Annotated in this window: 50 protein-coding genes and 6 pseudogenes (2 of these 56 only partly in view); 15 read left to right on the plus strand and 41 right to left on the minus strand. The window is 70.8% G+C overall.

What is annotated here, in order from left to right; translation table 11 throughout:
• The 11 genes and pseudogenes from AB0F77_RS20310 to AB0F77_RS20360 form a co-directional block, all read right to left on the minus strand.
• Nucleotides 1–515, minus strand: the 5' portion of a protein-coding gene (locus AB0F77_RS20310; RefSeq protein WP_361950136.1) for a PepSY domain-containing protein. 187 nt of this gene lie to the left of the window's left edge; the window shows 515 of its 702 coding nt (coding positions 1–515); it begins with the start codon at nt 513–515; its stop codon lies beyond the left edge, outside the window.
• A complete protein-coding gene (locus AB0F77_RS20315; RefSeq protein WP_361950139.1) occupies nt 512–1,189 on the minus strand; it encodes a hypothetical protein in 678 nt (225 codons plus the stop codon). The genes AB0F77_RS20310 and AB0F77_RS20315 overlap by 4 nt, the downstream gene beginning before the upstream one ends.
• Nucleotides 1,190–1,323: 134 nt before the next feature.
• Nucleotides 1,324–1,683 carry a copper chaperone PCu(A)C gene (locus AB0F77_RS20320; RefSeq protein WP_361950142.1) on the minus strand — a complete coding sequence of 120 codons (360 nt, stop codon included), beginning with the start codon at nt 1,681–1,683 and terminating at the stop codon, nt 1,324–1,326.
• 95 nt (nt 1,684–1,778) lie between these two features.
• A pseudogene (locus AB0F77_RS20325) lies at nt 1,779–1,871 on the minus strand (heavy metal-associated domain-containing protein); the annotation flags it as partial.
• A 225-nt stretch (nt 1,872–2,096) separates the two neighbouring features.
• Nucleotides 2,097–2,840, minus strand: coding sequence for a YcnI family protein (locus AB0F77_RS20330; protein WP_361950145.1), 744 nt, complete (start codon nt 2,838–2,840; stop codon nt 2,097–2,099).
• A gap of 38 nt (nt 2,841–2,878) precedes the next feature.
• Nucleotides 2,879–3,457 (minus strand): hypothetical protein, encoded by a 579-nt coding sequence (locus tag AB0F77_RS20335; RefSeq protein ID WP_361950148.1) that lies wholly within the window; start codon nt 3,455–3,457, stop codon nt 2,879–2,881.
• A gap of 166 nt (nt 3,458–3,623) precedes the next feature.
• Nucleotides 3,624–3,992 carry a hypothetical protein gene (locus AB0F77_RS20340; protein WP_361950151.1) on the minus strand — a complete coding sequence of 123 codons (369 nt, stop codon included), beginning with the start codon at nt 3,990–3,992 and terminating at the stop codon, nt 3,624–3,626.
• Entirely contained in the window at nt 3,989–4,600 is a 612-nt protein-coding gene (locus AB0F77_RS20345) for a TetR/AcrR family transcriptional regulator (protein WP_361950154.1), read from the minus strand. Before AB0F77_RS20345 ends, AB0F77_RS20340 begins: the two co-directional genes overlap by 4 nt.
• On the minus strand, nt 4,593–5,420 hold the full coding sequence (locus AB0F77_RS20350; protein ID WP_361950157.1) for an alpha/beta hydrolase: 828 nt from the start codon (nt 5,418–5,420) through the stop codon (nt 4,593–4,595). The genes AB0F77_RS20345 and AB0F77_RS20350 overlap by 8 nt, the downstream gene beginning before the upstream one ends.
• Before the next feature lie 433 nt (nt 5,421–5,853).
• Nucleotides 5,854–6,798: an alpha/beta hydrolase gene (locus AB0F77_RS20355; protein ID WP_361950160.1), complete on the minus strand. Its 945-nt coding sequence runs from the start codon at nt 6,796–6,798 to the stop codon at nt 5,854–5,856.
• On the minus strand, nt 6,795–7,178 hold the full coding sequence (locus AB0F77_RS20360; protein WP_361950163.1) for a nuclear transport factor 2 family protein: 384 nt from the start codon (nt 7,176–7,178) through the stop codon (nt 6,795–6,797). The genes AB0F77_RS20355 and AB0F77_RS20360 overlap by 4 nt, the downstream gene beginning before the upstream one ends.
• Nucleotides 7,179–7,310: 132 nt before the next feature.
• Between AB0F77_RS20360 and AB0F77_RS20365 the strand changes: the two genes are divergently transcribed.
• Nucleotides 7,311–8,135, plus strand: coding sequence for a MerR family transcriptional regulator (locus AB0F77_RS20365; protein ID WP_361950166.1), 825 nt, complete (start codon nt 7,311–7,313; stop codon nt 8,133–8,135).
• A 202-nt stretch (nt 8,136–8,337) separates the two neighbouring features.
• Here the strand turns inward: AB0F77_RS20365 and AB0F77_RS20370 are convergent, their stop codons facing one another.
• From AB0F77_RS20370 to AB0F77_RS20395, 6 genes are all read right to left on the minus strand, one after another.
• On the minus strand, nt 8,338–9,072 hold the full coding sequence (locus tag AB0F77_RS20370) for an alpha/beta hydrolase (RefSeq protein ID WP_361950169.1): 735 nt from the start codon (nt 9,070–9,072) through the stop codon (nt 8,338–8,340).
• A 267-nt stretch (nt 9,073–9,339) separates the two neighbouring features.
• A complete protein-coding gene (locus AB0F77_RS20375) occupies nt 9,340–10,692 on the minus strand; it encodes an MFS transporter (RefSeq protein WP_361950172.1) in 1,353 nt (450 codons plus the stop codon).
• Between the two features lie 37 nt (nt 10,693–10,729).
• Nucleotides 10,730–11,650 (minus strand): amidohydrolase family protein, encoded by a 921-nt coding sequence (locus AB0F77_RS20380; RefSeq protein ID WP_361950175.1) that lies wholly within the window; start codon nt 11,648–11,650, stop codon nt 10,730–10,732.
• On the minus strand, nt 11,647–12,351 hold the full coding sequence (gene ligK, locus AB0F77_RS20385) for a 4-carboxy-4-hydroxy-2-oxoadipate aldolase/oxaloacetate decarboxylase (protein WP_361950178.1): 705 nt from the start codon (nt 12,349–12,351) through the stop codon (nt 11,647–11,649). Before ligK ends, AB0F77_RS20380 begins: the two co-directional genes overlap by 4 nt.
• A 20-nt stretch (nt 12,352–12,371) precedes the next feature.
• Nucleotides 12,372–13,397, minus strand: a complete 1,026-nt coding sequence (locus AB0F77_RS20390) for an amidohydrolase family protein (RefSeq protein WP_361950180.1) — start codon at nt 13,395–13,397, stop codon at nt 12,372–12,374.
• Complete coding sequence (locus AB0F77_RS20395; RefSeq protein ID WP_361950183.1) at nt 13,394–14,566, minus strand: 4-oxalomesaconate tautomerase; 1,173 nt, start codon at nt 14,564–14,566, stop codon at nt 13,394–13,396. The genes AB0F77_RS20390 and AB0F77_RS20395 overlap by 4 nt, the downstream gene beginning before the upstream one ends.
• Nucleotides 14,567–14,718: 152 nt before the next feature.
• Between AB0F77_RS20395 and AB0F77_RS20400 the strand changes: the two genes are divergently transcribed.
• Complete coding sequence (locus tag AB0F77_RS20400; protein ID WP_361950186.1) at nt 14,719–15,411, plus strand: GntR family transcriptional regulator; 693 nt, start codon at nt 14,719–14,721, stop codon at nt 15,409–15,411.
• Nucleotides 15,412–15,625: 214 nt separating this feature from the next.
• Here the strand turns inward: AB0F77_RS20400 and AB0F77_RS20405 are convergent, their stop codons facing one another.
• Nucleotides 15,626–17,206, minus strand: a complete 1,581-nt coding sequence (locus AB0F77_RS20405; protein WP_361950189.1) for an SDR family oxidoreductase — start codon at nt 17,204–17,206, stop codon at nt 15,626–15,628.
• 587 nt (nt 17,207–17,793) lie between these two features.
• Here AB0F77_RS20405 and lanKC point away from each other — a divergent pair.
• The 4 genes from lanKC to AB0F77_RS20425 all read left to right on the plus strand — a co-directional run bounded on the left by lanKC (nt 17,794) and on the right by AB0F77_RS20425 (nt 24,376).
• Nucleotides 17,794–20,439, plus strand: coding sequence for a class III lanthionine synthetase LanKC (gene lanKC / locus AB0F77_RS20410; RefSeq protein ID WP_361950192.1), 2,646 nt, complete (start codon nt 17,794–17,796; stop codon nt 20,437–20,439).
• On the plus strand, nt 20,436–20,564 hold the full coding sequence (locus tag AB0F77_RS20415; protein WP_361950195.1) for a SapB/AmfS family lanthipeptide: 129 nt from the start codon (nt 20,436–20,438) through the stop codon (nt 20,562–20,564). The genes lanKC and AB0F77_RS20415 overlap by 4 nt, the downstream gene beginning before the upstream one ends.
• 270 nt (nt 20,565–20,834) lie before the next feature.
• Nucleotides 20,835–22,520 carry an ABC transporter ATP-binding protein gene (locus AB0F77_RS20420; protein WP_361950198.1) on the plus strand — a complete coding sequence of 562 codons (1,686 nt, stop codon included), beginning with the start codon at nt 20,835–20,837 and terminating at the stop codon, nt 22,518–22,520.
• Nucleotides 22,517–24,376, plus strand: a complete 1,860-nt coding sequence (locus AB0F77_RS20425) for an ABC transporter ATP-binding protein (protein ID WP_361950201.1) — start codon at nt 22,517–22,519, stop codon at nt 24,374–24,376. The genes AB0F77_RS20420 and AB0F77_RS20425 overlap by 4 nt, the downstream gene beginning before the upstream one ends.
• 45 nt (nt 24,377–24,421) lie before the next feature.
• Here the strand turns inward: AB0F77_RS20425 and AB0F77_RS20430 are convergent, their stop codons facing one another.
• The 4 genes from AB0F77_RS20430 to AB0F77_RS20445 all read right to left on the minus strand — a co-directional run bounded on the left by AB0F77_RS20430 (nt 24,422) and on the right by AB0F77_RS20445 (nt 32,545).
• Nucleotides 24,422–25,018 carry a response regulator transcription factor gene (locus tag AB0F77_RS20430; protein WP_361950204.1) on the minus strand — a complete coding sequence of 199 codons (597 nt, stop codon included), beginning with the start codon at nt 25,016–25,018 and terminating at the stop codon, nt 24,422–24,424.
• Nucleotides 25,019–25,462: 444 nt separating this feature from the next.
• Nucleotides 25,463–26,431, minus strand: a complete 969-nt coding sequence (locus AB0F77_RS20435) for an ATP-binding cassette domain-containing protein (protein WP_361950207.1) — start codon at nt 26,429–26,431, stop codon at nt 25,463–25,465.
• Nucleotides 26,428–29,232 carry an ABC transporter permease gene (locus AB0F77_RS20440; RefSeq protein WP_361950210.1) on the minus strand — a complete coding sequence of 935 codons (2,805 nt, stop codon included), beginning with the start codon at nt 29,230–29,232 and terminating at the stop codon, nt 26,428–26,430. Before AB0F77_RS20440 ends, AB0F77_RS20435 begins: the two co-directional genes overlap by 4 nt.
• Before the next feature lies 1 nt (nt 29,233).
• The gene (locus AB0F77_RS20445) at nt 29,234–32,545 is read right to left on the minus strand and encodes an ABC transporter permease (protein WP_361950213.1); all 3,312 of its coding nucleotides are present in this window, start codon (nt 32,543–32,545) and stop codon (nt 29,234–29,236) included.
• 243 nt (nt 32,546–32,788) lie between these two features.
• Here AB0F77_RS20445 and AB0F77_RS20450 point away from each other — a divergent pair, with 243 nt between their 5' ends.
• Nucleotides 32,789–33,460 (plus strand): ABC transporter ATP-binding protein, encoded by a 672-nt coding sequence (locus tag AB0F77_RS20450; protein WP_361950314.1) that lies wholly within the window; start codon nt 32,789–32,791, stop codon nt 33,458–33,460.
• A 171-nt stretch (nt 33,461–33,631) separates the two neighbouring features.
• Here AB0F77_RS20450 and AB0F77_RS20455 read toward each other — a convergent pair whose 3' ends face one another.
• Nucleotides 33,632–34,819 carry an MFS transporter gene (locus AB0F77_RS20455; RefSeq protein WP_361950215.1) on the minus strand — a complete coding sequence of 396 codons (1,188 nt, stop codon included), beginning with the start codon at nt 34,817–34,819 and terminating at the stop codon, nt 33,632–33,634.
• A gap of 54 nt (nt 34,820–34,873) precedes the next feature.
• Here AB0F77_RS20455 and AB0F77_RS20460 point away from each other — a divergent pair, with 54 nt between their 5' ends.
• Complete coding sequence (locus AB0F77_RS20460; protein ID WP_361950317.1) at nt 34,874–35,617, plus strand: helix-turn-helix transcriptional regulator; 744 nt, start codon at nt 34,874–34,876, stop codon at nt 35,615–35,617.
• A gap of 284 nt (nt 35,618–35,901) precedes the next feature.
• Here AB0F77_RS20460 and AB0F77_RS20465 read toward each other — a convergent pair whose 3' ends face one another.
• The 15 genes and pseudogenes from AB0F77_RS20465 to AB0F77_RS20535 form a co-directional block, all read right to left on the minus strand.
• Complete coding sequence (locus AB0F77_RS20465; RefSeq protein ID WP_361950218.1) at nt 35,902–36,426, minus strand: nuclear transport factor 2 family protein; 525 nt, start codon at nt 36,424–36,426, stop codon at nt 35,902–35,904.
• Between the two features lie 223 nt (nt 36,427–36,649).
• Nucleotides 36,650–37,039, minus strand: a complete 390-nt coding sequence (locus tag AB0F77_RS20470) for an SgcJ/EcaC family oxidoreductase (protein ID WP_361950221.1) — start codon at nt 37,037–37,039, stop codon at nt 36,650–36,652.
• A 211-nt stretch (nt 37,040–37,250) separates the two neighbouring features.
• A pseudogene (locus tag AB0F77_RS20475) lies at nt 37,251–37,554 on the minus strand (transposase); the annotation flags it as partial.
• Between the two features lie 284 nt (nt 37,555–37,838).
• A complete protein-coding gene (locus tag AB0F77_RS20480) occupies nt 37,839–38,624 on the minus strand; it encodes an ABC-2 family transporter protein (RefSeq protein WP_361950224.1) in 786 nt (261 codons plus the stop codon).
• Nucleotides 38,625–38,627: 3 nt separating this feature from the next.
• Nucleotides 38,628–39,389, minus strand: a complete 762-nt coding sequence (locus AB0F77_RS20485) for an ABC-2 family transporter protein (RefSeq protein ID WP_361950227.1) — start codon at nt 39,387–39,389, stop codon at nt 38,628–38,630.
• Complete coding sequence (locus tag AB0F77_RS20490) at nt 39,386–40,363, minus strand: ATP-binding cassette domain-containing protein (RefSeq protein ID WP_361950230.1); 978 nt, start codon at nt 40,361–40,363, stop codon at nt 39,386–39,388. Before AB0F77_RS20490 ends, AB0F77_RS20485 begins: the two co-directional genes overlap by 4 nt.
• The gene (locus tag AB0F77_RS20495) at nt 40,360–40,986 is read right to left on the minus strand and encodes a DUF1796 family putative cysteine peptidase (RefSeq protein WP_361950233.1); all 627 of its coding nucleotides are present in this window, start codon (nt 40,984–40,986) and stop codon (nt 40,360–40,362) included. Before AB0F77_RS20495 ends, AB0F77_RS20490 begins: the two co-directional genes overlap by 4 nt.
• A gap of 17 nt (nt 40,987–41,003) precedes the next feature.
• Entirely contained in the window at nt 41,004–41,879 is an 876-nt protein-coding gene (locus tag AB0F77_RS20500; protein WP_361950236.1) for a polysaccharide deacetylase family protein, read from the minus strand.
• Entirely contained in the window at nt 41,869–43,143 is a 1,275-nt protein-coding gene (locus AB0F77_RS20505; protein ID WP_361950239.1) for a glycosyltransferase family 2 protein, read from the minus strand. Before AB0F77_RS20505 ends, AB0F77_RS20500 begins: the two co-directional genes overlap by 11 nt.
• 5 nt (nt 43,144–43,148) lie before the next feature.
• Nucleotides 43,149–43,970, minus strand: a complete 822-nt coding sequence (locus tag AB0F77_RS20510) for a hypothetical protein (protein ID WP_361950242.1) — start codon at nt 43,968–43,970, stop codon at nt 43,149–43,151.
• A complete protein-coding gene (locus AB0F77_RS20515) occupies nt 43,970–44,608 on the minus strand; it encodes an FkbM family methyltransferase (RefSeq protein WP_361950245.1) in 639 nt (212 codons plus the stop codon). The genes AB0F77_RS20510 and AB0F77_RS20515 overlap by 1 nt, the downstream gene beginning before the upstream one ends.
• A gap of 346 nt (nt 44,609–44,954) precedes the next feature.
• Nucleotides 44,955–45,077 (minus strand): annotated as a pseudogene (locus tag AB0F77_RS20520) (IS5/IS1182 family transposase); the annotation flags it as partial.
• Nucleotides 45,078–45,246: 169 nt separating this feature from the next.
• Entirely contained in the window at nt 45,247–46,074 is an 828-nt protein-coding gene (locus AB0F77_RS20525) for an NAD(P)H-binding protein (protein WP_361950248.1), read from the minus strand.
• Between the two features lie 413 nt (nt 46,075–46,487).
• The gene (locus tag AB0F77_RS20530) at nt 46,488–47,411 is read right to left on the minus strand and encodes an endo-beta-N-acetylglucosaminidase H (RefSeq protein ID WP_361950251.1); all 924 of its coding nucleotides are present in this window, start codon (nt 47,409–47,411) and stop codon (nt 46,488–46,490) included.
• A 647-nt stretch (nt 47,412–48,058) separates the two neighbouring features.
• Complete coding sequence (locus AB0F77_RS20535; RefSeq protein WP_361950254.1) at nt 48,059–48,283, minus strand: hypothetical protein; 225 nt, start codon at nt 48,281–48,283, stop codon at nt 48,059–48,061.
• On the opposite strand from AB0F77_RS20535, the gene AB0F77_RS20540 reads away from it, so the two are divergent.
• Nucleotides 48,282–48,485: a hypothetical protein gene (locus AB0F77_RS20540; RefSeq protein ID WP_361950257.1), complete on the plus strand. Its 204-nt coding sequence runs from the start codon at nt 48,282–48,284 to the stop codon at nt 48,483–48,485. The genes AB0F77_RS20535 and AB0F77_RS20540 overlap by 2 nt on opposite strands.
• A gap of 104 nt (nt 48,486–48,589) precedes the next feature.
• On the opposite strand, the gene AB0F77_RS20545 is transcribed toward AB0F77_RS20540, so the two are convergent.
• Complete coding sequence (locus AB0F77_RS20545; protein ID WP_361950260.1) at nt 48,590–49,336, minus strand: NIPSNAP family protein; 747 nt, start codon at nt 49,334–49,336, stop codon at nt 48,590–48,592.
• A gap of 129 nt (nt 49,337–49,465) precedes the next feature.
• Here AB0F77_RS20545 and AB0F77_RS20550 point away from each other — a divergent pair.
• Nucleotides 49,466–50,487, plus strand: a pseudogene (locus tag AB0F77_RS20550) (WYL domain-containing protein).
• A gap of 629 nt (nt 50,488–51,116) precedes the next feature.
• Nucleotides 51,117–52,562 carry a NucA/NucB deoxyribonuclease domain-containing protein gene (locus AB0F77_RS20555; RefSeq protein WP_361950263.1) on the plus strand — a complete coding sequence of 482 codons (1,446 nt, stop codon included), beginning with the start codon at nt 51,117–51,119 and terminating at the stop codon, nt 52,560–52,562.
• A gap of 72 nt (nt 52,563–52,634) precedes the next feature.
• Here the strand turns inward: AB0F77_RS20555 and AB0F77_RS20560 are convergent, their stop codons facing one another.
• Entirely contained in the window at nt 52,635–53,150 is a 516-nt protein-coding gene (locus AB0F77_RS20560) for a hypothetical protein (protein WP_361950266.1), read from the minus strand.
• 128 nt (nt 53,151–53,278) lie between these two features.
• Between AB0F77_RS20560 and AB0F77_RS20565 the strand changes: the two are divergent.
• Nucleotides 53,279–53,530, plus strand: a pseudogene (locus tag AB0F77_RS20565) (transposase); the annotation flags it as partial.
• A 16-nt stretch (nt 53,531–53,546) separates the two neighbouring features.
• Here the strand turns inward: AB0F77_RS20565 and AB0F77_RS20570 are convergent.
• Nucleotides 53,547–54,052 (minus strand): annotated as a pseudogene (locus AB0F77_RS20570) (ATP-binding protein); the annotation flags it as partial.
• Nucleotides 54,053–54,616: 564 nt separating this feature from the next.
• On the opposite strand from AB0F77_RS20570, the gene AB0F77_RS20575 reads away from it, so the two are divergent.
• The 3 genes from AB0F77_RS20575 to AB0F77_RS20585 form a co-directional block, all read left to right on the plus strand.
• Entirely contained in the window at nt 54,617–55,078 is a 462-nt protein-coding gene (locus AB0F77_RS20575) for a helix-turn-helix transcriptional regulator (RefSeq protein WP_361950269.1), read from the plus strand.
• Nucleotides 55,053–56,018, plus strand: a complete 966-nt coding sequence (locus AB0F77_RS20580) for an SDR family NAD(P)-dependent oxidoreductase (RefSeq protein ID WP_361950272.1) — start codon at nt 55,053–55,055, stop codon at nt 56,016–56,018. Before AB0F77_RS20575 ends, AB0F77_RS20580 begins: the two co-directional genes overlap by 26 nt.
• A gap of 189 nt (nt 56,019–56,207) precedes the next feature.
• Nucleotides 56,208–56,571 carry the 5' portion of a DUF302 domain-containing protein gene (locus AB0F77_RS20585; RefSeq protein WP_361950275.1) on the plus strand. 119 nt of this gene lie beyond the right edge of the window, so the window shows 364 of its 483 coding nt (coding positions 1–364); the start codon lies at nt 56,208–56,210; the stop codon falls past the right edge of the window.

Consider the following 56,571-nt stretch of genomic DNA (forward strand, 5'->3'; position numbering starts at 1 on the left):
CGCCCGACCGCGAACCCTTCTCCGCGAGTGGGCCTGCGCAGCCACCACATGCGGTAGCCCCACAGGAGCATGCCGATGAGGGCGACGGCGAGCAGCGCCAGGACGATCTGGTTGGCCAGGCCGAAGAGGATGCCCATGTGGGCGTCGATGCCCCAGCTGGTCATCTTGGCCAGGAGGGGGTAGTCGGCCCAGTTCGCCCGGTCCGTGATCCTGCCGGTGGCGGGGTCGACGGCCACGGCGTCATGGCGCTCGGGCCAGCTGCGCGTGTTCTCCTTGACCACGTACGTGGCCTGGTCTTCGGTCGGCGGCGACACGTTCAGCACGCCGCGCAGTCCGGCCGCGTGCGCGGAGGCCACGACCTCGTCGACGCCCACGTCGTTCGCCGGTCCCGACCCGGCACCGGGCTTCTTCTCTGCGGTGGGACCGGGCAGGCTGGTGGAGATGGCCGGGCTGGGACCGGCCAGCGCCGACTGGATCTCCCCGATACTCGCTCCGGCATGCACGGACCAGGTCATGCCGGTGCCGGAGCCGGGCAGAGGGCGTCACGGCGCCTGTGCACGGACGGGCGGTTGATCGGTGCGGGCAGGGCCGACAGCAGCCGCAGCGGGGCCGCCAGCCAGGCCGCCGCGGCTCTGAGGACGCGGAACACGGCCCGCTCGCCATGGGCCAGCCACAGCCCGCACAGCACCGCGGCCAGCAGGTGGGCGGCGAACATGCCGACCGAGGTCGTACCGCTCATGCCGGCCATGTCGTGCATGTGCCCGACACCGGCCATGCCGTGCACCGCGTGCGCGGTCGACCCCATGTCCATGGCGCCCATGGAGCCCGTGTCCATCAACCCCATGTCCATCGACCCCGTCGAGCCCATGCCCACGGTGCTCGTGCCCGTCGAGCCATCGGCGCCGGGCACGACGGCCAGGTCGGGCGCGGACGCGAGGTTCTGCGCCTGGGTGAACGTCTCGTGGAGCACCGCCTGCGCGGCGGTCACGACCACGACGATCGACCTGCGGCCACGTTCCCGGCCCGCCAGCAGCCATCCGGCCGCGCCGGTCCCGGCCGCACCGGCGCTCACGGCCCACCAGGGCACGGCAGTTCCCGACATGGTCGCGTGCCCGAGGGCGGCAAGCAGCACGCAGACGGCGGCGAACACACCGGCCCGCACCGCTCGGCACCACCCTCGGACAGTCATAGCCCGCTCATCCTCGCACCCGGAGCCCGATCGTCGTCAGAGAGTACGTACGAACTCCCGCCCCTCGACTCATCGCCTGCGCGATGACACAGTTCACACGAGTCACGCGGGAACTCCGGGATCGAGGCGAGCGACTACGTGAACAACGTCGAGCTGGGTCGCACGACAACAGCCAGGACGTTCACCCGCCCGCCGCGCCTGAACTCCAGGGTGAACGGAACGAGATCACCCGAACTCCATTCCTCCGAGGGCACGGGCACCGTCAGGCCCATCGCGTTCGGCAGCATGACAAGGGTGTCACCCGCCGCGACGGAGACGGAATCGATCGCGGACCGATAGGCCACGTTCCCCGACCGCATGCGGTGCCGGGAGAGCGTCACGTCACCCCGGACACCACGGGCCGTGACCCGGACCAGAGCGTCGGCCGAGCCGCCCTCGTTGGCGATGTGGAAGAAAGCCACGGTCTCCGGCACTTCGGCGGCGGGCAGCAGCACCTGTCCCTCCGTGATCCGAAAACGCGCCGGACTTCCGGCCCGGCCTGCGCCGACCCAGGTGGTCAGACCCGCCAGTGTCACGCTGCACGCGGCGACGCGAGCCCCGTGGCCAGGTTGACCGCGGCCGTGACGCCCTCCAGCGTCGAGAGCTTCTTCTCCACCCGCCTGACGCAGGCCGCGCAGGTCATCCCGCCAACGGTGATGTCCGTGACCACGAGGCTCGTCGTCGATTCCGTCACCGCCACTCACCACCCCCGTGCCCCATCCCCGCCATGCCCGGCCTTCATGAACACACTGGACGTACGGACGGTCGTACCGCCACCGGACACGGTCAGTACCCCGCGGCAATGAAGGACGGCCGCTCGACGGACAGGTGCCCTGCCGACGACGCACCGTCGGCAGGGCACACCGGCTCACTCGGTCCGGGAACCGCCGGAGCGGCTGCGCACGATGGCGAAAGCCGCCGCGGCCAGACCCAGCACACCCACGATCAAGCCGGCGACACCGAGCCCACGGGCCGTCGAGTCGTCGGCGGACACGGCCGAGCCGGAGGTCTCGGAGCTCTTCCCGGGCGCCGACGATGCGGCCGAAGCACCGCCACCCTGCTCCTGCGCGTCCTGGGCCGTGAGTTTGAGGACCGGTGCCGGGTTCTCCGGCTCCTCCTCACCCTGTGCCTCCTCGATCCAGCGGACGGTCTTGCCGTCGGAGTACGTCTGCAGGGTCTTGAAGGTGAGCTGGTCCGTGTTCTCGGGCAGTTGCCCGAAGGCCACGTCGAAGTCCTCGTAGTGCCCGGGGTCGATCCTGCCGCCGGTCCAGGTGATCTCGGACACCGCGTCGGTGATGGTGCCGTCGTCCGTCTTGACCGGTGTCTTCAGCTTCGTGTCCGTGACCTTGGCGGTCCAGCCGTCGCGCGGGGAGACGAGCACACCGAGGACGGGGTGGTCGGTGGGCAGGAAGACCTGCACCTTGGTCGTGGACGCGCTGTCCTCCTCGTTGGGGACCCGGAAGGTCACCACGCCGTCCGTGGCACCCTTGGCGTAGCTGTCCGGATGGACCGTGACGTGCGCGGAGGCGATGCCCGCGGCGGCGAGGGTTCCGGCCGCGGCCAGAGCGGTGACGGCGCCGGCGCGGCGCAGTGTGGTGCGTACTCGGGACATGGTGGGTCGATCTCCGTAAGGGAAAAGGTGTGCGGGGGTCAGATCGGGTACCGAGTCCCAGGAGGCCCGCGCCGCTGCACCATGTACCGCAGGAGAACGCGCCGCACCGGCCACGGTTCCGCACCACGAGGTCGTACGGCCGTCCCGTCGTCCGGCACGAGTGGGCGCCCACCGCTCACCAGCCACCAGGCCAACAGACCCGGCACCAGTGCGGCGACCCGGCGCAGCAACAACCACAGCGCCGCCTCCCCTCGCCGCAACCACCAGGTCAGCACGAGTGCCGCACCGACATGAGCGGCGGTGGCGTGCGGAATCAGGGCATGGGTCGAGGACATACGCATGCCGTGCATGACCATCCTGGCGTGCGGCCGGACGGCATCGAACACGAGGTGCAGTCCGCCCTGCGCGGTGAGCGTCCCGCCACCGATGGCCGCGAGCGACCGCTCCCGGCCCGCCAGCAGATACCCGGCCCCGCAGATCGGCACGAACGCCATGACCTGAGTCCACACCGGCGGTGCCATACCGGTCGCCAGCGTGTGGCCCCCGGCACCCAACAGGACGCACAGCGCGGCGAACACCGCCGCGCGCAGGCTCCGTACCGCCGGGGACGCGCTCACGCCCCCGATGCTGCCACGCGGCCGACGGATCGCCGCCCCCGCCCGGGTAAGAGAACCACCAACTCGTCCCGCCCCAACCCCTCTTCGTGACCGTGGACAGTCGTCGAAGGAGCCCTCTCGCCATGCCCCGTCGCCGTCTGGTGGGGGAGGCCCTCCGGGCAGTGATCTAGTGGCGCAACAGCCAGCGCCAGCGGGGCTGTTCGAGCACGACCGACGTCGCGGCCAGCGCGGTTGCGAGCACCGCCGCCCACGTGGGCCACGCGAACCACGGCGCCACCGCCGCGGCGGCCGCTTCGAGCAGCACGAGCAGGAGCATCACCGTGCCGGGGATCGCCACCGGCGGGTCGAAGGGGCGGTCTCCGGGGGTCCCGACGACGGCCGGCAGTCCGATCAGCAGGACCAGCGCGGCGATCGCGACCGCCCAGCCGACCCGGTGCAGCGCCCATGGGGTGGCCGTCCAGCCGATCAGTTCGGTCAGGAACCGCAGCCCGGAAGCGGCGTTGACGCGGTTCGGGGAGTCGGCGGCCTGGCTCATGATCCCTCCCCGGCAGGGAGCGGCGCGGTGCCGGGCCCACCGGTGGCGGCCTCGGCCCGCATGCCGTTGATGAGCGTGTCGACGACGAACCGGTAGCTGTCGGCCCGGTCGCGCTCCATCTGGAAGGCATCGTCGCTTTCGAGGCCGACGAAGCCGTGGACGACGGTGCGCAGGGCCCGGACCGCGTCGATGGCGCGCACGTCGGTCAGCCCGAAGCCGGCGACCGCGTCGAACAGGATCCGCACCGCTTCGTGGGCCGCGGCCTGGTACTCCTGGTCTTCGGGGTGCGGGGCGCGGATGCTGGCGGCGTATCTGCCGGGGTGGTCGAGGGCCCACTTCCGGTACGTCTCGGCGATCGCGCGGACCGCGTCCGGACCGGACCGGCCGACGGCGGCCCGGGTCAGGACGGCACTGATGTCGCGGACGGCCTGGAGGCCGATGCCCCGCTGGAGGGCGTCCAGCGAATCGACGTGCTTGTACAGCGACGGTGTCCGCACGCCGACCCGCTCGGCCAGCAGGCCCATGGTCAGGCCGGCGAAGCCGACCTCGTCGGCGAGTTCCGACGCGGCCGCGATGACCGTGGCCCGGTCGAGTCCGGCCCTAGGCACGGGCCGTCTCCAGGAACGAGCGCACCAGGCCGACCACTGCGGAGGGGAACTGGACCTGCGGGTAGTGGCCCGCCCCCGGGAGCATCTCGAGCCGGCCGACGCCCTTGGGCAGCGCGGCCACGATGGCCTCGCCCTCGGCCTTCGGGTCACCCCAGTCGGGATCGAGGGTGCCCATGACGACCAGGACCGGGCAGTGCACGTTGCCGAGTTGGGCACCGGCGTCGGCGGCGCTGTTCATCTGCTTCTGCAGGGCCTTCATCCGGCCCGGCTCGTGCAGCATAGCGTCGGTGCGTTCGAGGCTCGCGGTCCAGTCCGCCGGGCGCGGCTCCGGGGTCGCGATCTCCAGGTATTTCCGCCACTGCTTGTGGCTGCCGAGCATCGCGACGGCCGAGATCGCCGTCGCGCCCTTGCGGTAGCGGGACACGCCCAGGGCGCTCAGCGAGTACTCCACCTTGCGGGTGAACGGCGCCAGTTCGACGACGGCGCTCACGAGTGTCGGCGCCTTGGCAGCGGCGATCGTCGCGGCACCGCCGGAGATCGAGTGGCCGACCAGCACCGCGGGACCGCCGAGGTGCTCGATCAGTGCGATGAGGTCGCCGGCGATGTCGGTGCGGGTGTACGACGGCCATGTCGCGGTCGACTCGCCGCTGCCTCGCAGGTCCACGGCCGCGACGCGGTAACCGGCGGCCACCAGCTCCGGGACCATGAACCGGTAGGCGTCGCGGCTCTGGCCGATCCCGTGCGCGAGCACCATCAGCGGCCCGGAGCCGGTCACCTCGTAGGCGAGGGTGCCGCCTTCCACGTTCAGGAACTCAGTCATGTCGACCTCCGCAGCCGTAGCTAATCTGGATAGCTAAAAAGCTACTTGCATTAGCCGAAGCGCGTCAAGGCCGGTGTGCGAGGATCCATGGCGGGGCCCGTGGGACGGGAGCCGTACGGCGCCGAGGGCGGGAGACAGCGGGCTACTTACGCCCAGCGCCACGACACGCCCTGGACCGCACTGGACGCGCGGCGACCACCACCTGCCCGTGTACGTCATCGCCCGGACTGCTCAGGGGCCCCGCTGTGCGATCCGCGTCAGCCCGGGGGCGCCGCGGCCCGCCGAGCCGTGCTCGCCCGCCGGACCTCGCGCGCCCGCCGTCCGCGCCGCCCCCTCGGCCCCGCGCCCGCCCGGCCGTCCCGCCGTCGTGGTCCGGGCCCGCGCCCGCCCGGGTCCGGAGTCGCACTCCGGGCCCGGTTGGGCGGGAGTCCGGTCACAGGCTGCTGAGCACGCGAACGCGATCGGCGAGTGCTCTTCGGGTCACGTCGGCGTCCGGGGCGAAGCGCTCGAATCCGTGTGGGCAGCCCGGGTGCACGTGCAGTTCGACGGGGACGCCGGCGCGGGCAAGTGTGGCGGCATAGGCGATGTCCTCGTCTCGGAAGATGTCGAGATCGCCGACCTCGATGTAGGCCGGAGCGAGGCCGCTCGCGTCGTGCAGCCGCGCCGGCGCGGCGATCGCCGGCACCTCGTCGCTGCCGCGCCCCTCACCCAGCACGGCGGTCCATCCGGTCCAGTTCGCGTCGTAGTCCCACGTCGCGTACGGGACCAGTTGCGGGTCCGGCTCGACATTGCGGTCATCGAGCATCGGGTAGATGAGGATCTGTCGCGCGATCTTCAGCCCGCGGTCGCGGGCGAGGATCGCCGCGCCGGCAGTCGGCGCGCCACCGCCGCTGTCGCCCATGACGGCGATGCGTTCCGGGTCGACACCGAGTTCCTCGGCGTGTTCGTGGAGCCAGGACAGGGCCGCGAAGACGTCCTCGGACAGGGTGGTCCCGTTCGATTCCGGGGCGAGGCGGTAAGCGACCGACAGCATGGGGACGCCGCTGTGGCAGGTATACCAGTCCAGCAGGCCGTCGTAGGCGTCGAGCGTGCCGAGCACCTGACCACCGCCGTGCGCGTAGACGGCCGCGGAGCCCGGCTGTTCCCCTTCGCGCTGATACCAGCGCAACTCGAGAGCTGCCCCATCGGCGGTCCGTACCTCGTAGAAGGTGTGGCCGACGCCCGCTACGGCCGGAGTCAGCGCGGCCATGCCGCGCTGAGCCTGGTTGCCGTTGGTGCGCAGGGTTCGCCAGTCGCCGCGCGCCACCACCGGCGCGGGACCTGTGGCCGCCAGGCGCTGCAGGGCGGCTGCGACCTCCGGGTCCAGGCGAGTGCTCACGCGGCGGCCTCGTCGTATTCGGACGGCTGGTTGAAGATCACGGTCAGTGAGACGATCTTGCCGTCGCGGATCGAGAGGTAGGTGCTCATGATGAGCTCGTCCGGCAGGTTCGTCTTGTCGTAGTCGCCGTCGTATCGGCCGCGCACGATCACGTCGCCGTAGTGGTCGAGCACCTCGACCGGATCGATGGTCACGTGGTCGCCGACCATCTCCTTCTCCACCCAGCGGCGCACGGCCTCGGCGCCGCGGATCTCGCGCCGGTTGTCGTTCACGTAGGCGTCCTCGGCGAAGGTGGCCATCACCGCGTCGGTGTCGAACGAATTGATGGCGCGCACGTGCTCCGCGACGACGCCGTCCAGGGGAATCTCCGTAGTGGCCATTCCGGCTCTCCTCTCGTCTCGCCCTCCGGTTCTTCCGGGAGCGATGTCGACGTTCGTTGATGCCGCGAAGGGAGGGTCAAGCCGCAATCGACGCTGGACTCTCCCCTTACCGGAGGGTCCACACTGAGGAACATGTCCGAGCTCCTGTCGATCGGGGACTTCGCCCGTGCCACCCACCTGAGCGTCAAGGCGCTTCGCCACTATCACGACCAAGGGCTGCTCAAGCCGGTCCAGATCGATGCGGCGTCGGGCTACCGACGCTATGGGCTGGAGCAGATTCCCACCGCGCAGATCATCCACCGCTTCCGCGACCTCGGCATGCCACTGGGTGACATCCGGGATGTGCTGCACACCGACGACCTCATCGCGCGCAATGAACTGATCGCCCGTCACCTACGCCGCCTTGAACGCGAACTCGCGCACACCCAGAGCGCGGTGGCCTCGCTCCGCGATCTGCTCGAGCGCCCCCAGGTCAGCACCTCGATCGAGCACCGGCGCATACCCGCCCGCCACGCTGCCGCAGTCGGCGGAGACGTCACGACTGCCGACGTCAGCGCCTGGTACCACGGCGCGCTCGGTGAGCTCTACGCCGTACTCGACAGTCAGCACATCGACCCCGTCGATGCCGCGGGCGCCATCTATACGGATGGGCTGTTCACGGTGGAACACGGCCAGGCCACCGTCTACATCCCGATCAAGGCGCCCCTGCGTCCCGCAGGTCGCGTTCAGCTCGTCGAACTGCCGTCGGTCGAACTGGCCGTGATCGCCCACGAAGGCCCCGAGAGCGGCATCGACCGCGCATACGGAGCCCTCGCGGACTACGTGAGCAGGCACGCCCTGGCTGTGGAGGGGCCCATCCACGAGTTCTACCCGATCAACCGGCACCACACCGCTGATCGGTCGCGCTGGCGCACCGAGATCGGCTGGCCCGTCTTCGCCACCGGCGCCACCCCCTAGCACTCCGTGATCGCAGAAACGGCCGTCACCGCGGCGGCAGCACGATCAGAAGGATCACTCGCGCCCCAGACCTCGATCTCTCAGCACCCGGGTGCGAGCGTGTCCGCCGTACGAGGAGGTGCTGCCCACCGCGCGGGAGAGCAAGGCGCACACCCCCGCACGGCCGGCTTCTACCGCCTGCTGGTGGCCTGATGGCCCGGTGTCACTTCAGGTGTCGGGTGAAGAACTGGGCCGCGGCGTCCCCCGCGAACTGCGGGACGCCGGTGTGCCCGCCCATATTGGCGTGCAGTGTCTTCTCCTTGGAGCCGAAGGCGTCGAACAGATCCAGGGCCGCTTGCCGGTCGTTCCCTTCGTCGTCCCACTGCAGCAGGACGTGCAGAGGAATGGTGACCTGGCGGGCCTCCTCGAACATGGCGCGGGGGACGAGACTCCCGGCGAACAGCACGGCGGCCGAGATGCGCGGCTCGACCACCGCCAACCGGATGCCGATGGAGATCACTCCCCCCGAGTATCCGACCGGTCCGCCGATCTCGGGCAGCAAGAGAAGGGCGTCCAGGGCGGCCTGCCATTCCGGGACCGCCCTTTCGACGAGCGGGAGGACGAGGGCGTCGATGATCTCGTCGCTGACCGGCTCGCCGGCCTCCATCGCCCGGCGCAGGTCGGCGCGGGCCTGCTCGGCGGCGGGCCAACGGGGCCGGTCGCCGCTGCCGGGGAGCTCGATGGCGGCCGTGGCGAAGCCCTCCGCCGCGGAGTGCCGGGCCCGGCCCACCAGCCGGGGATAGGTCTTGCGCAGCCCGAGAGGCGGGGGGCTGAGCAGGATCAGCGGCACCGGTGCGGACGCGGATGCGGGTGTCCACAGGATGCCGGGGATCTCACCGAGGGTGAATTCGCGCTCGAGGACAGCGTCGTCGAGGCGCTGTTCGGAAGTGAATCGCATGGTCGTGCCTTTCGGGAGTGCCATTGAACGGCGCTCCCGGACGACCTAGCGTCCGACCGTGACCCCTGAGGGGAGCACCCATGTCGATAGTGCGTTCACGGGTACCACCTCCTCACTCTCCTGCACGGTCTCCGGGAACCTAGCAGCGGCTGCCGTGGTTCCGCCAACGGGTTTTCGCGGAGGCTCCGTGTCCGGACACCACGGCGTCCGGACACCACGGCGTCGGAGCAGATGCGTGTCGCCTGCCCGGGCGGCCGTGCCTCGTACTCAGGCGCTGACCGCGTCCTTCTGCCGGGTGGGCGTGAATCCGGTCTGTTTTGTTCTGGGGCCGAAGACGGCGAGGACGATGGCGCCCAGCAGCCAGGTGCCCGCGATGAAGAAGAAGACGCTCTTGTAGCCCGTACCGTTGTACAGGCCCGCGATGATCAATGGCCCCGCGGCGTTGGAGAGTCGGCCGAGGCCGTACGAGATGCCGGTGCCGAGCGATCGGCCGTGGGTGTCGAACAGTTCGGGCGAGTATGCGTACCCGAGTGCGGTGTAGCCGCGCTCGAACAGGTTCACGAGGAAGCCGAAGACGATGATCAGGGCCGGGTTGAACGTCAGCCCGTACAGCAGGCCGCACACGGCGATGATCGTGCCGAAGGCCACCAGGCACCACTTGCGCTCGAACCGGTCGGTGACGAGGGCGGCGATGTACGAGCCGAGTGGTGCGCCGACGGTGCTGAGCGCCACGTAGAAGACGGACTTCTCGACGCTGAAGCCCTCTTTCGCCAGGAGTGTCGGGGCCCAGCTGGAATAGCCGAAGAATCCGATGGTCTGAGTGACCCAGAGCACGGTCAGCAGCAGGGTCGGCAGGAGGTACTTCTTCTGGAGCAGGATGCGCAGCGGCGCCTTCTTCAGGACCGGCGGTTCCGTGGGCGGCGCGGGCAGCGGCAGCGGGCCCTTCTCCGCGGTGATCCGTGTTTCGAGTTCCGTCAGGATCGCGTCGGCCTTGGCGTGCTCGCCCCTGCTCTCGTACCAGCGGGGGGATTCCTTGAGGTGCCGTGCGAAGAAGAGGTAGACGATGCCGAGCGCGCCCCACAGGTACACGAGCCGCCATGACCAGTCGTTGATCGGGACGACGGCGCTCGCGACGAAGTTGGTGACGGGTGTGCCGCAGATGCCGATGACGATCGCGTACGCCTGGAACTTTCCGCGCAGTGCGGAGGGGAAGAGTTCGCTGACGTAGATCACGGCGACCACGGTCATCGCGGACAGGCCCGTCGAGGTCAGTGCCCGGAAGACGCCGAGGGAGACGATGTCCCAGGAGAACGCCGAGGCCAGCGAGAAGACGCTGAAGAAGCCGGTGGTGATGTTGAGGGCCGTCCTGCGGCCCCACCTGTCGGCCATCCAGCTCGCGACGATGGACCCGAGGAACATGCCGACGAACGACAGTGAGGTGACGTACGCCACCTGGCTCACGGTGATACCCCAGAGCTTGATCAGCCGGGGTGCCGTCACCGCGAAACTGTTGATGTCCGCGAACTCGAAGAAGTAGGCGAAGGACACCGCTATCAGGGTTGTCTTGTGGAATCTGGAGATCGGCAGCCGGTCGAGCCGGTTCTTCGCGTTGGAGTGCATGGGGAGCCCCTTTTTTCGGTGTGGGCGTGGAAGGGGCTCAGGCGTTTTCGCCCGGCCAGTAGAGCCGCATCGGATTGTTCACGAGCAGCTTCTGCCGCAGCGTGGAGGTTACGGCCACCCGGGGCACGTAGTCGACCAGCAGTCCGTCGTCCGGCATGTGGTCCGTGAGGTTCGGGTGTGGCCAGTCGGTGCCCCACAGGACGGAGTCCGGGAATTCCTCGACGACCTTTCGGCCGAAGGGCACCACGTCGGAATAGGGCTCGCGCTCCCCGTCGAGGGCGGGGCGGCCGGTGACGGTGAGCCGTTCGGGGCAGGTCACCTTGACCCACACGTCGCCGCGCTCCACGAACCGCAGGAACCGCGTGAAGTCGGGCCCGTCCACGGACTTGGTCACGTCGGGGCGGCCCATGTGGTCCACGACGAGCGGGGTGGGCAGAGCGGTGAAGAAGCTTTCGAGGTCGGTGAGGTCCTCGCTCTCGAAGTAGATGACCACATGCCAGCCGAGCGGCGCGATGCGCTCGGCGATCGCCTTGAGGTCGTCCTTGGGTGCGGCGTTGACCAGGCGTTTCAGGAAGTTGAACCGCACCCCGCGCACGCCTGCCGCGTCCAGCTCCGCCAGCTCGGCGTCGGTGATGTCGGGCCGTACGGTCGCGATGCCGCGCGCCCGGCCGCCGGACGCCCGCACGGCGTCGACCATGGCGCTGTTGTCGGTGCCGTGACAGGTGGCCTGCACGATGACGTTGCGGCTGACGCCGAGGTGGTCGCGGAGCGCGAACAGATCGTCCTTGCCGGCGTCGCACGGCGTGTACTTGCGCTCGGGCGCGTACGGGAACCGGGCGCCCGGCCCGAAGATGTGGCAGTGCGCGTCGACGGTGCCCTCGGGCAGGGCGAAGGCGGGGGTGGACGGGTTCCGGTACCAGTCGAGCCAGCCGGGTGTCTTGGTGAACGAGTCGCTCATGCCTGTTCTCCCTGCTCGCCGCCGACGTAGCGCAGTCCCGCGGCCCGCAGGGGCTCGCGCATGCCGTACATGTCGAGTCCGAGTTCGCCCGCGGCGAACCGCTGCCGCTTGCCCTCCTCGTTCTCCTCCCGCTTGCGTCCGGCGGCCGCGACCTCGGCGGCCCGTTCGGCCGGCACCACGACGACGCCGTCCGCGTCGGCGGCGACGACGTCCCCGGGGCGCACCAGGGCGCCCGCGCAGACGACGGGGATGTTGACGGAGCCGAGGGTGGCCTTGACGGTGCCCTTCGCGTTGACGGCGCGGCTGAAGACGGGGAAGTCCATCTTCTCCAGCGCGGCCACGTCCCGGCAGCCGCCGTCGATGACCAGGCCGACGGCGCCCCTGGCGCGGGCCGAGGTGGCGAGCAGCTCGCCGAAGAAGCCGTCCTCGTTCTCCGTGGTGCAGGCGGCCACGAGCACGTCGCCCGGCCCGACCTGCTCGACGGCGACGTGCAGCATCCAGTTGTCCCCGGGCTGGAGCAGCACGGTCACGGCGGTCCCGCAGAAGGCGGCGCCGTGGTAGACGGGCCGGATGTAGGGGCGCATCAGGCCGGTGCGGCCCATCGCCTCGTGGACGGTGCTGACGCCGAGCGGGGCGAGCGCGTCGACGTCGGTGCGGGAGGCGCGGCTGATGTCCTGGTGGACGACTCCCAGTTCGTACATGGTGGTGTGCTCCCTCTGCGTCAACGCCCCTGCTGCCTGAGCAGGGCGTCGAGACGCGGGTAGACGGCGCGGACGTTGTGTTCCTGGATCTCGGCCAGGGCCGTGTCGCTGAGCCCTGCCGACTCGACGTAGCGGCGGGTGTCGTCGAAGTAGTGGCCCGAGCAGGGGTCGATGTCCCGGATGGCGCCGATCATCTCGGAGGCGAAGAGGATGTTGCGGCGGGGCACGACCTCCAGCAGCAGGTTGATGCCGGGCTGGTGGTACACGCAGGTGTCGAAGAAGACGTTGCCGAGCACGTGCTCCTCCAGCTCCGGCTTCTTGAGCGCCATCGCGAGTCCGCGGAAGCGGCCCCAGTGGTACGGGACGGCTCCGCCGCCGTGCGGGATCACCAGGCGCAGCGTGGGGAAGTCCTTGAACAGGTCGCCCTGGACGAGCTGCATGAAGACGGTCGTGTCGGCGTTGAGGTAGTGCGCGCCCGTGGTGTGGAAGGCCGGGTTGACGCTGGTGCTGACGTGCACCATCGCCGGCAGGTCGTACTCCACGAGCTTCTCGTACAGCGGGTACCAGGACCGGTCGGTCAGCGGCGGCGCCGTCCAGTGCCCGCCCGACGGGTCCGGGTTCAGGTTGACGGCGACCGCGCCGTACTCCCTCACACACCGTTCGAGCTCGGGCACCGAGGTGGCCGGGTCGACGCCGGGCGACTGGGGGAGCATCGCGGCGGGCACGAAGCGCTCCGGGTAGAGGGCGGCGACGCGGGCGCACAGTTCGTTGCAGATGGCGGCCCAGCGGGAGGAGGTGCCGAAGTCGCCGATGTGGTGCGCCATGAAGGAGGCGCGGGGCGAGAACAGCGTGACGTCGATGCCGCGCTCGTCCATCATCCGCAGCTGGTTCCGCTCGATGCTCTCGCGGATGTCGTCGTCGCTGATGTGCAGGTCGGCGGGGTCCGGCACGGCCGAGGGGTCGGTGAGCCCGGCGATCTGCCGCTCCCGCCAGCCGCCGAGCGCGGGCGGTGCGGTGGTGTAGTGGCCGTGGCAGTCGAGGATCATCGCTGTTCCTTCTCGGGGACCATGGCGGCACCCGCCATGATCAGACGGGCGGTGCGCAGCAAAGCGGACTTGGTGACCCGCTGCGGGTCGTCGGGGTCGAGGCCCAGCGCCACGCTGAACTCGCCGGACGGGTGCTCGACGGAGACCGTGACGTCGGCGCCCGGCGCCGCCTCCACACCGGCGATCGCGTGGGCGACGCTCCCTTCGAGTACGCAGGCGGTGGCCGCGGTGACGGCGGCCAGCACGCCGATGGACTCGTGGCACACGCGCGGGATGAAGCTGCGGGTGCTCAGGGTGCCGCCGTGCGCGGGTGGGGCGACGAGCGTCATCTTGGGGTAGTTCTTCGCGGTCACGTCCCCGAGTCCCATGAGCTTCCCGCAGGTCAGCCGCAGGTCCTCGACGCGGGCCCTGAGTTCGGCGTCGGCGTTGAGTTCCGCCGCGGTCTCGTAGCCGGTGCGGCCCAGGTCGGCGGCGGCCACGATCACCAGGGGCTGGCCGTTGTCGACGCAGGTCACGTCGACGGGGCCGACGCCCGCGACCTCGACGCGGTCCCGCACGTGCCCGGTGGGCAGCAGCGACTCGCAGACCGAGCCCGCGGTGTCGAGGAAGTTGATGGTGACGGGCGCCGCGGTGCCGGGGACGCCGTCGATCCTGGCGTCGCCCCCGTACGCGACGAAGCGGCGGCCGTCCGGGCCGAGCGGAGTCCTGATGGTGATCTCGGCGCTCAGCCCGGTGTTCAGTGTGAGCACGCGGGCCGTGGTCTCGTCGCCGGAGGGCTCGAGCAGCCCGGACTCGACGGCGAACGGGACGACGGCGGCGAGCATGTTGCCGCAGTTGGGCGTGGTGTCCACGAGGTCGCTGTCGGGCTGGAGCTGGCAGAACAGGAATTCCAGATCCACGCCTTCACGTGTGCTGCGGTCCACGATCCCGGCCTTGCTGGTGAGCGGGTGCGCCCCGCCGAGCCCGTCGATCTGGCGCACGTCGGGGGAGCCCATCACGCCCAGCAGGACCGTGTCACGGTCCGCGGTGTCCGCGGGCAGGTCGGCGGCGCGGAAGAAGGGGCCGCGCGAGGTGCCGCCACGCAGGAACCAGCAGGGGATCGCGGCCTGCCCGCCCGGTGGCGGCGGCTCGGACACGGCCGTGGGGCCGGCCGTCGTGGGCTGCGTCATTGCTCTCCTCTTTCACTGGTGTCGGCCGTCAACATAACCATCGATGAAATTGTTGACAATAGCTACGACGAAATAGTCGTCGTAGTCGAAGTATGGATAGACTGCGATGACGTGCAGCCCGATGGACGGGCCCGGAGCGGGGAGGACGACGCGTGGCGAACAACCGGGTGACCGGTCAGGAGGGGCGCCTCCTCGTGAGTACGGCGATCCGCCGGGCGCTCTCCGCGGGCGACCTCGTGCCGGGCCAGCGCCTGGTCGAGCAGGAGCTGTCCGAGAACCTCCATGCGACCCGCAACTGCGTCCGCGAGGCACTTCAGGACCTCGCGGCCGAGGGTCTCGTCGAACTGGTGCCGCGCCGTGGCGCCCGCGTCCGCGTGGTCTCCGTCGAGGAGGCCATCCAGATCACCGAGTGCCGCGGCGCCCTCGAAGGCCTGTGCGCCCGCCGCGCCGCCCAGCACGCCTCGGCAGAGCAGCGCGAGGGCCTGCGCGAGATCGGCGCCCTCATGCGGGAGGCTGTCGCGGGCGGCGACCTCAACACCTACTCCGCGCTCAACCGCGAACTCCACGCCCGTATCGCCGAGATGAGCGGCCAGAAGGTCGCGGGCGGACTGCTCGACCGGCTCAAGGGCCAGATGGTCCGCTACCAGTTCCGCCTCGCCCTGCGCCCCGGCCGCCCCGCCAAGTCGCTGCCGCAGCACCTCGCGATCATCGAGGCGATCGTCACCGGCGACGGACCCGCCGCGGAGGCCGCGGCCCGCACCCACCTCGACAGCGTCATCGAGGAGCTGCGAGCCACGCCCACCACCGAGCCGACGAGGTTCGCAACGCTCTCGGCCCGCGCCTGAACCACCCCGAAGGCAGCGACGGCGATTCCGCGAGGGCTCGCAGAGAACCAACATGCTGGTTCGATCTCTGCGGGGCTGCTGTTGCCGAGGAACACGGTGACGTCAGCGGACGTACGGAACCTGGCTGTCGAGGGCGGAACGGGGATGTGCGTGAGGGCGCCCAGGCCGGCGGGGTGAATGTGCGTACGGTGTGGCGCCGGCCGGAGGCCCGGCCCTATCGTCGCCGTCCGCGCGGTACCCGGCCTCGGGGCCGGCCGGGGCGACGGGCGCGCCCGGGCCCGTCGGTGTCCTTGGTGGCGGCCTGGGTGATGTTGCGGGCCATGCCGCCGAAGACGACTGCGTGGAAGGGGGAGACGGACCACCAGTAGACGTGGCCGAGCAGACCGCGTGGGTGGAACAGGGCGCGCTGACGGTAGTGGGTGCGGCCGTCGGCTTCTGTTTCCGCGTACATCTCCAGCCAGGCCAGGCCCGGCAGCCGCATCTCCGCCCGCAGCCGCAGCAGCCGTCCGCGCTCGATCTCCTCGACCCGCCAGAAGTCCAGCGAGTCGCCGACCCGCAGGTGCTCGGCGTCGCGCCGTCCGCGGCGCAGACCGACACCGCCGACGAACCTGTCCATCCAGCCCCGGACCGCCCAGGCCAGGGGGAAGGAGTACCAGCCGTTGTCGCCCCCGATGCCCTCGATCACCTTCCACAGCGCCTGCCTCGACGCGTCGACAGGAAGCTCCCGCTCGTCCTCGTAGAGACTGCCGCCGGCCCAGTCCGGGTCCGTGGGCAGCGGGTCGCTGGGCGCGCCCGGAACGGAGGCCGAGGACCAGCGCGTGGCCACCTGTGCTTCTCGCACCCGCCGCAGCGCCAGGACGAGCGCCTCGTCGAAGGGCAGCGGTCGGCCCGGCAGGTCCGGCATGTAGCGGGCGATGTCGTGCTCGTGACAGACCACCTCGTGGCGCAGGGACTCCGTGAGGGGCCGGGCGATGGAGGCGGGCACGGGGGTGACGAGACCGACCCAGTGGCTGGACAGCCTGGGCGTCAGGACCGGAACGGGCACGATGAGCCGTCGGCGCAGTCCGGCGACGAGGGCGTAGCGGCGCATCATCTCGCGGTAGGTGAGGACGTCCGGCCCGCCGATGTCGAACGTCCGGTTGACGTCGTCCGGCATGGTCGCGGAGCCGACGAGGTAGCGCAGCACGTCCCGCACCCCGATGGGCTGGGTGCGGGTGTGCACCCAGCTCGGGGTGACCATCACCGGCAGGCGCTCGGTGAGGTATCGCAGCATCTCGAAGGACGCCGATCCGGAGCCGATGACAACCGCTGCCTGCAGTACGGTGGCGGGCACCGGCGACTCCAGGAAGATCCGCCCCACCTCTGCCCTGGAACGCAGGTGGGGGGACAGGGCACCCTCGGGCACGCCCTTCGGGGCGAGTCCGCCGAGATAGACGATCCGTCGTACACCGGCGGCCCGCGCCTGCTCGGCGAAGGAGTGCGCGGCGCGGCGGTCGGTGTCCTCGAACCCCGCGCCCGATCCGAGGGCGTGCACCAGGTAGTAGGCGACGTCGATGCCGCGCATGGCTGCGGCGACCGACCCGGAGTCCGTGACGTCCCCGCGAACCGTCTCGGCGTCGCCGGTCCAGGGGTGGTCACGGAGTTTGTCCGGCGAACGGGCCAGGCAGCGTACCCGGTGGCCGGCCTCCAGCAGCTCCGGTACCAGGCGTCCGCCGACGTAACCGGACGCTCCGGTCACCAGGCAGTGCAGCCGCTCGGGTCCGCGGACGCTGTCTCGCTCCGCGGTGTCCGTCACGTTCCGCTGTCCCTCCGCACTCACGATTGTGCCTCCACGCGCTTGCTCCGACGCTGTTGCCTCGTCGTCCGATCATCTCCGCAACGGGCTGATGAAGCCTGCGCTGCCCCTGACAGGGCGGATGGGCGAAAGGTGGGGGCGGCCCGCTCGGAACTTCGCCGGTGAGGCTGTCCCGATTGCCGTCGCGACTCCCGGGGGACCGCCCCCGCCTCACGAGGCTTCGGGGAGATGCGCACGATGCGAGCCGGATCGCCGGACGCTTCCGTAATCCGCGGCGAGAGCCGCGACGACCTGCGTCAGGTGGCGGCTCTGGTCCCCTCGGTTCCTGCCGTGTCCTCGTGGGCATACGCGACCGGGCGCGGTGGTGTGGCGTTCGGTCGATGCCTTCGCCTCGTCCGAGCCGGTCGCAGTCATGCGCGGCTGAAAACGCCGACCTGGTCCGGGCAGCCAGTGCACGACGCCGTTCCTCGTCCCGCCAAGTTACTCGTGCGTTCTGCACATTGGAGTGGTGACAGCGGCAACTGTGCGGCGTGGTACGCCATGTGACAGCGTCGTCTCCGCCGGCTACTGGTCGGGAGGGAGCAGGCGTGAACAAGGGATATGCCGTTTACTGCGACGCGGATCCGTACTTCTACGACGCACCGCACCGCGCCCCTGCCCTGGCCGGAGCCGGACGCTCACGGTACGCCGCGGCCTCTTCAGCCGTACCGGACGGATGGGAGAGCAACGAGAGCGGGGATTGGCTCGCTCTGCGCCCGGTCGACGCCGAACTGCCCGCCCAGGGCTGGAAGATCCATGTCTCCGCCTGCCTCGACAACGCGGAGTCCGTGCTCGACCGCGTCCGTCGGCATTGCATCGACGGCGGTACGGCCTTCAAGTTCGTCCCCAGCCGCTACCTGCTGCACCAGCGGAACGCCAAGTACGCGGACCGCGCCGGCAGCGGCAAGTTCATCACCGTCTATCCGGCGGACGAGGCGGAGTTCGAACGGCTCGTGGGGGAGTTGTCCGACCTGCTGACCGGTGAACCAGGTCCGCACATCCTGAGTGACCTGAGAATCGGCGAGGGCCCTGTCCACGTCCGTTACGGCGGTTTCACCCGCCGCAACTGCTATGACGCCGATGGAGAACTGCGGCCCGCCGTGACCGGACCCGACGGTGTGCTGGTGCCCGATGTGCGAGGCCCGGTCTTCCGCGTACCGGACTGGGTGAGCCCACCTGCCTTCCTGCGCCCGCACCTCGACGCCCGTGCCGCGGTGACGCTGGCCGGCCTGCCCTACACCATCGAGTCGGCGCTGCACTTCTCCAACGGCGGCGGTGTGTACCTCGCCCGGGACAACCGCACCGGCGAGCAGGTCGTTCTCAAGGAGGCCCGTCCGCACGCCGGGCTGGCGGCCGACGGCGCCGACGCCGTGACCCGGTTGCACCGTGAACGCCGGGCGCTGGAGCGGCTGACCGGCCTCGGTTGCACGCCCGAGGTGCTCGATCACCTCACGATCGGGGAACACCACTTCCTCGTACTGGAATACCTCGACGGCAAACCCCTCAACACCTTCTTCGCCCGTCGCCATCCGCTCATCGAGGCCGACCCGGGGGAGCGGAGACTCGCCGAGTACACAGCCTGGGCCACCGATGTCCACGCGCGGGTGGCGCGCGCCGTGGAGGACGTCCACGCCCGGGGTGTGGTCTTCAACGACCTGCACCTGTTCAACATCATGATCCGGGACGACGGCAGCGTCGCCCTCCTGGACTTCGAGGCGGCCCACCACATCGACGAACCCGGCCGACAGACCGTGGCCAATCCGGGGTTCGTGGCGCCCGCCGACCGGCGGGGTACGGCGGTGGACCTGTACGCGCTGGCGTGTCTGCGACTCGCGCTGTTCCTTCCGCTCACGAGTCTGCTGGCCATCGACCGGCGCAAGGCGGCTCACCTCGCCGACGTGATCGCGGACCAGTTCCCGGTGGACCGGGCCTTCCTGGACGCGGCGGTCGACGAGATCACGCGCGGCGACGACGCCCCCGCAGTGCGCGGACAGGTCGTTCGCCGGGCCGTGCCCCTGCCCGGCGACTGGCCGCACAGCAGGGACTCCATGGCGGACGCCATCCACGCCTCCGCGACGCCGTCCCGCACGGACCGCCTCTTCCCGGGTGACATCGCACAGTTCGCGACGGCCGGCGGAGGGCTGTGCTTCTCCCACGGCGCTGCCGGCGTGCTGTACGCCCTCGCCGAGAGCGGGGCGGGACGGGACGAGGAGGGCGAACAGTGGCTGCTGGAGCGGACCAAGCGACCGCCCTCGGGGATGCCGCTCGGCTTCCACGACGGCCTCGCCGGCCTCGCCTGGACGCTGGACCGGCTCGGCCACCGCTACCGCGCCCTCGACCTCACCGAGCTGCTGCTCGACCAGACCTTCGACCGACTGGCCCCAGACCTGTACAGCGGAACCGCGGGCCTGGGCCTGGCCCTGGACTCACTGGCCGTCACCACCGGGGAGTCCGCGCCGCACCTGGCGGCGCTGCGCTGCGCCGAACTCGCCGCCGCCGGCACGCTGGGCGGGCACGGTGCGCCCAACCGCCCCCGAGCAGGGCTGCTGCACGGCGGAGCCGGACGCGCACTGCTTTTCGTACGGCTCTTCGAACGAACCGGTGACATGGCCTACCTCGACCTCGCCCGCGACTCGCTGCGCCAGGACCTCGCCCGCTGTGTCCGCGGCGCGGGCGGCGCGCTCCAGGTCGACGAGGGATGGCGCACCATGCCCTACCTGGGGGCGGGCAGCGTCGGCATCGGCATGGTGTTGGACGACTACCTGACGCACCGCGAGGACACGGAGTTCGAGCGAGCCAGGAAGGAGATCGTGGCTGCGGCCCAGGCGATGTTCTACGCCCAGCCAGGGCTCTACCGCGGTGTCGCCGGCATGGTGCTGTACCTCGGCCGCACCCCGGCCACGGCCCCCGGCGCGGGCCCGGAAGCCGTCCGGCGCCAGCTCGCCGCGCTGTCCTGGCACGCCATGTCCTACCGCGACCGGCTCAGCTTTCCCGGCGAGCAGATGATGCGCCTGTCCATGGACCTCGCCACCGGAACGGCCGGATGCCTGCTCGCCGTCGCCTCCGTCCTCAGCGACGCGCCCGCCTGCCTGCCGTTCCTACCGCCGCTGCGTCTGAGCGGCGGCCCCTTGACTCGGCCCACCAGGGGTCGTGAAGAAAAACATCCGCTGCCGCACGAAAGGAAGATGTCATGAATCTGTTCGACCTGCAGTCGATGGAGCCCCAGAAGGAAGAGGTCTCGGGGGACGTCGAGACCGGTAGCCGCGCGAGCCTCCTGCTCTGCGGCGACAGCAGCCTGAGCGTCACGACCTGTAACTGACGCTTCCGCTGACGGCCACGGCGACGTGGCGAGCCATGGCGCCGGATGTCGGCGCCCCGGGACCACTCCCGGGGCGCCGCGCCTGTCCGCCCTGGTCACCACGGCTGGGCGGCAGGCGTGGACGCCGGGTCGCCAGGTCCGCGGCCGGGATTCACGACGTACGGACGGAGGTACGCGCCGGTGCGAACGAGCGGGCCCCGGGGGCCGCGGACGCCCGAGACACGAGCGGGCGCGGAATGCTCGGCGGCCGGGCGCGGGCCGGAGACACTGGTGCTGCTGTGCTCGACCGCGGCGGCCGCGGCGGCGCTGGCCCAGCCCTTCGTCCTCGGCCGCACCCTGGACCTGCTGCTGCGCAACGGCGGCGCCGAGGGGTGGCTCCTGCTGAGCGCGGCCCTGCTCCTGGGCGAACTGCTGCTGGACAGTCTGACCTCCCTGTTCACCGGACGCTGCAACGCCGCGTGGACGGCGTCCATACGCTCCAGCGCCCTGCGCGGCCTACTGGGCGCCGTCCCCGAGAGCGCGCGAGCGCACCCGCCGGGGGACGTCGGGACCCGTCTGACTCTCAACGCCGCGGACGCGGGCAGTGCCCCCGCTGCTCGGGCAACACTCGGAGCCTCACTGATCACCCCGCTGGGCGCACTGGTGGCACTGGCCTTCGTCGACCTGTGGGTGGCCGCCTGCGTGCTGACCGCCCTGCCCGCACTGGCACTGGTGCTGAGGACCTTCGCCCGCGACACAGGCGCATCGGTGGCTGCCTACCAGCGCACGCAGTCCCTGATCGCGTCGCGGCTGCTGGAAGCCCTGGAAGGCGCGGCCACGATCGGCGCCGCCGGGACCGGCGACCGCGAACGCGCCCGCATCCTCGCGCCGTTGACGGAACTGGCCGCCCAAGGGCGGAGCATGTGGGCGCTGCACGGACGGGCGCTCGGCAGGAGCAACGTCCTCGTGCCGTTGCTGACCCTGGCCGCCACGGCCGTCGGCGGCCTGCGGCTCGCGGCAGGCGACCTGAGCGTGGGTGACCTGCTCGCCGTCTGCCGGTACACACAACTCACGGCCGGCGTCGGCAGCTCCGCGACACTGATCGGTGCCCTCGTACGAGCCCGCGAGGCACGGCACCGCACCCTGGAACTGGAGAAGATGCCCCCGCTGGAGTACGGATCGCGGCGGCTGCCTCCGGACGGTCCCGGCGCGCTCGAACTGCGCGGCGTGCGCGTGGTACGCGACGGCAGGCAGGTGCTGCACGCCGACCACCTGCGCCTGCCCGGCGGCGCCACGGTCGCGGTGGTCGGCCGCAGCGGGGCGGGAAAATCCGTCCTGGCGGCCGTGGCGGGACGGCTCATGGACCCGGACGAGGGACACCTACGGCTGGACGGCGTCCCGCTCCACGAGGTGACACGCGAGGCATTGCGCACGGAGGTCACGTACGCCTTCGAACGCCCTGTCCTGGGTCAAGGCACGGTCGCCGAGGCAATTGCCGCCGGTTCGCGGCGTCTCGCCCCCGAACAGATACGGCAAGCCGCCCGGGCGGCGGGCGCCGACGGCTTCGTGAGCCGGCTGCCGCACGGTTACGACACCCCCCTGACGCAGTCGCCCCTCTCAGGCGGAGAACACCAGCGGCTCGGACTGGCGCGGGCTTTCGCGCACGCCGGACGGTTGCTGGTCATGGACGACGCCACCTCCAGTCTGGACACCGCGACGGAGCACGAGGTGAACCTGGCACTGCACCGGGCGGTGCGGCGCGGCACCAGGCTCGTGGTCGCGCACCGCCCGTCGGTGGCGGACCGGGCGGACCTGGTCCTCTGGCTGGAGAACGGGGAGGTACGCGCCGTCGGGACGCACCGCGAACTGTGGCGCCGGGCCGGGTACCGGGCCGTCTTCGGCGGCGCGGAGGCCGACGCCGTGACGCCGGACGAAGGATCCGCGCACCGTCAGCGACCCGCAGAGGTACGGCCGTGACGTCCGCGGACGCGGATGTCCCCCCGGACGACGGGACCGGTGCGCTGAGCCGCCTCGCGCCCCTGGCACGCCGCTTCCTCGCCCGCCGCGAAGGCGTACTGGTACGACTCGCGCTCTGGTCGCTGGCGGAGTCGGGGCAGGCTTTCCTGGTGGGGTACGGCGTTGCCCGCTCAGTCGACGAGGGGTTCCTCGCCGGTGACCCGCGCCGGGGACTGCTGTGGCTCGCGGTAGCCCTGGTCGCGGTGGTGTCCGGTGCCCCGGTGGCGCGGGGGGTGTTCGCACAGCTCGCCGGACTGACGGAACCCCTGCGCGACGGGCTGGTACGGCACGCGGTCGACCGTTCCATGGCCCGGGCGGCACGCGGCGGGTCGGCCACGGCGGACCGGACGGCCGTCTCGCGGCTGACGAACCAGGCCGAGATCGCCCGGGACAGCTTCGCCGGACTCGTCCTCACCCTGCGCTCCTTCGTCTTCACCGCCGTCGGCGCCCTGCTCGGCCTGCTGTCCCTGGACCCCGCCCTGCTCGTGGTCGTCCTGCCGCCCCTGGTGGGCGGCCTCGCCCTCTTCCTGGTGACGCTGAGGCCCATGGCGGCGGCCCAACGCCGCGTCCTGGCAGCCGACGAGGACTTGGGCGACTACGCGGCGCGGTCCCGCGCGGCGCTGCGGGACCTCACCGCGTGCGGGACCGGGCCCGATACCGAGCGGCGTGGTGCCGACCTGATCGCCGGCGCCGCCGAGCAGGCCCGGGCCCTGGCCGTATGGGTGGCGCTGCGCACGGCGTCCCTCGGGATCGCGGCCCACCTGCCCGTGCTCGCGCTGCTGGTGGCCGTGCCCTGGCTGCGCGGTCGAGGAGTGAGCACGGGCGCCCTGCTGGGCGCGTTCACCTACCTCGTCCAGTCCCTCCTGCCCGCCCTGCACACTCTGATGACCGCGCTGGGCGCGGCCGGGAGCCGGCTGCTGGTCGTCCTCGACCGGCTCGTCGGTCCGGAGCCGGACAAGGCAGTGAGCGCCACGAGCCCGTCGCGCCACCGGAAGGCCGCCCCGACGACCGGCCCCACCGTCGGACATGGTTCCGGCACCCCAGTACACGCACCGGCCGAGGCGGTGCGCCCGGTACCCCGGCCCTCGCCCCCAGCCGTGGAACTCCGATCCGTCACACTGTCGTACGGCGTTCACGCCGAGCCGGTGCTCGACGCGCTCGACCTGCGCCTTGCCCCGGGGGAGCACCTGGCCGTGGTCGGGCCGAGCGGCATCGGCAAGTCCACCCTCACCCGCCTCGCCGCCGGGATGCTCGCGCCGAGCCACGGCGAAGTACGGGTGGCCGGACACACGGTGACGGGACGGGCCGCCGTGGAGCTTTCCGCGCTGCGCGTACTCCTCCCGCAGGAGGCCTACGTGTTCTCCGGCACCGTGCGCGACAACCTGGCATATCTGCGCGCGGACGTGTGCCGGGGGGAACTCGATGCCGCAGTGCGGGTATTCGGCCTGGAACCGTTGGTCAAGCGCCTGGGAGGGCTGGACCACCCGGTGCGCCCCGCCGAACTGTCACTGGGGGAGAGGCAGTTGATCGCGCTGACCCGCGCGTATCTGTCGCCCGCACCTCTGCTGCTGCTGGACGAGGCCACCTGCCATCTTGACCCTGCGTCCGAGGCCCGCGCGGAGCAGGTGCTCGCCGCCCGGCCCGGCACCCTGCTCGTGGTCGCGCACAGGCTGTCCTCGGCGGTCCGTGCCGACCGGATCCTGGTGCTGGACGGTGTACGGGCGAAGTGCGGCACGCACGACGAACTCCTGGAACGTTCGCCCCTCTACCGCGAGTTGACGGGCCACTGGCTGGCGGGGCCGTCTCGGCGATCGTGAGGGCGGCCCGTTCCGTGCGGCGCCGGGGCCGCGGCCACGGTTGCGTCAGGTCCAGCCGGCGCTCTGCACGATGCGGATCGCATCGATCCGGTTGCGGCCACCCACCTTCCGGATCGCCGTGGCCATGTAGTTGCGGACCGTTCCACGGGACAGGTGCAGATGCGCCGCGATCTCGGCGATCGGCGCCCCCTGGGAGGCCAGGGCCAGCACACTCAGTTCCCGGTTGGTCAGCGGCATTTCCGCACACGTCAGTAGGACGACGGTGAGCGACTCGTCCAGGAAGCGCTCACCTCTGGCAACCGTGTGCACCGCCGTGATCAGCCGATGCGCTGGAGCGTTCTTGTCGACCAGCCCGAGAGCACCCCGGTCGAACGCCCGGCGCAGCACCCCCGGCCGCTTGGCCGTCGTCAGAACGACGAGCCGGTCCCCGTACCGGGTCCACAGGCGCTCACCGTGTCCCTTGTCAGGACCCGTCAAACACTCGCCGTCCATCACACAGACGTCGGCTGACGGCTCCGGGCGTTCCAGACCCTCGGTCTGGGAGCACAGCGACGAGACATCCAGCGTGTCGTCCGATCTCAGCAGCTGTACCAGCCCCGAGCACATCAGGTTCTCGTCGTGCACCACGACAGTACGAAGCATCTCCCCACTCCTTATCAGCGGCTGCCGCGTTCGAACAGCCCACCCCCGCGCCAACGGGCCGTGTTCCCCCATCCGCTTCGGCAGAACGCGCCACTCACGCACTCGAGAACGGCACCGGAGTCAATCCGCCGTCTTATGCGCTCCGTCAGGGGAGGCCACGGCGAGCGCCCGCGCAAAAAAGGGCGAATAACACACCGATCCAGCCGCCGCGCGCGTCACAGCGGACAGCGAACCGTGGCCACCTGTTCGGCCCTCGGGCCCGACATCCCGGCCAAAGCGGTTCCCGGCACCCCGGGCTGTCGGACGTGGGATGACGACCGACCGAAAGGAATCCAGATCGGCTACGGATCGGCCGAAAACCGCCGCCCGCTGCTTTGGCCGAAAGGCGTCGGATGCACAACGGCGGTCTGCCGAACGGCGGTTCCCGTACGTCCGCCGGGCCCGCTACGGCGCCTGGTCGGGCCGCACCGTGATGTGATCGGGCTCCAGCTCCAGTAGGACGCGGTCGCGGATCTCCAGTGCCTGGGTGAAGTCGCCGGGGAGCTGGAGGCGTCCCGCCCGGTCCACGGTGGCGTACTCGCGGGCCGTGGTCAGGGTGCGCCCCTGGTCGTCGGTGGTGGTGCGACGCAGGACCTCCGAGGCGGTGCGTCCGTCACGGATCGCGACGGTGCGGTGGACCGCGGAGGCGATGGCGGTGTCGTGGGTGACCAGGACGACCGTGGTGCCGAGTTCCTCGTTGACGGTGTGGAAGGCGGCGAAGACCTGCTCGGCGGTGGCGGAGTCGAGCTGGCCCGTGGGCTCGTCGGCCAGCACCAGGGCCGGGTGGTTGGCCAGCGCCACGGCGATGGCGGTGCGCTGCTGCTCGCCGCCCGACATCTGGTGCGGACGCCGGTCGCGGCAATGGGCGACACCGGTCATCTCCAGGAGCTCGGCGGTACGAGCGGCGCGCTGCCGCCTGCCCTTGACGATTCCGCTGAGGCGCATGGGCAGGGCCACGTTCTGCGCCGCCGTGAGATAGGGCAGCAGGTTGCGGGCCGTCTGCTGCCAGACGAAGCCCACCACTTCGCGCCGGTAGCGCAGCCGGGCCCTGCTGTCCATGGCCAGCAGGTCGTAGCCCGCGACCGAGGCGCCGCCCGCGGTGGGGACGTCCAGGCCCGCCAGGATGTTCAGGAGCGTGGACTTGCCGCTGCCCGAAGCGCCCACCAGGGCCATGAGTTCACCCTTCGCCACCAGCAGGTCCAGTCCCTGCAGGGCCTGGACCTCCCCGCCCCGGCCGGCGAAGATGCGCACGACGCGGTCGCACACGATCAGCGCGTCATGGCCGTGGGCGGGTCGCTGCCGCCGCTGCTCGACGCGCCGCTCCAGATCGGCGAGCGTGAGCGCGTCCGGCGCCGCCGAGGTCTGTTCCGTCATGCCTGATCCCCCATCCTCAGGTTCGTGCCTTCGCCGCGCCGTCCGGTCAGCCATGCCTGGGCCACCAGTACGGCGCACGCCACGGTCAGCAGCCCCGCCGAGGGCAGGACGAGCGCGAGCGGGTCGGTGTCCAGCACCACCGTCGGTACGTCGGCCATCCGCGGCCTGCTGGTGAAGGCCAGCGCGGTCAGGTCCACCCCGGGCCGGAGCAGCGGGACGACGGCGAGCCCGGTGAGCATGCCGCCGAGCACGCCCAGCAGGACCTGCGGCAGCATGTCGAGCACGGCCAGCCACTGGCGCTGGCGGCCCTGCATGCCCATGGTGCGCAGCCGGGCGAGCGTGATGCGGCGCTGCGGTGAGCTCTGCAGCAGGGAGAGCAGCAGTGCCAGGGCGCAGTAGCCGCCGCCTGCCGCGACCACCGCCAAGTAGACGTGCTCGGTACCGGACTGCAGGGCGGTGCTCTTCAGCGCCGCCCGCTCCTCCGACCGCACCAGCACGGTCAGCCGGGCCGACGCCTGGTGAGCGGTGGCGCGCAGGGAAGCGCCGTCGATGTGGTCACCGGTCATGTAGAGCGCCGTGGCGTTCAGGGAGCCCGCGTCCAGCCAGTCGGGACGGGCCTTCGCCAGGGCCTTCGACGACACGATGACGAAGTTCCGGCCGGGCGTCGCCGCCGCGGCCGCCTTCCTCGACGCCACGGCCCGCACCTCGAAGGACCCGGCGGACGCCGACACGATGTTCGGGCCGCTCCCGAACTCTCCCGCCAGCCGCGGGGACACGACGGCGGCGAGCGTGCCCGCACGGCCGTCGTCGAGCGCCCCCGCGGGGAAGCCGTCGTCCACGCCCGTCGCCGCGGCGAGCCGCGCATAGGTGGTGGGGTCCACCACGAAGAGGTCGTAAACGGTTCCGCGGGGCTGCGTGAGAAGACCGGATTCGATGCGGACGGGCGCCACGTCGTGTACGCCGTCGAGGTGGCGGACGCGTTCCGCGAGTCCGGCCGGCAGGGCGGCCGGCGCCTCGATGACGGCGTCCGCGCCGACGGCCGCGAGGGCCGCCCGGTCCCGCCCGGCGCTCACGCCCGACAGGACCGCACCGCCGAACGAGGTGACGGTGAGCGCCACCAGGACGGCGAGCAGCGGCAGCGTGGCCGTGGCGGGGGCTCGGCCCGCGCGCGCCACGCCCAGGGGAAGGACCGCACCTCGCAGGCGGGCCGCGGGCCGGGCGAGCAGCCGGAGCGGCAGCGGATACAACCGGAGCAGCACCGCGGCCACGACCACCGCCACGAGGACGGGGGCTGCCGCGGTGAGCAGGTCGAGGCCCGCGTCCGCCGTACCGCGGCGGCGCAGCGCCAGCACGGCGCCGGTCACGACGAGGACGACGGTCGACTCGGCCACGGTGCGGCGCCGCGAGGGGCGGGCGCGCACGAGGTCCTCCGGCTCGCCCGGTCGCACCCTGCGGACGGAGAGCAGGGCGCGTACGGGCAGCGCCAGCGACGCGACGGCCGCGACCGCACCCGCCGCGGCCACGGCGGCGGCGGAGCGCTGCGTGGGAATCAGAAGCAGGGCGAGCACCAGTCCGACGGCCGCGGACGGCGCCGCCGTCAGCACGCTCTCACCGAGCAGACGCACCGCCAGACCGCCCAGACCCGCTCCCCGGGCGCGCAGCAGCACCAGCTCCGTGCGCCGCCGGGCGGCAGCCAGTTCACCCGCCATGAGCAGCACGATGACAGCGACCGTGCCGACGCCGACCGCCGCGACCATGATCAACGGCGCGGTGGCCGCCCGCTCCCTTCCGAACGGCTCGACGAGGGTGGCCAGCCCCTCCTCCTCGACGGTGAGTCCGCGCAGCCCGCTCCGCTGCTGGAGCTGTGCGGCCTGCGGGCCGCTGGTCAGCGCGGCGACACGGTCCACCAGGTCGGAGGCGGAGCGCGCGGTCAGTGCACCGGTGTCGGCGGGGTGGTGCCAGTACGCGGTGGCGCCTTCCCGCAGACCGAGCAGGGCGCCCGCCGCTCCGTCGTCGATCAGGGCGGTGAAGTGCCAGAAGTACTTGGGGTCCCAGGGGTCCCGTCCGGGGACCGTGGAGAACTTCGGCGCCTTCAGTTCCGGCTCTTCGTTCCAGAAGGCGGCCCCGCCGTGGAGCGGCCGCACGACACCGGTGATCCGCATCGCCGGCCCGGCTTCGCCACCCCCGGCCAGATGGACCACGGAACCCGTGCGCAGACGCATGATGTGCGCCGTGCGCTCGGTGACGGCCGCCTCGACGGTGCCGGTGCCCGAGCCGGGCCGGGGCAGTCGTCCGTCCACGACCTGGGTGAAGCGGTCGAGGTCCGGCTGGGCGACGACGGTGGCCTCCGGATCGGTGTGCGCGGTCGGCCGGGGCAGGTACGCGTCCGTCGCGGGCACGGCCTGAGCGGTCCGCACGCCGTAGACGGTCTGCCGCCGGTCCAAAGCGAGGGGCGGGCGGACGAAGCTCTGGAACACCGATTCCGTCGAGGCCAGGGAACGGGGGGTGACGAGGGACTCGGCGTTGTAGGGGAAGGACAGCCACGACACGTCCAGCGTCGCCGTGACACTGCGATCGGCGACACTCGCCCGCGCCACCGTGTCGCGCAGAGCCGTGTCCTCCTGGACGTCGATCGCGCGGGGCAGCGCCGCCGCGAGGAACGCCGTGACCAGGACCAGCAGCGACAGGGCGAGCGCGGCGCCGGGTGCCGCGCGCAGACGGGTGCGTATCCAGGGCGTGTCGGCCGAGGGGGCGGTGCCGTCCTCGGCGGAGGTGTGCCGGGGGCCCGGGAGAGCGGTCATGTCATTCACCTCCCTGGCGGCGCAGGGCCTGGACCGGTTCGCCTGATCGCAGCGCCGTCAGTACGACCACGAGCAGCGGTACCGCCGTCACCGCGATCAGCATCCGCGCCACGGGGCCCGCGGGCAGTTCGACGCGGAGGGCCGGAAGCGGGCGCTCCGCCTGCGCCGTGAGGACGATCAACGGCACGACGAGCCGCGTGAGCAGTACGCCGAGGCCCGCACCGACGGCGACCGCGACGGCCAGCAGGAGCCCCTGCTCGGCGGCGGCCCCACGGGCCAGCGAACGCCGGGAGGCGCCCAGAGCCCTCAGCACCGCGTGTTCGTCCGCCCGTTCCCGGTACGCGCCGACCGCCGCCACCGCGCAGCCCACGGCGGCCAGCACGCCCGCGGCGACCACCGCCGCCGGGAGTCCGGCCTGCGGGCCCGCACCGAGCGGGTCGGCCTTGAGCCGGTCCCGCTCCTCGTCCCGGACCAGCACGGAGGCCGCATCGGCACGGCTCCGCAGCGCCGCCGCAACACGGGGAGCGGCGCCGTGGTCCGCGGCCAGCCACCACTCGCCGGGCTGCAGTGTCACCCCGCCGTGGTCCGCCAGGGCCCGGTTCACGGCGCGCAGGTCGAGCAGCAGGGCGCCGCCGTCGTCGGTGGCGGGCGGCACGACGGTGGGCAGGGCGCTCACGACCGCGGTGACACGGACCCTCAACGTCGTGTTGCCCAGGCCGATGTCGGCCGTCCGACCCACATGCGTTCCCGTGGCACGCAGGAAGGCATCCGTGGCGATCGCGGTCGGCAGGGGAACGGCGGCCGTGTCGGCCCGCAGGTCGAGCTCTCCGTTCGAGAGTCCGGCGGAATTCCGCGGCGACGCCTGCCCGGTGTCGTATCCGATGGACAGCGGGGCCGCGGCGGTGGAGGGCGCCGCCGTCGCCCGGGGCTGCCGGGCTGCGCCGTCGGAGTCGTCCGGGGCGGGGGCCAGCACCCGGGCACCCCAGGCCGCGCCGGTGGGCACCGGGACGGTGTGGATGCGTCCGTCGGCCAGGACGGCGCTGAGCCCGGTGACCGTCAGCCGGCGCTCCTCACTGTGTTCCGGCAGGCGATAGGCGGCTTTGACGCCGGTCAGCCGGAGCGGCCCGGCGGGTGCCGCGCCCTCGGCCCGGCCCCACTCGGCGGCGAAGTCCGCCGTCAGCACGTGCGGACGGCCGTCGGCGGGCAGTGTGCCCAAGGGGAAGGAGTACGGGACGCCGTACCGGTCCGTGACGGACGCGACGAGATCGGGGGCGACGCCGCTCCGGGACGACCCGGCCGCCGGACCGAGCACCTTCAGGCGCGCGGTGATCCTCAGCCGGCCGGTGTTCTCCGGCAGTTCGAAGCCCGCGGTCCTGCCCTGCGCCTGCGCACCGGAGTGGAGGGGCCCGAGCAGCCGGCTCGGTGAGCGGTCCGTCAGGTCGTCGCGCCAGTCGAGCACGGAGGCCGCGGCCTCAGTGTCCATGGCCAGTACGGTGGCGTTGCGGTCGCGGGGCAGCGAGACCTCGGTGCGGACGGCGGGGGTGGTGGCCGCGATGCCGGGAACGGCGTCGTAGACCCCGCCCTGGGCGAAGGGCGGGGTGGACGAACCGGCCACCCGGAGGTCCGCGCCGACCGCGAAGTCGGCCTGGTCGCGCTGGGACCGCGCCCAACTGGAGTACTCGCCGGTCGCGAACACCCCCATCGCCACGGAGAGCACCACCAGCAGCACGGGTCCCGCTCCCCGTCCGGGCCGGCGGGACAGCTGCCAGCCGGTGAGCGCGGCCGTCAGTCCGCGGGTGCCTGCGGCCCGCCGCTCACCGAGCCGGGCCGCGAACGGCAGCAGGCGCAGGGCCAGTACCGCACCCGCGCACAGGCAGAGCGCCGGGGCGGCCACCAGCACCGGATCGACACCGAGGGCGCCGCCCGTGTCGACCGTCAGGACCCCCGAGCCCGAAGCACGGCGGGACAGCTGCCAGTAGGCCAGTACCGCGACGACGACGAGCGCCACGTCGGCCCCGGCCTTCACGATCCCGGGCAGCGCGTCCCGGCGCCTGCCGGTGTTCCGCTCGTCGACGTACGTGCCGGAGCGGCGCAGCGCCGGGCCCACGACCGCGAGCGCGCAGACCAGCGCGGTGACCGCGGCCACGGACCACGTTCCGGCCGGTGAGGTGTCGAGCCGCACCTGCGCACGGGCCAGCGGGCCATGGCCGGCCAGCATCCGCAGCAGCGGCCCCGCGAGCAGGGGGGCCACCACGACCGCGGGCAGCGCGAGCAACAGGGCCTCGACCGCCGCGAGCCCCGCCACCCGTGGACGGGAAGCGCCACGGGCCCGCAGTTGCGCGATCTCGCCGACCCGTTCCCCGGCGAGCAGTCCGGCCACCAGGAGCAGGGCGAAGGCCGCCAGGAGCACCACCTGCAGCGTGCTGATGAGCACCGTGGACCGGCTCACCAGGAGCGTGCGGCGCAGATCCGTGAGTAGATCCGGCAACTCGCTTCGGGCTCTCACGGATCCGCCCGTCGCCCGGTCCAGGTCGCGCAGCGTCTGCTGCACGCTGTGTCGCAGACGGTCCATGCGCGCCGTGCTCATGGTGGAGAAGTCGGCGCGGGCCTGCCAGTACATGCGGTCCGGCGGAACGCTTCCGGAGGTGAAGGCGCCGGGGTCCGCGAGCATCGGGCCGTAGGTGGTGAACGACAGCGTCCGCACCCCCCGGCCGCCCAGCGGGTCGAGCCGCCAGTACAGCGCGGTGCGGTCGACCGGGCGGTACAGGCCCGTCACCAGCACGTGCAGGGGCCGGCCGTCGCGGCGGTCGCTGAGCGTGAGGCGGTCCCCGGCGCGCAGACCCAGCGCGCGGGCGGCCTGTTCGGGCAGGGCGACGGGCACCGGGTCCCCGGCCCTGGGCGGGCCGGGCCGGGCCCCGCCGGTCATCGTCACCTGCGCAGGGTCGAGGGTGGCCAGCAGCGTCAGATCGGGGTCGGCGTCACGGGAGGCGCCGGCGGCGCGCGGCAGGCCGTAGGAAGCGGACTGGACGCTGGCGGCCACCCGTACCGGCATGCCGTCGAAGGCGGCGGGAACCGTCCTGCGCACGGCCGCGTCCAGCTTGGCGCGGTCGGCGATGGTGACATCCGCGTCGGCCTCGACCAGGGTGCGCGCCGCCCCCTGGTCCTGCATAGCACGCCGAAGTCCGACATCCCCGACCGCTCCGCTGAACGCAGCCAGCGTGGCGATCACGCACGTGGTGAGCACCACGCAGAGCAGCGCAGCACCCAGCAGCAGCCAGTGCGCGCGTGCGCGCAGCAACACGAACCCCGTCAAGACTCACCCCGCCGCCGTCCCGCGCACCCGCCAAGAGGCACGCGGCCGACTCCGCCCCCGGCGAAGCCAGTTCAGTTCTCCCCGTGCCCCCGTGGTCATGAGAACACGGGCCACAACGTACCCGGACACCAAGGGTCTGTCAGGTGATCCACAGGCGAGATTATGCTGACCGGCATGAGCGAACGGGTGCTGGACAAGGCGGACGGCCCGGCGGCGGGAGACCCGGCACCGGCGGACGGCGACATGGTGACGGTTCACCAGGTCACGCGGACCTACGGCCGCGGGGACACCGCGGTGCACGCCCTGCGCGAGGTATCGTTCGGTGTGCCGCGCGGAGAGCTCGTCGCACTCAAGGGCCGCTCCGGTTCCGGCAAGACCACCTTGCTCAACGTGGTCGGCGGGCTCGACCGCCCCGACTCCGGCAGTGTCCGTGTCGCCGGGACCGAACTGGTGGGTCTCGCCGAGAAGGATCTGCTCGACCTGCGCCGTGACCACATCGGCTTCATCTTCCAGTCCTTCGGCCTGCTGCCCGTCCTCACCGCGGCCGAGAACGTCGGCGTCCCGCTGCGCCTGCGCAAGACGGAGCGCCGCGAACGCGAGGATCGCGTCGCCCTGCTGCTCAGCATGGTCGGCCTGGAGGACCACGCCGCCCAGCGTCCCGGCGAGTTGTCCGGCGGCCAGCAGCAGCGCGTCGCCATCGCCCGCGCCCTCGCCAATCGCCCCTCCCTGCTCCTCGCCGACGAACCGACCGGACAACTCGACGCGGAGACCGGCCGCTCCGTCATGGAACTGCTGCGCGCGGTCGTCCACAGCCAGTCCGTCACCGCCCTCGTGGCCACCCACGACCCCCAGCTCCTGGCCATCGCCGACCGTGTCCTGGAGCTGCGGGACGGCCGTATCGTTCCGGCGGAATGAGCACGGGGTCGGCCCATGGCGGCTGAATGGTGACGGGGACTCTCCTGCGGCCTTCCGCGCCGGAGTTCCGAGGCACGACCACACCGTCTCGCGCCCGTCGGAGCACTCCTCCGCAAGATCGCGAAGGTGTTCCGCGGCTCAGGGATGCAGGCGGGAATTGACGCCCGGCGGTTACTGGGCTTCGGAAAGCGCCGGCTCCCGGGCGCTGTCGCTGTCGTGCTGACGCACGGCGGGCTCGGGCAGGGTGCGGAACATCAGCCAGCTGAGTGCGGGCATGACGATCAGCGGGATCAGCGCGGTCTGCAGGGACGTCGCGTCGGCGAGGGCGCCGATCGCGGGGCTGGCCAGCCCGCCGATGCTGACCGCCAGGCCGAGGGTGATCCCGCTCGCGGTGCCCACCCGTGACGGGAGGTAGTCCTGGCCGAGCGTGACTTGGAGGGAGAACGGGACGTACAGGCCCACCGAGGTCAGCGCGACGAACACGTACAGGGCCGGTCCCGGCACGAAGACCACGCCGGCCACCGCCGCCACGCTCACGAGGTAGGACCAGGCGGAGATCGTCACCCGGTCCCACCGGTGCGCCCAGTTGCCTCCCAGTACCGAGCCGACCACGCCGCCCGCGTACAGCACGAACAGGGCCGCGGTGCCCGCCACGGCGCTGCCGCCCATGCGCTGTGTGGCGTAGAGGGAGACGAAGGCGCTCAGGCCGACGAAGACGATCGAACGGAAGACCACCGCCAGCGACAGTCTCACGAACGACGCCGCGTCATCGGTTCCCGCCTGCGCCGCCTTGATCGTCCCGTCGGCGTGCATGCGCCGCAGCGCCCGCAGCGCGGGGAGACACAACACGCTGCCCGCGAGTGCCGGCAGCACCAGCAGCGGTGTCCACCGCAGCCCACCCGTGGCCACGACAGCCGCCACCAGCAGCGGAGCCAACGCGAAGCCGACGTTGCCCCCCGTGGAGAACCAGCCCATGGCACGGTGGCTGCCCAGGCTGGCGAGCCGGGCGACCCGCGCGGACTCGGGGTGATAGGCGGCCACTCCGATCCCGGAGACCGCCACGAACACCAGGGTCAGCCCGTAGGAACGGCTCAGCCCGCTCAGGGCCACACCGGCCCCGCCCAGCACAGTGGCGAGCGGCAGCAGCCAGGGCATGGCCCACCGGTCGGTCAGTGCGCCGAACAGCGGCTGGGCGATCGACGACAGCAGCGAGGCCGCCAGGATCAGACCTGATGCGGCCGCGTAGGTGTAAGCACGCTCGGAGACGAAGAACGGCACCAGGGCCGCCACGGCTCCCTGGTAGACGTCGACACAGGCGTGACCGACGGACAGCAGATTGATGGATGTGTTCCTTCGCATGCGGCCATGCTGCGAGCCTCACCCCGTGTCGCGCTTTCGATAAACTGCCACATGATGAAGAAAAGCCGCCACACGGTCGCCGCCCCGACGCTCACCCGGGAACTGCCCTCGGGCAGCGGGATCGACGCTCACCGTCACGACGACCACCAGGTCGTCTACGCGGCCCGGGGCGTCCTGTCCGTGACGACCGACGCCGGTACCTGGATCGCCCCGAGCACCCGTGCCATCTGGGTACCGGCCGGTACCGTCCACGAGCACCACGCCCACGGCGACACCCGGCTCCACCTCCTGGGGATCGTCGCACGCCACAACCCCCTGGACCTGCACTCACCCGCCGTCCTGGCGGTCGGCCCCCTGCTGCGTGAACTGATCATCGGCTGCACCCACACCCCCGACGACCGGAGCCCCGAGCGCGACCGCCTGCACGCGGTCCTCCTGGACCAGCTGCGCGCCTCCCCCGAAACGCCGCTCCATCTGCCGACGCCCGCCTCTCCTGTGCTGCGTGCCCTGAACGACATCCTGCGCGCCGACCCCGCCGACGATCGCACCCTCACCGAACTCGGCCGACAGATCGGGGCCAGTGACCGCACCCTCTCCCGCCTCTTCCGCAGCGACCTCGGCATGACCTTCCCCCAGTGGCGCACCCAGCTACGGCTTCATCACGCCCTCATCCTGCTGGCCGACGGAACACCCGTGACCACCGTGGCCCATCGGTGCGGATGGTCGTCGGCCAGCGCTTTCATCGATGTCTTCCGCCGGACCTTCGGCCACACCCCGGGAACCCACCTCGAAACCTGACACCCGGCCCACCCACCCCGCCGCTGCCGGCCGATCTTTCATTGTCTCGCCGAAGCCAACGGCTCCCGTTCCGTCGCCCGGGATGCGGAAGATGCCCGGGTCGCCTGCGAGTTGCTCCAGAAGTGCCTCGTACAGGTTGCCGAAGCGCGGCCTGTGCCCAGTCCTCGGCCGTCAGCCCGAATGTGCCGACCGCGGCGATCGCCTCGGCCGGCACATCCACCCTGACCTCCCGCGCCCCCAGATGGACCGCGGGCACCGGAGGCCATAGGCGTACGAGGCGAGTGTCAGTTGAAGACAGTGTCGGCCGGGAGACCGGACTGGCTCAGCACATCGGCCCGGTTGTAGTAGTCATCGTTCGTCACGATCTTGTTCCCGCGTAGTTTGAGGATGGCGACGGCAGGCACGGAGAACGGCTTCGGCGCACCGGTCAGGTGCCCGCTGAACGTCCAGCTGATAGCTACTTGGTTGTCGTCGGCGAATGCGCTGTTGACCGTGACGTTGGCATCCCCCACGAACTGCTTGGTGATGGTCGCCCACTGGGCGACCCCGCCGCGGCCCTTGAAGGTCTGGTCGAGGGCATGGTCGCTGTAGCGGGCGTCGTTGGTGAACAGGGCGGCCAGACGCGCCGGGTCCTCGCTGTTCCACGCCTTCTCCCAGGCGTTGGCGATCTTCGGCCTCTCATGCGCGGAGGACGACGACTGGGACCGATCGGCCTGCTGGGAACCGTAGGCCGCGGCTCCCGTTATTCCGACGATCGCAGCCGCAGCGGCCGCGATGACGGTGGCGAGAGGGCGACGGATGACCTTCATTGTTTCTCCAGGAAAAGCATTGGCTGATGTACGTGGCCGTCAGCGACGACAATGTGGGAAAGCTCAGCGGGCCGCTCAGGCCCTATTTGGGGTGATCGACCAAGCCGTGGTCGGTCGGGGCGGCGTCGGGACGTCCGTTCCACCAGGGTCTTGGACCACGGTGGTTGCACACCACTGTCTTGAGTGGGGCAGCTGCGACCGGGGGTCGATGGGTCCCAACACCTCAGATATTCGCGGTCACATCCTGGGCATGGCGAATTCCCTCTGTCCGGCAGCCAAGGACTCCAGGGCTGCCATGCCCGCCAGGGAGAGCACCCGTGCGTTCTCCAGGGCCTTGACCACCCAACGATCGTCGTGCCACACCGACACCCGGGCTCACCATCCGGGCGAACACCACCTCGCCCCGCACCAGTTGGGAATCCTTCATCACCGTACTCAAGAGTTCCTCATGAGCCGCGATCATCTCCGAGCGGCTCCGGTAAATGGTGCCCTCGAGCTCCACAAACAGGGCGTCCTCCGCGAAGTCGGCGAAGAAACCGGCGACATCCCCGCGATTCCATGCCTCGTACATCCGGCCCGGAATGACGCTCATCGCCTCAACCGACTGTTCCATGCGATCACCTTTCTGCGATTCGTGCACCACCATCCTCACCGAGCCGGGCCACGGGCGCCTTGACCACGCGTGCACGGCCATTGGACGTCAGCGCCGTGTCCGATAGGTCACGCCGTAGGGATCAGACTCACCGGGCACAACACGCAGCTACGGCTCCACCAATGGGCGCCGAGGAACTCACGGACGGTCAGGACGAGTTGCCCCGGGCCGAGCGACCGCGGTTGTGTCGGTGGCGCCGCTGGTCGGTCTTCTCCGGGATGGTGTGCGCGATGCCGCGTCGGCGCAGGTAGGCGCGGAAGCCACGGGAGCTGTGGGCCTTGTCCGTGATGACCTCGTCGGGCCGGCGGCGTGGTCGGCCAAGGCCGGTGCGCGGGACCCGGATGCGTTCCAGGAGGGGGCGTGCGCAGATGCTGTCGTGGCGTTGGCCAGGTGTCAGCGGGATCGCGAGGGACCGGCCGTGGCACGTCGCAGGCGAGGTGGATCGTGGTGGCCAGTCCTCCTCGGGATCTGCCGAGGGCGTGGACGTCAGGTCCTTCCGCGACTCTGTCAGGTAGCTGATCCGGCCCATGTGCAGGTGAAGGCAAGCGAGCCCCGGAGCCAGGGACGTGGAAGCCGCCAGACCCCCAGCCGACGCGCAACCGGCCGAGCGGAACAACTGACGCGCCGGGCCCACCGCCGCGACCGCCTGCCCGACGCCTACCGAGCCAGCGCCGGCCTCGTCCCCGACCGCACCGTCACCGCCTCAAGACAGGCCGCGACCAGGCCAGACACACCTCACCCGCTGTCACGCACCAACTCGTCAGCTGCCGGCCCCCGTGTAGCGGCGCAAGCCGGTCCGCCACACGGTGTTCGCCACCAGCACGGCGGTGGCCGTCGTCGCCAGGGCGCCGAGCAAGAGGGCCGGGTCGGCCGGCCGGGTGAGTGTGCGCGCCGGTGCGCTGGCGATGACGGCGAGCGGGAGGACGTAGGTGAACAGCCGCCGCAGGGGACGTGCGTAGACGTCGGCCGGGTAGCGGGCCAGCTGCCACACGTTGCCGAACAGGCTGTACAGGTCCAGTTTCGGCGCCCAGAACGCGAGGCTCGCGAAGATCATCCCCACAGCCCACGTCGTCACGGCCGCGGCCAGCATGAGCACCGCCCACGCCCCGAACGCGCCCGCGCCCGGGTAGTGCGGCAGCGTGCCCGCGCCGGTGAGGACGACGGCGAGCCCGAGCAGGATCTGCACCCCGGCCAGGGGCGCCGCGGTGGCGAAGCTGACGAGGAACATGCTGGGCGCGGGCTGCAGCAGGTGGTGGTCGAGCTGTCCCTCCCGCACTCCGCGGGTCGGGAAGCCAGCGAGGTTCGGGTCCACGAACGTCGTTTTCACGCCGCTGAGCAGCTCGAACGTGCCGGTGAGCACCAGCACCTCGGGTTGCGTCCAGCCGGCGAGGTCGCCGGTGCGGGAGAAGATGACCAGCACCATGGTGATCGTCGAGGCCAGGGCGACCACCGACAGAACCGCGTCGAACGCGAGGTTCGCCCGGAACGCCAGGGCCTGGCGCAGGGACAGGGAAAAACTCGTGGCGAACAGCTTGAGCAGCTTCATGTGTTACGCCCCCACCGCGGTGTACCGGCGCACACCGGACCGCCAGACGGCAACGGCGGCGGCCGTACAGACCAGGCACCACCCGGCTTGCAGCGCGACCGCGGTCCCGGAGAGGGACAGCGTCCCGGCCGCGATCCCCGCGGGCAGGCCGAGCATGGCGTGGAACGGCAGGAGGGTGGCGACCGTCCGCCAACCGCCGGGCAGTTCCCCCAGCGGCGCGGCGATGCCACCGAGCAGGAACACCAGGATGTTGCCGAACGCGACGATCGCGTGCACGCGTTCGGTCCAGAACGCCGCGAGCGCGAGCAGCCACGTCCACAGGAACCGCAGCACCGCGGCCAGTACCAGCGACGGCAGCGCGAGCAGTACGGCCTGCCACCGGTAGGACGCGCCGATGATCAGTGCGACCACCACCGTGAGCGGCAGCCCGAACAGGCCCAGCCACAGCCGGATCGCGAGGTTCTGCCCTGCGGGCGCGAGCACCACGGGCTGCGGTTTCAGCAGTTGGTGGCCGATCTTCCCGTCGTAGACCGACTCGGCGAAGGTGTAGTCCTCGAAGGACGCCGTCAGCAGGTGCACCGCCATGAGCGCCACGAAGTACCGCACGATCCCCGTGTCTCCGGGCAGCACCGCCGACCACACGACGAGCCCGATGAGCGGCCCGATCGCGTAGTTCACGACCAGCGACGCGGTGAACCACCAGGTGCCGGCCCACTCCAGGAACTGGTTGCGCACCGCCAGCGCGAGCAGCCGCAAGGTCCTCACAGGCCCTCCCGGTACGCGCGGTCCAGTACGGACTCCAGTGATGGCTCCTCCACCGCCAGGTCGATCACGTCCAGCGAGGTGAGGAGGTGGGCCGTGACCCGGGCGACGTCGTCGCGTGGCACCCGCAGCTCCCACGACACCCCGCTGGTGGTCACCATCTCCGCGACGTCCTCGAAGTCCTCCTTCACCGCCGCGGGAGCGCTGATGCGCAGCAGTTTGTACGGCGACAGCTGCTCCGAGAGCCGCTTGAGCGGGCCGTCGTACTGCACCCGGCCGTGGTCGACCAGGATCAGCCGCCGGCACAACGACTCGACGTCCGCCATGTAGTGGCTGGTGAGCACGACGGTGGCACCGGATTGGTCGGCGTACGCGGCGAGGAACCGGCGGATGGCGGCGGCCGCGGACACGTCCAGGCCGAGCGTCGGCTCGTCGAGGAACAGCACTTTCGGCCGGTACAGCAGGGAAAGCGCGAGCCCCACCCGCATCTTCTCCCCGAGGCTGAGGGCGCGGAGCTGCCGGTGCAACAACGGCCCCAGACCCAGCAGTTCGGCCAGTTCGCCGAGCCCGGTGTGGTAGTCGGCGTCGGTGATGTCGTAGAGGATCCGCTGGTACTGGAGGGAATCGAGCACGGTCAGTTCCTGCGCGCCGCCCGTCGGCTGGCTCCCGCGGACCAGGGCGATCTGCTTGAGGAACGGGGTCCGGCGCTGCCACGGGGTGAACCCGAGCACGTCGACCGATCCGGCCGTCGGGTGCAGCAGGCCGGACATCAGCTTCATCGCGGTGGTCTTGCCCGCGCCGTTGGGCCCGAGCAGGCCGACGACCTCGCCCCGCGGGATCTCGAACGACAGGTCCCGCACGGCCTGGACCTCGCGGAAGCGCCGGTGCACCAGCGAGCGGAACGCGGCCGTCAGTCCCGCCTCCCGCACCGGGGCCCGGTAGGTCATCGACAGGCCGTCGACGACTACCGCGTTCACGGCCACAGTTCGGCGACCGGCAGAGAGGCGAACAGCTCGTCCCAGGCCCGGTCGTCGCCCTGCCAGCGGCCCTCGAGCAAGGGGATCTCGCGGCACACGACGCCCGGCGGCAGCTTGTCGAGGTTCTCCGGGGCCGTCCGGCGCAGCCAGAGGATCGCGAAGTCGTTGCCGGGGCAGCGCTCGCGCAGGGTGCTCTGCAGCAGTTCGAGATCGGCGACGGTCTCGACGCCGTTCGCGTCCTGCCGGACGTAGAGCACACGCGCGGACGAGGCGGCCAGTTCGCGCCAGCGGTCCGCGAGGAACTCCAGCTTCTCGCGCACGGCGGGCAGTTGCTCCTCGATGTCGGCCAGCGTGAGCTCGGCGCCGGGCCGGGCGTGGAACTCGTGGTAGAACTCGATGCCGGCGTCGAGGTCGATCGCGCCCCCGCCGTCGGTGGTCAATGCCATGCGGCCGGGTTTGAGCAGCCCCCGGAAATCGGTGTCCAGGGCCTGCCGCACGAATACGAGGTCGATTTCGAGCCAGTCGAAGAAGTACGCGGTCTCCTGGCCGGTGATGCGCCGGATCTGGTAGGTGGACTCGCAGTGCTGGCCGAGTCCGACACACAGGTCGAACGGTGCTGTCATGGTTCTCCTTTCCCGAGCTACCGGGCCGCGACGCGGCGCTCGTACGCGCGGAGCATCACGGGTGTTTCGAGGGCTTCGAGGTCGAGGCCGCCCGGGTGGATCTTCTTGCTGTCCAGGGCCAGGGCGCTGACGCGGCCGGAGCCGCACCAGCCCTCGGGTTCGATCGAGGCGATCGGGTCCCGATAGGCCTCGTCGATCGGCACGATGTCCCAGCCGGCGTCCCGGAAGGCACGGGCGGCGTCGGCGATGAACAGGGTGTTGAGGTCGTTCTCGTGGAGCAGCACCACGTGGACGGGTGAGCGGCCGATGGCGGCCACGGCGAGGCTGTCGTAGAACTCGGCGGGTTCCAGGAGGGATTGCACGTAGAAGTCGCGAAGGGCCGTGCGGTCGTAGGGGCGGTCCTCACGGACGGTCTGCGCGACCAGGGCGTCGAGGTACCAGTCCAGGGTCAGGACCGTGACGTACGCATTGTGCAGACCTCGCTCGGCCAGGGCTTTCCGGACCGCCGTTCGCTTGTGCGGGTCGGCATCGCCCTCGTCGAGGAACGGGAACCGGAACCACGGCCGGGCACCTTCGCGGTCCACGAACCAGTCGGCGGCCCGGTCGACGTCCGCGAGGAAGTCCTCGACCGACATCTCCTCCAGACGGGGATGGCTGTAGCTGTGACTGCCCAGCACGTGCCCGGCCGTCGTGTAGGCCCTGATCCGGTCCTCGCCGCCGACACCGCGGGGCTGCTGGAAATCACCGACCACCACGAAGAAACCGGCCTGTTCGATACCCGCGTCGGCCAACTGCCCGACCAGCGTGGCCGTGCGTTCGTCGGGGGTGAAGAAGACACCGGGGTCGTGAGGGGTGTCGTCGAAGGTGAAGGCCACGCGTTTGTCAGTCGGCATCGAGGGCTCCTTTCGCCGGGGCTGCCTGTACGTGCACGTCACCGCTGCGGTCGAGCTTGTCCCAGCCACCGCGCCGTCCGGTGAGGAGCCGAGCCCACGCGACCCATGTCGCCAGTGAGCCCACGAAGGGGATGACCACCGCGGCCCGGAAGCCGGTACGCACCTCGACCAGCCCGGCCGCCGCTCGGCCGGCGGCGTCGAGCGAGTGCGCGAACCGGCGTGCCACCACGAAGTGGCCGTAGTTCACCACGAGGGTGAGCACGCTCGCCGCCACCACCCACGTCGCGGTCCCCGGCCCCCGTGCCAGGAGCGCCACGGCCGAAAGCGGCAGCAGCACCGTGCTCGGCAGCCAGACCAGCGGCAGGATCGAGTTGTTCCACAGCAGGTACAGCCACAACGTGGCGGCGAGACCTCCGCGGCGCAGGGACGGGCCCGCGACACGCAGGAGCACCTGCGTCTTGCCGGTGGCCCAGCGGACGCGCTGGCGGCGCAGACCCGCCATCGTGTCCGGTGCCTCCGTGAGCACGGTCGCCGACGCCTCGTGGGTCGTGCGGTGACCGTTGAGGAGCAACGCCAGTGTGAGGTGCGCGTCCTCGGCCAGAGTGCCCTCGGGGTAACCCCCCGCCTCGACCACGGCGCTGCGGCGGAAGGCGCCGATCGCCCCGGGGATCACGGTGATCCGCCGCAGGTGGGCGAACGCCCGGCGCTCGATGTTGTTCGCGGACTCGTACTCGCGCACCTGCGCGGCGTAGACGAAATCCTGTGCGGGACGGCGGTTGCCGACGATCATCTGCCCGGACACCGCGGCCACGCGCGGGTCGGCGAAGTGGTCGAGCAGCCGGGCGAGGGTGTCGGGCAGCACTTGGGTGTCGGCGTCCACGGAGACGAAGAATTCCGAACCGACGGCCGTGAGGGCGTGGTTGAGGGCGGCCGCTTTGCCGCTGTTGAGCTGGTTGAGCACGAGCAGCACGTCGCCGTGCTGCCGCTGTGCCTCGTCCATCACCTTGAGCGTGCCGTCGGTCGAACCGTCGTCGACACAGATCACACGGTCGAGCTCGACCCCCCGGGAGGCGAGGATGGTGTCGAGGGTCTTGCCCAGAACCTTCTCCTCGTTGAAGCAGGGCACGATCACCGACACGCGCCGCCGGGGCTCCTCCCGCGGGCCGCGCACGGGTCTGCGCGCGACGGCCAGCAGGACGAACCCCTGGAGGGAGGAGGAAATGGATAACGACGTGAGCACCACGAACAGGACGGAAACGAACATGGCGTTCACTCCACGCCGAGGTCGTCCGGCGTGAGCTCGACGTCGGAGAAGGCCCGCAGGTAGGCGGTGATGGAGGTGCCGGCCTCGTCGGCGGGCCGTGAGCCGTTGTCCAGGTGGGCGAGCACGCCGTACGGTCCGCAGAGGTGTGCGGCGCCGAGCAGCGAGGCAGGCGACGGCTCGACCGAGCTCCAGAGGTCGCTGCCGGATTTCGCGAAGTGGCGGTCGAGTATCCGGGCGTTGTGGCGCAGAGCGCGGCGCAGCACCGCGAGCTGGTTGTCGTGGCGGCGGAGGTCGGCGAAGGAGTGGATGCCGTCGCGGCCGGTGAACGTGCCGCGCCACTCGTTGACGTCCGTGCCGATACGGGGGCCGCCGATGCCCTCGTCGTGGTGGACGTGGCTCGTCGTGCCGCCGCGCCAGGTGCTCTCCGGCAATGCCGGGGCGTAGTACGACGGGACTTTGGCCTCTTCGCCGTCGAGGACGACGGCTTCGCGCACCGGGCGGTAGTACTGCAGGTCTATGAGCAGGGCCTCACCGAACTGGAACCCCACGAAGCCCCATGGATTGACCACCGCGGCCTGGACGGCCGTGATGCCGACCGTGTCACGTTCGGCGAAGAGGTCCGCCACTCCGGTGCGCGCGAGGAACTCGGCGATCGTGACACGTTCGGTGACCGGGGCGCCGGTGGCGGGGTCGCGGACGAGCCGCCCTGGGCGTTCGACGCGCCAGTAGTCCATGACCGGTTCGTCGAGGTTGTCCTCGTACCAGCCGAGGTTCTGGGAGTCGAGACGGGATTCGAGGTCGAGCAGGCGGCGGCTGAACTCGGACATCACGCGAGGGCCTCCGCTTCGAGCAAGCGCATGCTGGCGAACACCACGTTGTACTGCTCTTCGGTCTGGGTGTCGCGGGCGACGGGTTCGAGGCCGTGCCCGCGCAGCTCGGAGATGACGTCCTGGGCGAGCCACTGGTCCTGCCAGTACGGCGTTTCCTCGACTTCGACCTTCAGCAGGTCGCACCGGTCGAGGAATTTCCGGCCGCCGGTCAGGACCTGTTCCGTGGCGCCTTCGACGTCCAGCCACAGGGCGAACGGCCCCTGCCGGTCGGCGAATTCGTGGTCCAGGGTCGACGCGGCCACGGTGACTTCTTCGTATTCGACGTCACCGAGCCAGTCGCCGCCCGCTCTGCGCAGCAGGGAGTTGTAGCCCTCGACACGGTCGTCCGCGAGGCTCGCGCTGTCGGTGATCACGAGGAAGGTGGCCTCACCGGGCCGGCTCGACAGGGCCTGGTGCCGGTAGTCCACACGGTTGGCGGCGAAGTCCGTGGCGGCGGTGAACTTCCGGTGCACGTAAGGGTTCGCCTCGAACGCGACCACCGCACAGCCCGGGACCGCGGCGGCGACCGCCATCGAGGTCGCTGCCTCATACGCCCCCGCTTCGACGAAGACCCGGGGTTGCAGCTGGGAAATCAATTCGAGGAATAATCGGTCGAGCTGCTCACTCGTACCGACCGTCCGAATCTTCCCTTCTTGTAAACGAAAATTCACTTCAGGGAACTTCCTTCCACTCCGCAGTACCGACCGCCCTCCGCGTGGTCCGCGCGGCACTGAGCGATCAAGTTCGACGACCGGGATTGACCCGATCAGACTATAATCGATCTTCAATCGGCCACGGCTCCGGGGTCGACCCGCGGAGCCGACGGCAGACAAGCCCGACACGTCCGACTGCGGGGCGAGACGGTCCGGTACGCGCAGTCGAGCTCGATTGCCGCACCTTCCCCGCGACGACAGCGAACGTTTTCAGCGCTGCCTCTGCGGAGCCTGGCAGTCGTTTCAGGCCGCTGATGACCTGGGTGCCGGCACCGGTGTAGGCGCGCTCGGCGAGGATCGGGACACCTTGTCGTTCGCAGATCCGGATGACGTAGTGGGCGCGGGCGGTTGTCTCTTGAGGGCGAATCGTCCCGCAGACACCGACACCCCCGATCGCGTGATGTCGGTCTTCGAGTGGGTGCCGTGCAGGTGTGGTGGTTGTCCCGGGGGAGAGGAGGACGCCGCCAGGGTGGTGCAGGTTGTCGTGTGTGCAACGGCCTGCGTTACCGGGTGTGTGGCACTCAGTTGCTGCTCGGCGGTACGAGTTGGCGTACGGCTTGGTGGAGGGGGGTCGGTGGGCGGCCGAGGACGTGGCCGAGGTCGTCCGTCTGCCGTTCCAGGGCCCCGGACCGTACTTGTTGTTCGAGCCAGCCCTGGATGCCGGGGGCGGGTTCGGGCCGTTGCCGGTGCCGGACGGGTGTGCCGTGCACCTGGGCGAGGGTCTCCGCGAGTTCGGGATGGGTCCACCGGGTGCCCGTGAAGTCGTAGGCACGGTCGAGGTGCCCCTCCTCGGTGAGCACTTGAGCGGCTGCTTCGGCGAGGTCTGCGCGGGAGGCGGTGTTGATCCCTCTACCGTCGGTGCCGTCCCACAACTCGCCCTCGGCGACGGCTGTGTTCAGCGAGGAGTTGAGGAACGCCTCGCTGTAGAAGGGATGGCGCAGCAGTGTGTGGCCGAGACCGCTGTCACGCAGGGCCCGTTCGGTGGCGTGGTGTGCCGCGGTGACGCCGTCGGCCTTCGTGTCGGCGTCCAGGAAGCTGGTGTACACGACCGCGCCGACGCCGGCCGTGCGGGCCGCGTTGATGGCGGCCTGGTGGTGTCCGGTGCGGCGGGTGGTGTCGAGTTCGGGTGAGGAGATCAGCAGCAGCCGGTCGGCGCCCTCGAACGCGGTGGGGAGTGTGTCCGGTACGTCGTAGTCGCCCCGACGGACACGGACGCCCCGGGCAGCAAGGTCGGCCACGCTCCTAGGGGATCGCACCGCGACGACGATGTCCTTCGCCGCGATCCGGGCCAGCAGCTGCGCCACGACCAGCCGTCCGAGTGCGCCTGAGGCCGCAGCCACGACGATCATCCAAGTCCCCCTCGCGGAGCGATGTGTTGAGGCGTCGCTGAAGGCCGGCCGGGCAGACCGCTTCGGTGACGGACACACCCTGGACGATCAGTGCTGCTGCGTCAAAGGCTTATCCGGAACACCGAGTTACATCCCGAAGGGGCGCGCCGCGGTCGATCCGGCCCGTGACGACAACGCCGATGGAGCAACTGGTCGCTGGACCAAGCGGCTTCGGTCCGAGGCCGGGGACGGGGACGACATGACCGATGCCGATCTGCCGACGGTCCCAGCGGGAAGCGGCCGCTGACCGTGCTGCACGACCGCGCCTTCGACATCGTTGTCGAAGGCGCGGCCTGCGAGGTCTGCACATGTTGCGGGTCTACGGAGTGCGGCAAGCCCCGGGGGAGCAGCGCGCGTTGGCGTGTGCGGTCGCCTTACGGCGTGTAGACGGCGTCACTGCCGTACAGCTCCCGGGTGAACGCGGAGACGTCGGCGCTGCGGTTGGTGCCGTCGAGGTTGTACGTCAGATAGACGCCGTATCCTTCGCTGACGGTGCGCCGGGCGAAGCTTGCGGCCGTGCTCTGCGAGGTCCGGCCGATCTCGACGGCCGCCGGCGACAGTTTGGACTTGGGCAGTGCGATGCCGGGGACCTGCCAGGTGCCGTAGAACGGGTTCCAGGCGTAGTCGAACTTGGACGAGATGTCGACGCCGCCGTTGGAGAGGCGGGAGGCGGCGGGGCCGATGTTGTACAGGCTGATGATCTTGTTGGGCATGTTCGCGCGGAGCGCCGTCACGAGTTGCACGAACGAGCTGGCGTTGGGCTGGCCGGTGCCGTTGTTGCCGTACTCGGCGTACTCGTCGTCGAAGTCGATCCCGTCGAGCCCGTACTTGGTCACGGCGTTGGACAGTTGCGTGGCGAACGCGGAAGCCGCCTGCTGGGAGGGGAAGTTGGCGAAGCCGGCGCCCTGGTGGTTGCCGAGCACGGAGAGGACGACCTTGATGCCCTTCTGCTGCAGCGGCCGTATCTCGGTGGCGGCGTTGTCGAGGACGCGCTGCACGTTCTCGTTGAAGTACAGGTACGCCGACTTCGTGCTCGTGTTGTAGTTGATGTTCGCCGCGAAGATCACGGCGACGTCGAAGACGTTGCCGCCGCCGTTGGCGAGGGTGTATTTGCCGACGTTGCGCATGCTGTTGTTGTTCACCTCGACGTACGCCACCGAGGTCGGCCCCTGTTTGGCGAGAGCGGGCGCCGCCGCCGCGGTCGCGCCGGTCGTCGCGGTCGTGCCTAAGGCGAGGGCCGCGACAGCCGTGAGGGCGAGTGCGGCCGTCCGCACTCTGCTCGATACCAGAGTGAACATCGTTGATGGGTCTCCCGTCGCATGAGTCGGCGCCCGACCTGTTCGAAAGCGCCGAGTGAGCCCTCCGATTTTTCCGCCCCAGCCCCCGGATCCCCAGAACCGTGCGCGAATTCTTCACGACTCCCACAAACAGCACGCCGCAAGCCGGTCCCCGGGCGGCAGGGTGTGCTCGCCGGGCCCCTCCCGTACACCCCGACCTCACCGTCCCCTCTGGTGACCGATGACAGTGCAGCGCCGACCGCCAGATCGGATCCGGTTGGCCGGGGTTTCGTACCGGCTTCGTGGTGGCCATGACTGCTGAACGCCTCGCCGGTGGCGAGGACTCTGCCCACGTCATGACGGGTGGCCGGGCGAGGGTTCTGCGAGCTCGGCAGCCTGCCTGGGCCGGGCCGCAACTACGTGCGGGTTGCTGAATGTTCTGCGGTCGCGGGCGGGTGTTGGTTTGTTCGGTGCGGCAGGCTTCTCTCCGGACCAGGACCGGTAAGGGCGCTCCCGACGCTTCCGGCGCCCTCGGTAGTCGGCCGGGTGGCGGCCGTCCCCTCCTCAACACTCGGACCGTTGCCGGGGTGCCTGCCGAAGGTTCGGTGACGGGACAGCGGGAGGGACAGGTGGCGACCAGGTCACCCAGTCCGGCCGACTCACCCAGGTCACCCAGGCTGGGCCGGTCCGGTCAGGTCGGCGAGTGTGGCGGGTGGTGCGCCCATGACCACGGCGAGCCGGGTGGCTTCGGCAGTTTCCGGCCGGAGGCAGCTGGTGTGGAACGCGCGCTGTACGCGGACGGGTGTCTCTTCGTCGGGGGAGGCGCCGGTGGCTGGAGCGCCGGCCCGCGAGGGGCAGGCCGCCGCAGGCTCGTTGAGGTTGGTCCAGCTCATGACTTCGCGCATGGCCGTCCGGCTGATCGGCGAGGTCTTCGCCGCGCGCGACGGACAGACCGTTGTGGTCCCGTCCACCGGCACCCTGCCCGTCGTGTACCCGCCCCTGGCCCGCTGGCTCGGCGCCGTCCGTGAACAGCGGAGAGCCCGGGAGGCCAGGGATGGGGCCCTGCCGGGACTCACCCTCTGTCCGCGGCCCTGACTCCGATCCCGGAGGGCGCGGTCAGGGCCGCCGCCGTATTGCTGGTCACCGCCGTCGCTGGCACCGGCGCTGGCTTCCTGATTGCCGCCCCATCGCCGCCCCGGTCAGTGGATGAGTGAGCGGCCTGTGGGCGCCAGCCGCAGTACGCGCGCGGGCGCCGTCTGTTCCCGTTCGAGGTCCGGCAGGATCTCGTCCCGTACGAGGGGATGGGCCAGCACATCGGCGAGGTGCCGCCGGTAGGCGCTCTCGTCGGGGTACGAGGTGAGGACCGCGGTGATGTTCTCCCCGGTGCGGACGGGCAGCCTGGGGAAGGTGTTGGGTGCTGTCTCGGTGGTGAGTGCGGTGACCGGAGCGGGTGCGGTCCTGTGCAGCAGGGGGAGGAGGCCGTCGCGGATCAGAGCGGTGCCGTGGTGCCGTGCGGGCGGGAAGGACCACAGGGTGGCGGCGACGAACCGGTCGGGTGCCAGGGCGCCGGCCGGGGGCCGCTCGGACGGGGAGACGCCGAAGCCGCTCCCGTCCGGCAGGGGACGCAGGAGGAGCACGTCATCGGAGTCCGTCATGGTGGCGTTGGCCTGGGGGCCGTGTGCGGCCCAGACGGGGCCGCCGTAGAAGGCCGTCAGCGCATTGCGCCGTACCGCCATGTCCCGGAACCCGCGCAGCCAGACGAAGCGATCCGGGTCGTCGAGGTCCCGGAACTGACCCAGCACGAGCATTCCGGCCGATTCCTGGGTCTCGATGAACTCCCGCTCGAACAACTCGATGAGCTCGTCGCGTCGGCCGGATCGCAGCGTGTACTGGCGGAGTTCGATCACAGCGGGCTGCACGGCAGGATCGGCGGGGGCGGAAGGCACGGCATGCTCCTGTTCGGTTCTCTACTGTGGGCGCGGGTTCCCGGGCCGTTTTTCCCGGGCCGGGCGAGAAGCCGACGGTAGGGGAGGCGTGTGCCAGGCGCTGTCAGGGTTTGCGGGGAGAATGCGCCCATGTCTGCCGGCCGACTGCTGTCGTTACTGCTGTTGCTGCAATCGCGTGGCCGTGTGTCCGCGCGGGGGGCCGCCGAGGAGCTGGGTGTGTCCGTGCGTACGGCCTACCGTGATCTGGCACGCCTGCAGGATGCCGGGGTGCCGGTCTATGCGGTGCCCGGGCGTGGAGGCGGCTATCAGCTGGTCGACGGTTATCGCACCCGCCTGACCGGGATGAGCGAGGGCGAGGCGCGGGCGCTGTTCCTGGCCGGGCTGCCCGGCCCCGCCGCCGATCTGGGGCTCGCGGCGGAGGTGACGGCAGCACGGCTGAAGCTGCTGGCCGCGCTGCCGACGGGACTGCGTGAGGAGGCCGCGAGGACCGCGGCGGTGTTCCACCTGGACGCTCCCGGCTGGTACCGGGAACCCGAACAGACGCCGTACCTGCCCCTGTTCGTCGACGCGGTGCTCACCGGGCGTGCGGTGGACGTGCACTACCGTCGCTGGCGCGAGCCCCAGGAGGTGCGCCGCCGCCTTCGCCCCTACGGCCTGGTACTCAAGTCCGGTGTCTGGTACCTCGTGGCCGCCGCCAGGACCAGGATCACGACCTATCGGGTGACCCAGGTCCTGGACGCAGTGCTGACCGACGAGTCGTTCAGCCGGCCGCGCGACTTCGACCTGGGCGCGTACTGTGGACCTCCTATCTCGACGACTTCCAGACGCGCCGTTACACCGGCACGGCCACCATCCGCCTGTCCCCGCGAGGACGCCGGCGCCTGCCCGACAACGTCCCTCCGGAGGTGGTGCGGGCGGTCGATTCCACCGCGACCGCTGTCGGCGACAACGGATGGGTCGAGGCAGCGATCCCGACCGAGAGCACCGAGCACGCCTGCGGCGAGCTGCTGCGACTCGGCATCGACGTCGAAGTCGTCGCGCCGGCCGAACTGCGCCGGGCCATGGCCGACACCGTAGGCGTACTCGCCAGAGCCTACGGAACCGCCTGCACGGCACGGCAGTTCGGCTCACTCGCCGGCGACATCAACTGAGACGACCACGAGTTCTCGGACTGCGGAACCGCATGCGGGGACGCGGGGTGAGTGACGGGGCAAGAGGAGCTGATGGTGCGGTCGGCCGCCGACTTCGAGAACCCGAGGTGCGGGGCGAGCTGCCACAGCGCCAGGTTCGTCCGCTGAGCCAGAGGAGGACCCGGGGCGGCGGGAGCCTGCTGGGGCCCGTCTCCGCGACATGATCACGATGGGGCGGTCCGTCGCGGCGCCCCATTCCTGTACTGAGATTGCTACGGTCCTTCAACCGCCGCAACTCCTGCACGAGCAGCCGGCCGTCGGGATCCAAGCTCTCAGGCGACGCGGCGGGATTTCCCGAGAAGCCGTCTCCCATCGCACATCGCCGCACGTCACGAATGGGGATGTCCCGAGATATCACGGGACGCCCGATAGATATGGCAGTCGGCATGGCTGCTTCGAGAAACTCCCTCAGGCCGCACCACTTCGAGCAGACCTGGCTCCTGGCGCACCGCGTCCAACCAGCCAGGCTGCCTCAACAATGCATGGGGGAATACATGGCCTTACCAGGAATGCGCCGCGATCACAGAGGACGGGGCCGAAAGCCGAACAGGCTGCACCGTTCCCTCACGGGAGTGGCGGCGGCCACGACGATGGCACTCTGCGGAGCGCTGCTGCTGACGGGCACAGCCCCCGCGGGTGCGAGCCAGCCCGCCGCCGGCGCAGCGAGCCGGATGGTCCTGCGGACCTACACCATCTCCGATCCGAAGCTGGTCGACGACCCGAAACGGGTGGCGGACACGCTGTGGCGCGACGGATCGCTGGATCGACTCGGGGTCGCCTCGGCCAAGGCTGCGTCGCAGGTGCAGGTCGACGCCGAGGCGCAGACCGACGCGGCACAAGGCGCGGAGTACACGACCGACAGCGACCGATACCCCCATGGGCGGATCCCTCACGACCAGTACAACTACATCACCACCTCTCAGGAGTGCGCCGACCACGTCGCCCAGTCCGGCCAGAAGGCGGGCTGGATCAAAAACCGCTTCGCCTACTGCCAGCGGCACCTGGCTACGGCCGTGGCGTACGACTGCGTCAACGGGCCCTGCAAAGTCGTCGGAACGTTCGTGTCGCAGAACACCATCTTCGGCTACGGCAAGCGTGGTGGTCCTTCCTTCCCGCCGAACGACCGCTGGGCCGAGTTCTGGCTGCACGTGGACAGCATCGACGCCAGAGGGGTGTTCACCGAGCCGGGGGTGCGGATGCGGGCCTCCCTGTGGTGCGGGGGCAAGTACATCGGCCGCCGCCCGACAGACCCGGGCGGCATCCCGTTCCCTGATGACGTCGCCTGCCAGTCCACCGACAGCCGCACCGCATCCCTCGTCGGCTGGCGGCAGAACAACGCGGCCAGGATGCGGGTGTACTCAGAGGCGAACATCCCCGACCGTGTCAACGGCGAACAGCTGGCCGTTGCGGTCTTCCAGCCCCGGTACTCCTGGCAGGTTCCCGGCTCGCCCCAGCTCCAAGAGGGCCGCGGTGAGGACGGCGGCCTGCGCTTCGACAGTGCCTGGTACCTGCAGACCGGCAAACAGGGTTCGGTCTTCGACCGCAGCCGCCCGGGACTGATCTACCGGCTCGGAGACAAGACCGATCCGGCCCGCGACTACCGCGGTGTCGCCGAGGTCGCCGAGCACATCGACTCCGCCCGCACCCATCCGGAGACCACCCTGCCGTTTGCGGCGAACAAGCACCTCCCCGGCGCCACCCGCGACGACCCGCTCTACCGATTGGCAAAGGCCAAGGGCAACTACTACAGAGCCCGTTACAACGCCAACCGAAGCATCGTCAGGTCGTACTGCACCAGCGGCGCCGTCCCGGACTTCCCGAAGCCCGGCCGGGAATGCGACGAGTATCCGTTCGCCTCCACCTACGAGGGGGCGGCCCAGTACCTGGAGGACAACCAGCCCGAGTACAAGAACTTCTATTCGGTCAAGTCCGTGTCCAGAGAGGACAACAACGAGGCCGGGGCACGGCTGGGGCGCTGGTACGACCAGAACCGCATCCTGGACCACGACCGGTTCTTCGTCCGCATCGACCCCTGACCGGGAACTCGCCGGTCGCTATGAGGCTGGGACCCGACGCACCCGTCGGGTCCCAGCCTCACAACACGCCGGTCACACGGAGTCGGGGCCGGCCACAGCCGGCCAGAACTGCAGCAGGTAGTACGCTCCGACGTCTTTCTCCGAGGGGTCCTCGGTCGGCGCGTATCCGGTCGGAGCGGTGACCGGTAGCCAGACCGCCCCCTCCCGGCGGGCGATCCGCACCTGCCATCGCCCGGCCGAGGGCAGGGCGAAGACATCGGGCTCCCAGCCGGCCGCGATCTCGTCGACCCCGAATCGTCCGCTCGGCAGGTCGAGCCGGACGTGTTCGTAATCCGGCCAGTGCGCCGCGTTGATGGCCGCTGGCCCGTCCCACACCTCCAACGACAACCGGGCGCGGAGCACGTCGTCGGTCGTTTCGATGTAGATCACGCAGGGACCCGCCGCCACCCATCCGGCTCCGGCCGCAGGGTGCGGTGGCGAGACCGTCGCGGCAGCGGCCATGTCCAGGAGGCCGAACCGGCAGTGGTCCACCGTGACATCCAGTTCCCGCCGCGAGAGCAACCCCATCGCCTGCACCTCCGCATGCATTCGACCACCTGGACCCACCGGCCGCCAGATGGCACAGCGCGAGCGACGACGGGCCAACTCGGTCGGGGGCGTAGAGGTCCTAACAGGAGTTGTTGATCATGTGACTTTCGGTGTGGGCGGTCGTTGGTCTGGTCGTGGGGAAACGTCAGCCGCGGCCGTGGATCGTGTCGGATGAACTGTGGTCGCTCATCGAGCCGTTGCTGCCCGAGCCGGGTCCGAAGCTGGTGGAGGGCCGGCCACGGGTCCCGGATCGGCAGGCGCTGTGCGGGATCCTGTTCGTGCTGCACACCGGCATCCAGTGGGAGTACCTGCCGCAGGAGCTGGGCTTCGGGTCGGGCATGACGTGCCGGCGGCGCCCGGCCGCGTGGAACGAGGCCGGCCGTGGCGGGCGGCACCGGTGCCGGTCTCGATGATTGTGACGTTGAAGGCGAGCCGGTCGACGATAGCGGTGCAGAGCCGGGGATCTGTGAACGTCTTGGTCCATCCGCCGAAGGCTTCGTTGGAGGGGATGGCGACGCTGTTCTTCTCCTCGCGTTCAGTCAATACCTGGAACAGCAACTCGGCGCCGTGCTTGTCGAGTTCCGTGTAGCCGAGTTCGTCGATGCATAAAAGATCGACGCGTCCGTAGCGGGCGATGGTCTTGGTCAGCTGCTTCCTCGTCCGCGGCCTCGACGAATTCGTTGATGAGTTTGGTCGCCAGGGTGTACTTCACCCGGAATCCGGCCATCGCCGTCGGTGCCGAGCGCGATGAGCAGGTGGGATTTGCCGGTGCCGGAGTCGCCGATCAGGCAGAGCGGCTGTCCCTTCTTGGCCCACTCGCGGGTGGCGAGGGTGTGGACGACGGCGGCGTCGATGTTGGAGTTGGCGTCGAAGTCGAGCTCCCGCAATGCCTTCTGCCTGGGCAAGGCGGCCAAGAAGCTGGTCGTAGGGGGCGGGTGTCGGGCGGCAGATGGGCCGGCCGCCACGCGGTCAGGAAGGTGACCGCCGGCTCCCGACGGCAAGGTTGGCCAGGACGTTGGTGTCGAGGATGGTGCGGGCCTCGTCGGCGCCGATGTCCTCGATGGCTCCGAACAGACCGTAGCCGGCGTTGTCGACCAGGACGTCCGGGCGGCCGGCCGCACGGTGTCGCCGGGACGGTCTGGGCAGCGGGGTCGGTGAGGTCCAGCTCCACGGCGGTCAGCGTGCCCTGCGGGGCGAGCTCAAGGAGCTCTCGCAAGCGGTCCCGTCGCCTGCCCACCGCCATGACGTGGGCGCCCGTGGCGAGTGCGCGCGCGGCGACGAGGCAGCCGAAGCGGGAGGTTGCTCCGGTGACAAGCCAGATGGCAGAAGGCATTCCGACATCCCTAGAAGCCTTGGGCGACCGAGCGGTCGGTGACGGCGGCGGAGCCTGCTGGCTCCGTCATCCTGGGCCTGAGAGGGCCACCCAGCCGCTGGCCCCGGTCGTGCCCTGGGCCGAGGCTTGGCCTATGGAGCGGAACGAAGGTCTCGCCGACTTCCTGCGCGCCCGGCGCGCCGCGCTCGACCCCCGCACGCTGGGCGTCGAGGACACGGCCCCACGCCAGGTACCGGGACTGCGCCGAGAGGAACAGGCGGCCCTGGCAGGAGCGAGCGCCGACTACTGCACGCGCCTGGAACAGGGCCGGCCGATCACCCCCTCGCAGTCCGTGCTCGACACCCCGGCGCGGGCACTGCGCCTGGACGACGCCGAACGCAGCTACTTGAATGCCGTAGCCCGCCGCCCCTCCACTCCGCGCCGCCCGGCCAGACGTACCCCGCAGAAGCTGCGCCCCGGCGTGCACGCGCTGCTTGCCCGCCTCGGGCGAACACCGTGCGGGCTGTCTCGTCGAGCCACGTCTGACAGCGCAGCCACACCGCGAAACACGAGAGAAGCAGGCACACGGAATGACGCCCATCTCCACTCCTTTTGACGCCCGCACCAGCGCCTCCCAGATCCTGGCCGGCACGGACCTGACCGGTCGGCGCATCATCGTCACCGGCGCCTCTGGACTGGGAGGGGAGACCGTTCGTGCCCTCGCCGGCGCAGGGGCGGCAGTCACCATCCTCACCCGCCGACCGGAACAGGCCCGGCCGATCCTGGACGAGCACCCGCAGACCGAGGTCGCCGCAGTGGACCTCGCCGACCTGGGCTCCGTGGCTGCGTTCTGCAAGGGCTGGTCCCGGCCCGTGGACTGCGTCGTCGCCAACGCCGGCGTGATCATGCTGCCCACCCGCCAGGTCAACGCGCAGGGCTGGGAGCTGCAGCTGGCCACCAACTACCTTGGACACTTCGCGCTGCTCAACGGCCTCTACGACGCCCTGCGCCAGTCTCCTGACCCGCGCGTGGTCATGGTCAGTTCCGGCGCACAGCTCATGGCCGGGTTCGACTTCGCCGACCCCCACTTCGAGCACCGGGCATACGACCCCTTCATCGCCTACGCGCAGTCCAAGACGGCCGACGCCCTGCTCGCTGCCGGCATCAGCAGGCGGTGGGCCGACGCCGGCATCACGGCCAATGCCTGCTCACCCGGCTCCGCTCACACCGCCTTGGGACGTCATCTCGACCAGGCGGCCATGCAGGCACTGGGAGCCATGGACGAAGAGGGCCGGCCGGTGACTCCGTCCTACTTCAAGACCCCTGAGCAGGCGGCCGCAACCAGCGTCCCGCTGGCCGCGTCCCCGCTCGTCCAGGGCGTGAGCGGACACTACTTCGAGGACAACCAGGAAGCGGTGACCGTCGAGGGCGGTCTGCACCTGATGCAGCAAGGCATCGGGAATCTCCTGGGCCTGGTCGCCTCCTGGTCCCTCGACCCGAAGGCCGCGGACGCGCTGTGGGACTACGCGCTACCGGTCCTGGACAGCGTCCGCTGAGCAGCGGCCCTCGGCGCCGGCCGGTGTCACAGCCGTGTGCGCGACGTCCTCCCGCGCGGCGCCCACGGCCGTCGCCCCGAATCCCCGAGCGGCCAGTGACCAGTGACCAGTGCCGATGAGCACAACCAGACACAACAGACACAACCAGATCCACTCGAAAAGTCAGACGTCGACAAGAAGGGACCTCCCATGACCTCCGTGACTACCCGCACGTTCGAGATAGAGCACGTCACCGTGGTGTCGAGCAAGTCGTTCGACGACACACGCGCGGCCTTCGAGAAGGCGTTGGGACGCTTCGACGAGGCCATCTTCGCGCGGCTCGGCGCCGACGACGTCGCGGGCGCCCTCGAAGCCATGGAGAACCTGGAGCCGCTGGTCATCGCCGGAGAACGCAACCACGGCGCCCTCCTCAGGACGGTCGGACTCGAACGCCGGGCGATCCAGTACGACTGCGGCAACGCCCTCGTGGCCACGCGGATGACCCGGCACCGGCTGTCGGCAGCCATGTACGCCCCCATCCGCGTGCTGCTCCGTGAGATCGACGGAGAGGTCG

The sequence above is a fragment of the Streptomyces sp. NPDC026672 genome (genome assembly GCF_040638185.1).
GTDB lineage: Bacteria > Actinomycetota > Actinomycetes > Streptomycetales > Streptomycetaceae > Streptomyces.

Bases quoted from the DNA above. Each gene is read 5' to 3' on its own strand.
- AB0F77_RS20315 (WP_361950139.1), bottom strand. From the start codon at position 1,189: ATGACTGTCCGAGGGTGGTGCCGAGCGGTGCGGGCCGGTGTGTTCGCC.
- AB0F77_RS20330 (WP_361950145.1), bottom strand. From the start codon at position 2,840: ATGTCCCGAGTACGCACCACACTGCGCCGCGCCGGCGCCGTCACCGCT.
- AB0F77_RS20340 (WP_361950151.1), bottom strand. From the start codon at position 3,992: ATGAGCCAGGCCGCCGACTCCCCGAACCGCGTCAACGCCGCTTCCGGG.
- AB0F77_RS20350 (WP_361950157.1), bottom strand. From the start codon at position 5,420: ATGACTGAGTTCCTGAACGTGGAAGGCGGCACCCTCGCCTACGAGGTG.
- AB0F77_RS20360 (WP_361950163.1), bottom strand. From the start codon at position 7,178: ATGGCCACTACGGAGATTCCCCTGGACGGCGTCGTCGCGGAGCACGTG.
- AB0F77_RS20365 (WP_361950166.1), top strand. From the start codon at position 7,311: ATGTCCGAGCTCCTGTCGATCGGGGACTTCGCCCGTGCCACCCACCTG.
- AB0F77_RS20370 (WP_361950169.1), bottom strand. From the start codon at position 9,072: ATGCGATTCACTTCCGAACAGCGCCTCGACGACGCTGTCCTCGAGCGC.
- AB0F77_RS20375 (WP_361950172.1), bottom strand. From the start codon at position 10,692: ATGCACTCCAACGCGAAGAACCGGCTCGACCGGCTGCCGATCTCCAGA.
- AB0F77_RS20380 (WP_361950175.1), bottom strand. From the start codon at position 11,650: ATGAGCGACTCGTTCACCAAGACACCCGGCTGGCTCGACTGGTACCGG.
- ligK (WP_361950178.1), bottom strand. From the start codon at position 12,351: ATGTACGAACTGGGAGTCGTCCACCAGGACATCAGCCGCGCCTCCCGC.
- AB0F77_RS20390 (WP_361950180.1), bottom strand. From the start codon at position 13,397: ATGATCCTCGACTGCCACGGCCACTACACCACCGCACCGCCCGCGCTC.
- AB0F77_RS20395 (WP_361950183.1), bottom strand. From the start codon at position 14,566: ATGACGCAGCCCACGACGGCCGGCCCCACGGCCGTGTCCGAGCCGCCG.
- AB0F77_RS20415 (WP_361950195.1), top strand. From the start codon at position 20,436: ATGAATCTGTTCGACCTGCAGTCGATGGAGCCCCAGAAGGAAGAGGTC.
- AB0F77_RS20430 (WP_361950204.1), bottom strand. From the start codon at position 25,018: ATGCTTCGTACTGTCGTGGTGCACGACGAGAACCTGATGTGCTCGGGG.
- AB0F77_RS20435 (WP_361950207.1), bottom strand. From the start codon at position 26,431: ATGACGGAACAGACCTCGGCGGCGCCGGACGCGCTCACGCTCGCCGAT.
- AB0F77_RS20440 (WP_361950210.1), bottom strand. From the start codon at position 29,232: ATGACCGCTCTCCCGGGCCCCCGGCACACCTCCGCCGAGGACGGCACC.
- AB0F77_RS20450 (WP_361950314.1), top strand. From the start codon at position 32,789: ATGGTGACGGTTCACCAGGTCACGCGGACCTACGGCCGCGGGGACACC.
- AB0F77_RS20455 (WP_361950215.1), bottom strand. From the start codon at position 34,819: ATGCGAAGGAACACATCCATCAATCTGCTGTCCGTCGGTCACGCCTGT.
- AB0F77_RS20460 (WP_361950317.1), top strand. From the start codon at position 34,874: ATGAAGAAAAGCCGCCACACGGTCGCCGCCCCGACGCTCACCCGGGAA.
- AB0F77_RS20465 (WP_361950218.1), bottom strand. From the start codon at position 36,426: ATGAAGGTCATCCGTCGCCCTCTCGCCACCGTCATCGCGGCCGCTGCG.
- AB0F77_RS20470 (WP_361950221.1), bottom strand. From the start codon at position 37,039: ATGGAACAGTCGGTTGAGGCGATGAGCGTCATTCCGGGCCGGATGTAC.
- AB0F77_RS20480 (WP_361950224.1), bottom strand. From the start codon at position 38,624: ATGAAGCTGCTCAAGCTGTTCGCCACGAGTTTTTCCCTGTCCCTGCGC.
- AB0F77_RS20495 (WP_361950233.1), bottom strand. From the start codon at position 40,986: ATGACAGCACCGTTCGACCTGTGTGTCGGACTCGGCCAGCACTGCGAG.
- AB0F77_RS20500 (WP_361950236.1), bottom strand. From the start codon at position 41,879: ATGCCGACTGACAAACGCGTGGCCTTCACCTTCGACGACACCCCTCAC.
- AB0F77_RS20505 (WP_361950239.1), bottom strand. From the start codon at position 43,143: ATGTTCGTTTCCGTCCTGTTCGTGGTGCTCACGTCGTTATCCATTTCC.
- AB0F77_RS20510 (WP_361950242.1), bottom strand. From the start codon at position 43,970: ATGTCCGAGTTCAGCCGCCGCCTGCTCGACCTCGAATCCCGTCTCGAC.
- AB0F77_RS20525 (WP_361950248.1), bottom strand. From the start codon at position 46,074: ATGATCGTCGTGGCTGCGGCCTCAGGCGCACTCGGACGGCTGGTCGTG.
- AB0F77_RS20530 (WP_361950251.1), bottom strand. From the start codon at position 47,411: ATGTTCACTCTGGTATCGAGCAGAGTGCGGACGGCCGCACTCGCCCTC.
- AB0F77_RS20540 (WP_361950257.1), top strand. From the start codon at position 48,282: ATGACTTCGCGCATGGCCGTCCGGCTGATCGGCGAGGTCTTCGCCGCG.
- AB0F77_RS20535 (WP_361950254.1), bottom strand. From the start codon at position 48,283: ATGAGCTGGACCAACCTCAACGAGCCTGCGGCGGCCTGCCCCTCGCGG.
- AB0F77_RS20555 (WP_361950263.1), top strand. From the start codon at position 51,117: ATGGCACTCTGCGGAGCGCTGCTGCTGACGGGCACAGCCCCCGCGGGT.
- AB0F77_RS20560 (WP_361950266.1), bottom strand. From the start codon at position 53,150: ATGCATGCGGAGGTGCAGGCGATGGGGTTGCTCTCGCGGCGGGAACTG.
- AB0F77_RS20575 (WP_361950269.1), top strand. From the start codon at position 54,617: ATGGAGCGGAACGAAGGTCTCGCCGACTTCCTGCGCGCCCGGCGCGCC.
- AB0F77_RS20580 (WP_361950272.1), top strand. From the start codon at position 55,053: ATGACGCCCATCTCCACTCCTTTTGACGCCCGCACCAGCGCCTCCCAG.